47 protein-coding genes and 1 pseudogene are annotated in these 47,522 nt (G+C 39.4%); 15 read left to right on the forward strand and 33 right to left on the reverse strand.

The annotated features are described in order from the left end of the window. On the reverse strand, positions 1-251 hold a 251-nt coding region (locus ACNKXS_RS02625; RefSeq protein WP_417919505.1), incomplete at its 3' end, for a TspO/MBR family protein. 95 nt (positions 252-346) lie between these two features. Here ACNKXS_RS02625 and ACNKXS_RS02630 point away from each other — a divergent pair. The 9 genes from ACNKXS_RS02630 (at position 347) to ACNKXS_RS02670 (ending at position 9,124) form a co-directional block, all read left to right on the forward strand. After that, on the forward strand, positions 347-1,429 hold the full coding sequence (locus ACNKXS_RS02630; protein ID WP_417919506.1) for a diphosphomevalonate decarboxylase: 1,083 nt from the start codon (positions 347-349) through the stop codon (positions 1,427-1,429). 48 nt (positions 1,430-1,477) lie between these two features. Beyond that, complete coding sequence (locus ACNKXS_RS02635) at positions 1,478-2,416, forward strand: mevalonate kinase family protein (protein WP_417919507.1); 939 nt, start codon at positions 1,478-1,480, stop codon at positions 2,414-2,416. Between the two features lie 10 nt (positions 2,417-2,426). Further along, on the forward strand, positions 2,427-3,332 hold the full coding sequence (locus ACNKXS_RS02640; protein WP_417919508.1) for a geranylgeranylglycerol-phosphate geranylgeranyltransferase: 906 nt from the start codon (positions 2,427-2,429) through the stop codon (positions 3,330-3,332). Positions 3,333-3,413: 81 nt separating this feature from the next. Continuing rightward, the gene (locus tag ACNKXS_RS02645; protein WP_417919509.1) at positions 3,414-4,253 is read left to right on the forward strand and encodes a pseudouridine synthase; all 840 of its coding nucleotides are present in this window, start codon (positions 3,414-3,416) and stop codon (positions 4,251-4,253) included. A 276-nt stretch (positions 4,254-4,529) separates the two neighbouring features. Next, positions 4,530-5,933, forward strand: a complete 1,404-nt coding sequence (locus tag ACNKXS_RS02650; protein ID WP_298246020.1) for an arginine decarboxylase — start codon at positions 4,530-4,532, stop codon at positions 5,931-5,933. Between the two features lie 52 nt (positions 5,934-5,985). Next, on the forward strand, positions 5,986-6,861 hold the full coding sequence (gene speB / locus ACNKXS_RS02655; protein ID WP_295178289.1) for an agmatinase: 876 nt from the start codon (positions 5,986-5,988) through the stop codon (positions 6,859-6,861). Continuing rightward, entirely contained in the window at positions 6,854-7,825 is a 972-nt protein-coding gene (locus tag ACNKXS_RS02660; protein ID WP_298527310.1) for a deoxyhypusine synthase family protein, read from the forward strand. Before speB ends, ACNKXS_RS02660 begins: the two co-directional genes overlap by 8 nt. Positions 7,826-7,879: 54 nt before the next feature. Continuing rightward, on the forward strand, positions 7,880-8,485 hold the full coding sequence (locus ACNKXS_RS02665; RefSeq protein ID WP_417919510.1) for a hypothetical protein: 606 nt from the start codon (positions 7,880-7,882) through the stop codon (positions 8,483-8,485). Further along, positions 8,486-9,124, forward strand: a complete 639-nt coding sequence (locus ACNKXS_RS02670; protein ID WP_141878967.1) for a lipid-A-disaccharide synthase N-terminal domain-containing protein — start codon at positions 8,486-8,488, stop codon at positions 9,122-9,124. It begins immediately after the preceding gene. Here the strand turns inward: ACNKXS_RS02670 and ACNKXS_RS02675 are convergent. Genes ACNKXS_RS02675 through ACNKXS_RS02695 form a run of 5 tightly spaced genes read right to left on the reverse strand, consistent with a single transcriptional unit; the run spans position 9,108 to position 15,588 of the window. Continuing rightward, the gene (locus tag ACNKXS_RS02675; protein WP_417919511.1) at positions 9,108-10,457 is read right to left on the reverse strand and encodes an MptA/MptB family glycosyltransferase; all 1,350 of its coding nucleotides are present in this window, start codon (positions 10,455-10,457) and stop codon (positions 9,108-9,110) included. The genes ACNKXS_RS02670 and ACNKXS_RS02675 overlap by 17 nt on opposite strands. Before the next feature lie 29 nt (positions 10,458-10,486). Next, positions 10,487-11,962: a cellulose synthase family protein gene (locus ACNKXS_RS02680; protein WP_417919512.1), complete on the reverse strand. Its 1,476-nt coding sequence runs from the start codon at positions 11,960-11,962 to the stop codon at positions 10,487-10,489. Then, positions 11,959-12,651 (reverse strand): glycosyltransferase family 2 protein, encoded by a 693-nt coding sequence (locus ACNKXS_RS02685; RefSeq protein WP_417919513.1) that lies wholly within the window; start codon positions 12,649-12,651, stop codon positions 11,959-11,961. Before ACNKXS_RS02685 ends, ACNKXS_RS02680 begins: the two co-directional genes overlap by 4 nt. A 55-nt stretch (positions 12,652-12,706) precedes the next feature. After that, positions 12,707-14,302 (reverse strand): 4Fe-4S binding protein, encoded by a 1,596-nt coding sequence (locus tag ACNKXS_RS02690; RefSeq protein ID WP_417919514.1) that lies wholly within the window; start codon positions 14,300-14,302, stop codon positions 12,707-12,709. Continuing rightward, positions 14,302-15,588: an NAD(P)/FAD-dependent oxidoreductase gene (locus ACNKXS_RS02695; protein ID WP_417919515.1), complete on the reverse strand. Its 1,287-nt coding sequence runs from the start codon at positions 15,586-15,588 to the stop codon at positions 14,302-14,304. Before ACNKXS_RS02695 ends, ACNKXS_RS02690 begins: the two co-directional genes overlap by 1 nt. Before the next feature lie 96 nt (positions 15,589-15,684). Between ACNKXS_RS02695 and ACNKXS_RS02700 the strand changes: the two genes are divergently transcribed. Then, positions 15,685-16,713, forward strand: coding sequence for a glycoside hydrolase family 113 (locus tag ACNKXS_RS02700; protein WP_417919516.1), 1,029 nt, complete (start codon positions 15,685-15,687; stop codon positions 16,711-16,713). Here ACNKXS_RS02700 and ACNKXS_RS02705 read toward each other — a convergent pair. The 9 genes from ACNKXS_RS02705 to ACNKXS_RS02745 form a co-directional block, all read right to left on the reverse strand. Then, positions 16,703-17,389: a TIGR04283 family arsenosugar biosynthesis glycosyltransferase gene (locus tag ACNKXS_RS02705; RefSeq protein WP_417919517.1), complete on the reverse strand. Its 687-nt coding sequence runs from the start codon at positions 17,387-17,389 to the stop codon at positions 16,703-16,705. The genes ACNKXS_RS02700 and ACNKXS_RS02705 overlap by 11 nt on opposite strands. Positions 17,390-17,394: 5 nt before the next feature. Continuing rightward, the gene (locus ACNKXS_RS02710; protein WP_417919518.1) at positions 17,395-18,183 is read right to left on the reverse strand and encodes a DUF547 domain-containing protein; all 789 of its coding nucleotides are present in this window, start codon (positions 18,181-18,183) and stop codon (positions 17,395-17,397) included. Positions 18,184-18,198: 15 nt separating this feature from the next. Next, positions 18,199-19,167, reverse strand: coding sequence for an arsenosugar biosynthesis arsenite methyltransferase ArsM (arsM, locus tag ACNKXS_RS02715; RefSeq protein ID WP_417919519.1), 969 nt, complete (start codon positions 19,165-19,167; stop codon positions 18,199-18,201). Beyond that, a complete protein-coding gene (locus ACNKXS_RS02720; RefSeq protein ID WP_417919520.1) occupies positions 19,168-19,980 on the reverse strand; it encodes a purine-nucleoside phosphorylase in 813 nt (270 codons plus the stop codon). Continuing rightward, a complete protein-coding gene (locus ACNKXS_RS02725; RefSeq protein WP_417919521.1) occupies positions 19,970-20,584 on the reverse strand; it encodes a TIGR04282 family arsenosugar biosynthesis glycosyltransferase in 615 nt (204 codons plus the stop codon). The genes ACNKXS_RS02720 and ACNKXS_RS02725 overlap by 11 nt, the downstream gene beginning before the upstream one ends. Next, positions 20,585-21,082 carry a rhodanese-like domain-containing protein gene (locus ACNKXS_RS02730; RefSeq protein ID WP_417919522.1) on the reverse strand — a complete coding sequence of 166 codons (498 nt, stop codon included), beginning with the start codon at positions 21,080-21,082 and terminating at the stop codon, positions 20,585-20,587. A 1-nt stretch (position 21,083) separates the two neighbouring features. Further along, positions 21,084-22,139 (reverse strand): arsenosugar biosynthesis radical SAM (seleno)protein ArsS, encoded by a 1,056-nt coding sequence (arsS, locus tag ACNKXS_RS02735; protein WP_417919523.1) that lies wholly within the window; start codon positions 22,137-22,139, stop codon positions 21,084-21,086. A gap of 44 nt (positions 22,140-22,183) precedes the next feature. Beyond that, entirely contained in the window at positions 22,184-22,519 is a 336-nt protein-coding gene (locus ACNKXS_RS02740; RefSeq protein WP_141878980.1) for an arsenosugar biosynthesis-associated peroxidase-like protein, read from the reverse strand. 63 nt (positions 22,520-22,582) lie between these two features. Further along, entirely contained in the window at positions 22,583-22,759 is a 177-nt protein-coding gene (locus ACNKXS_RS02745; protein WP_295178331.1) for a hypothetical protein, read from the reverse strand. Positions 22,760-23,053: 294 nt separating this feature from the next. On the opposite strand from ACNKXS_RS02745, the gene ACNKXS_RS02750 reads away from it, so the two are divergent. Beyond that, positions 23,054-24,094, forward strand: a complete 1,041-nt coding sequence (locus ACNKXS_RS02750) for an AraC family transcriptional regulator (RefSeq protein ID WP_417919524.1) — start codon at positions 23,054-23,056, stop codon at positions 24,092-24,094. Here ACNKXS_RS02750 and ACNKXS_RS02755 read toward each other — a convergent pair. Further along, positions 24,091-25,572 (reverse strand): SLC13 family permease, encoded by a 1,482-nt coding sequence (locus ACNKXS_RS02755; RefSeq protein ID WP_417919525.1) that lies wholly within the window; start codon positions 25,570-25,572, stop codon positions 24,091-24,093. The genes ACNKXS_RS02750 and ACNKXS_RS02755 overlap by 4 nt on opposite strands. 73 nt (positions 25,573-25,645) lie before the next feature. Between ACNKXS_RS02755 and ACNKXS_RS02760 the strand changes: the two genes are divergently transcribed. Continuing rightward, positions 25,646-25,795 (forward strand): SRPBCC family protein, encoded by a 150-nt coding sequence (locus ACNKXS_RS02760; protein WP_417919526.1) that lies wholly within the window; start codon positions 25,646-25,648, stop codon positions 25,793-25,795. A 368-nt stretch (positions 25,796-26,163) separates the two neighbouring features. On the opposite strand, the gene groL is transcribed toward ACNKXS_RS02760, so the two are convergent. The 7 genes from groL to miaB all read right to left on the reverse strand — a co-directional run bounded on the left by groL (position 26,164) and on the right by miaB (position 32,820). After that, a complete protein-coding gene (gene groL / locus ACNKXS_RS02765) occupies positions 26,164-27,801 on the reverse strand; it encodes a chaperonin GroEL (RefSeq protein WP_295178339.1) in 1,638 nt (545 codons plus the stop codon). Positions 27,802-27,901: 100 nt separating this feature from the next. Next, entirely contained in the window at positions 27,902-28,177 is a 276-nt protein-coding gene (locus tag ACNKXS_RS02770) for a co-chaperone GroES (RefSeq protein WP_026913982.1), read from the reverse strand. A 150-nt stretch (positions 28,178-28,327) separates the two neighbouring features. Continuing rightward, the gene (gene secG / locus ACNKXS_RS02775; protein ID WP_417919527.1) at positions 28,328-28,660 is read right to left on the reverse strand and encodes a preprotein translocase subunit SecG; all 333 of its coding nucleotides are present in this window, start codon (positions 28,658-28,660) and stop codon (positions 28,328-28,330) included. A gap of 2 nt (positions 28,661-28,662) precedes the next feature. Beyond that, positions 28,663-29,538 carry a hypothetical protein gene (locus ACNKXS_RS02780; RefSeq protein WP_417919528.1) on the reverse strand — a complete coding sequence of 292 codons (876 nt, stop codon included), beginning with the start codon at positions 29,536-29,538 and terminating at the stop codon, positions 28,663-28,665. After that, a complete protein-coding gene (gene lptE, locus ACNKXS_RS02785; protein ID WP_141878988.1) occupies positions 29,538-30,044 on the reverse strand; it encodes an LPS assembly lipoprotein LptE in 507 nt (168 codons plus the stop codon). The genes ACNKXS_RS02780 and lptE overlap by 1 nt, the downstream gene beginning before the upstream one ends. Positions 30,045-30,047: 3 nt before the next feature. Then, positions 30,048-31,313 carry a sigma 54-interacting transcriptional regulator gene (locus ACNKXS_RS02790; RefSeq protein WP_295178348.1) on the reverse strand — a complete coding sequence of 422 codons (1,266 nt, stop codon included), beginning with the start codon at positions 31,311-31,313 and terminating at the stop codon, positions 30,048-30,050. A 61-nt stretch (positions 31,314-31,374) separates the two neighbouring features. Further along, positions 31,375-32,820 carry a tRNA (N6-isopentenyl adenosine(37)-C2)-methylthiotransferase MiaB gene (gene miaB, locus ACNKXS_RS02795; protein WP_417919529.1) on the reverse strand — a complete coding sequence of 482 codons (1,446 nt, stop codon included), beginning with the start codon at positions 32,818-32,820 and terminating at the stop codon, positions 31,375-31,377. A gap of 144 nt (positions 32,821-32,964) precedes the next feature. Between miaB and ACNKXS_RS02800 the strand changes: the two genes are divergently transcribed. Continuing rightward, positions 32,965-34,194 carry an LVIVD repeat-containing protein gene (locus ACNKXS_RS02800; RefSeq protein ID WP_417919530.1) on the forward strand — a complete coding sequence of 410 codons (1,230 nt, stop codon included), beginning with the start codon at positions 32,965-32,967 and terminating at the stop codon, positions 34,192-34,194. 55 nt (positions 34,195-34,249) lie between these two features. On the opposite strand, the pseudogene ACNKXS_RS02805 reads toward ACNKXS_RS02800, so the two are convergent. From ACNKXS_RS02805 to ACNKXS_RS02825, 5 genes and pseudogenes are all read right to left on the reverse strand, one after another. Next, a pseudogene (locus ACNKXS_RS02805) lies at positions 34,250-35,653 on the reverse strand (carboxylesterase/lipase family protein); the annotation flags it as partial. Positions 35,654-35,858: 205 nt separating this feature from the next. Then, a complete protein-coding gene (locus ACNKXS_RS02810; protein ID WP_417919531.1) occupies positions 35,859-36,152 on the reverse strand; it encodes a TIGR03643 family protein in 294 nt (97 codons plus the stop codon). Between the two features lie 103 nt (positions 36,153-36,255). After that, complete coding sequence (gene rpmA, locus ACNKXS_RS02815) at positions 36,256-36,516, reverse strand: 50S ribosomal protein L27 (RefSeq protein WP_417919532.1); 261 nt, start codon at positions 36,514-36,516, stop codon at positions 36,256-36,258. A gap of 25 nt (positions 36,517-36,541) precedes the next feature. After that, positions 36,542-37,033: a 50S ribosomal protein L21 gene (gene rplU, locus ACNKXS_RS02820; RefSeq protein WP_417919533.1), complete on the reverse strand. Its 492-nt coding sequence runs from the start codon at positions 37,031-37,033 to the stop codon at positions 36,542-36,544. Between the two features lie 115 nt (positions 37,034-37,148). Next, complete coding sequence (locus ACNKXS_RS02825; RefSeq protein WP_141878997.1) at positions 37,149-37,613, reverse strand: DUF4199 domain-containing protein; 465 nt, start codon at positions 37,611-37,613, stop codon at positions 37,149-37,151. A 166-nt stretch (positions 37,614-37,779) separates the two neighbouring features. On the opposite strand from ACNKXS_RS02825, the gene ACNKXS_RS02830 reads away from it, so the two are divergent. Both ACNKXS_RS02830 and ACNKXS_RS02835 read left to right on the forward strand, forming a co-directional pair. Next, positions 37,780-39,102: a M16 family metallopeptidase gene (locus ACNKXS_RS02830; protein WP_417919534.1), complete on the forward strand. Its 1,323-nt coding sequence runs from the start codon at positions 37,780-37,782 to the stop codon at positions 39,100-39,102. Positions 39,103-39,122: 20 nt separating this feature from the next. Further along, positions 39,123-41,189: a M16 family metallopeptidase gene (locus ACNKXS_RS02835; protein ID WP_417919535.1), complete on the forward strand. Its 2,067-nt coding sequence runs from the start codon at positions 39,123-39,125 to the stop codon at positions 41,187-41,189. Positions 41,190-41,234: 45 nt separating this feature from the next. On the opposite strand, the gene ACNKXS_RS02840 is transcribed toward ACNKXS_RS02835, so the two are convergent. The 5 genes from ACNKXS_RS02840 to ACNKXS_RS02860 all read right to left on the reverse strand — a co-directional run. Continuing rightward, positions 41,235-42,131: a DMT family transporter gene (locus tag ACNKXS_RS02840; RefSeq protein WP_417919536.1), complete on the reverse strand. Its 897-nt coding sequence runs from the start codon at positions 42,129-42,131 to the stop codon at positions 41,235-41,237. Positions 42,132-42,231: 100 nt separating this feature from the next. Further along, positions 42,232-43,557 (reverse strand): RagB/SusD family nutrient uptake outer membrane protein, encoded by a 1,326-nt coding sequence (locus ACNKXS_RS02845; protein ID WP_417919537.1) that lies wholly within the window; start codon positions 43,555-43,557, stop codon positions 42,232-42,234. A 10-nt stretch (positions 43,558-43,567) separates the two neighbouring features. After that, positions 43,568-46,546: a SusC/RagA family TonB-linked outer membrane protein gene (locus ACNKXS_RS02850; protein ID WP_417919538.1), complete on the reverse strand. Its 2,979-nt coding sequence runs from the start codon at positions 46,544-46,546 to the stop codon at positions 43,568-43,570. 87 nt (positions 46,547-46,633) lie between these two features. Next, positions 46,634-47,194: a gliding motility lipoprotein GldD gene (gene gldD, locus ACNKXS_RS02855; RefSeq protein WP_417919539.1), complete on the reverse strand. Its 561-nt coding sequence runs from the start codon at positions 47,192-47,194 to the stop codon at positions 46,634-46,636. Further along, positions 47,191-47,522, reverse strand: a 332-nt coding sequence (locus tag ACNKXS_RS02860) for a transporter associated domain-containing protein (protein ID WP_417919540.1), incomplete at its 5' end; no start/stop codon positions are given. The genes gldD and ACNKXS_RS02860, both read right to left, overlap by 4 nt.

Raw genomic sequence — 47,522 nt, forward strand, 5'->3', positions numbered from 1 at the left:
TGGTAAAGTGCTGTTTTCACCCATTTGTGATAGAAACCTTTACTCCAAACGATTCCAGCAGCGACTCCAAGCAACACATACATAAAAAGCCAGATCGAGCTTAAAATATCGTCTTTAACGTAGAACCAGGGCTTTTGCAGGCCTGTATACCAATCTGCCATTCCAGTTTGAATAGCGACCGCACCAAGTAGACCGAAGACAAGACAAATGCCTACCGCAAAAGTGCTTCTTATGAGAAGATTTGTAGTCATATCTGGTTGGTTACTCTCACTAAAATAGCAATTTATTTAAAAGGAAACATCTCCAGATCTTTACATAAAGTTATCTTTGACAAAAATTTTTCAGAATGACGCATCAGGAATTTGTTCCCTCTATGTATTCAAAGGAAATAAAGTCTGGCAAGGTGAGCTGGCAAGCCCCAAGTAATATAGCACTGGTCAAATACTGGGGTAAAAAGGAACATCAAATCCCTGCAAATCCTTCCATTAGTTTTACGCTAAATCATTGCAGGTCTACTACTAGCCTGGAATTTCAAAAAAAAGAGGATAAATCTGACAGTTTTGAGTTCGATTTCTATTTTGAGGATAAACCTAAACAAGATTTCAAACCTAAGATTGAGAAGTTTTTTGAGCGCATTCAGGAATACTGCCCATATTTAAATGATTATAATTTTGTTATAAGAAGTGAAAACAGCTTTCCTCACAGTAGCGGGATCGCCTCTTCTGCTTCCGGGATGAGCGCGCTTGCTCTTTGCATTATGGATCTTGAAAGCCAGCTAGATCCTGAAATGAGTAAAGAACACTTCCAGAGAAAAGCATCTTTCCTGGCAAGACTTGGTTCCGGGAGTGCATCCAGAAGTATCCAGGGGGATCTTATGATCTGGGGAAAACATAATGAATTTGAGAGTTCATCAGATCTTTTTGCCATTAGATATGAAGATGAATTACATAAAAACTTTCAGAATTTCCAGGACACGATTTTACTTGTAGACAAAGGTGAAAAACAGGTGAGCAGTACGGTGGGTCATGATCTAATGCATGGACATCCCTTTGCTGAAGAGCGCTTCAAACAAGCTCACGAAAATCTAAGCAAGCTGATTCCCGCATTGAAATCTGGCGATTATTCAGAATTCATAAAAATCGTGGAAAGCGAGGCTCTTACCCTTCACGCCATGATGATGAGCAGTCATCCGTATTTTATTCTTATGAAACCGAACACGCTGGAAATTATCAACAAGATCTGGAAGTTTAGAGAAGATACCGGTATCCCCGCTTGTTTCACCCTGGATGCTGGCGCCAACGTTCATTTGCTATATCCTGAAGATCACGCTTCTAAAGTTTTAGAGTTCATTAAGAATGAGTTAGTTGCGTATTGTGAGAATGGACACTATATTTGCGACCAGGTTGGGAATGGAGCAAAAAAATTGTAATTTTAACAAGTTTACGGCCACATTTCTGCCTATTGAACCTGAATGCTTATGAAAGGACCTTTATTTTACTCAAAAATTCTTCTCTTCGGAGAATATGGGATCATTAAAGATTCCAAAGGTTTATCGATTCCATATAACTTCTATAATGGTGCCCTGAAATTGTCTGATAATGACACTGAACAGGCGAAAAAATCAAATACCAACCTGCGTAAGTTTGCTGCTTACCTTGAAGCACTTCAGGAAAACAATCCCAAACTTGTAAAGTTTGATATTGAAGCTCTTAAGGCTGATATTTCCAACGGAATGTATTTTGATTCTAGTATTCCTCAAGGCTATGGTGTTGGTAGTAGTGGCGCATTAGTTGCCGCTATTTATGATAAATATGCCCATGATAAGATCACCGTTCTGGAGAATCTTACCCGGGACAAATTATTAAAGCTGAAAAAGATCTTTGGAGAAATGGAATCATTTTTCCACGGAAAGTCTTCAGGACTGGATCCGCTAAATTCATATTTGAGCATTCCTATTCTTATCAATTCCAAAGAAAATATTGAACCTGCAGGAATTCCTTCTCAAACCGAAAATGGAACCGGAGCTGTATTCTTACTTGACAGTGGAATTACTGGAGATACTGCACCAATGGTGAGTATTTTCATGGAGAATATGAAGCAGGAGCCTTTTAGAAAAATGCTAAAGGACCAGTTCGTTACTCAAACAGATGCCTGTGTGGATGACTTTTTGAAAGGAGATGTAAAATCGCTTTTCAAGAACGTTAAGAAGCTCTCTCATACCGTCCTGGATAACTTCAAACCTATGATTCCTGCGCAGTTCCATAAACTGTGGCAAAAAGGGATCGAAACCAACGATTACTACCTAAAACTTTGTGGGTCTGGTGGTGGAGGTTACATCCTTGGTTTTACTGAAGATATCGAAAAAGCAAGAAAATCGCTTAAAGGATATAACCTGGAAGTAGTTTACAACTTCTAAACTCAATTTTATGCCAGGGATCGCGAAAAAGCGCCTGCTGCTGAAAATACTCAGTCTATTTTCTGTAGTTAGGGGATATAATATATTGGTGGTCGTCCTTGCGCAGTATTTAACTTCAGCATTTATACTTGCCCCAGATAAACCATTACGGGATGTATTTTTTGATGCTAACCTGTTTTTTTTGATCCTGGCTTCCTCTACTGTGATCGCTTCAGGATATATTATCAACAACTTCTACGATAGCGAAAAAGATCTTATTAATCGTCCCAAAAAAACGATGCTCGACCGGGTGGTTAGTCAGCGTACAAAATTATCAGTTTATTTTATTCTGAATTTTGCTGCAATCTTTTTTGCCAGTTATGTATCATTCAAAGCGGTGGTATTTTTCAGTATATATATTTTCGTGATCTGGTTCTACTCACATCGCCTGAAAAAGATCCTGTTTCTAGGGAATTTAGTCGCTTCCATTCTTGCCATCACTCCATTCTTTGTGATCTTCGTTTATTATAGAAATTTTGAAACGGTCATATTTATTCATGCCGTATTTCTCTATTTGATGATCCTTATGCGGGAACTTGTAAAAGATCTTGAAAACATGCAGGGTGACCTCGCCCAGAATTACAGAACCATACCACTTGTATTCGGGGAGCGATGGAGCAAATTCTGTCTTGCTGTATGTGCTGTGCTTGCCATCATACCTATTTACCTGTTGATCACTCAATTTCAGACAGGTTACATGAATTATTATTTTTACACCTCACTGCTACTGCTCGGTGTTTTTCTTCTACTCTTATACTTCAGTAAAGCCAAGTGGCAATATCTCCTATTACACAATATTTTGAAATTGATCATTGTTGTAGGCGTATTCAGTATTCTGCTTATTGATCTACAGGAAGTGCTCAACCGGGTATTTTAAGGTAATACCCTCATCTTAAAAGTTTTCTCAAATACTTAGCATCCTCATGCGGGATAACGTATCTTTGCAAAAATTTTGGCAATGAGCAGAAACGATAGATCTACAGGTGGTAAGAATAGTGGTAGACAAGGTGGTGGTACCAGGAAAAAATCTCACGCACGTGGGAATGCTCCGGTAAAACCGAAAATGGAGAAGAGTCCGCTTTCCAATACCGAAGGTATTCGTCTTAATAAATATATCGCAAACTCTGGAATTTGTTCCCGTAGAGATGCAGATATGTATATTGCTGCAGGAAATGTTACTGTGAACGGGAAGTCTGTTACAGAAATGGGTTATAGAGTAAAACTTGAAGACGATGTTCGTTTTGATGGTCGCAGAATCAACCCGGAGAAACCACAATATATACTTCTGAATAAACCAGCTGGATTTTATGTAACTGGAAACCCTGAAAAAGGTGGTAAAACTGTGATGGAGCTTGTTTCAAAAGTGACCGATGCCAGAGTTAGTCCGGTAGGTAAATTAGACAATCAGGCCAAGGGTCTCTTGCTATTCACCAATGATGGAACTCTTGCTAAAAAACTGGCCAAACCTAAGAACGGAATACGCCAGATCTACCACGTGACGCTTAGTAAGGCTCTTTCCAGGGAAGATCTTGAATCTATCGAAAAAGGTGTTTTCCTTGAAGGTTCTAAAGTGATTGTGACCAGCATTAGCTTTATTGACGACAAACCTCATACTGAAGTTGGGATCGAACTTTACAGCATTAAGGAACATATTGTAACCAGGATCTTTAAAAGCATGGGGTACGATGTAGAAAGCCTGGATCGCGTTGTTTTTGGAGGTCTAACCAAGAAAGATCTGTCTCGCGGGCGCACCAGAAACCTTACTGAACAGGAGGTTATCAATCTTGGAATGCACTAATTCATTTTTTAGCTTTTCTATTTTAATTTTTTAAATACATTTACCACGTCAAAAGTCGGATCAATTTCCCTGGCTTCCTGTCGATCTATAGGTAATTGAATAGAAATATCTTTTTATTAGCTGAAAAGCCTTCAGCATTGCAACTCCATGACGATCAGATCACTATCGTTGCGCAATGGAGCGAGCCTATCTCTTATCTTAACATTAATTTATTAGTCGATCTTTTTGACCCTATCAATTATTATCTAATTTTTAGCCCTAAAACATTTACGCAAATTGAATACAAAGTACAGCGATCTCATAGACCAGACTTATTACTTTCCACAGGAAGAATTTTCACTGGAAGGAACACAATTAAAATTTCATGATATTGACCTTATGAAACTTGTGGAGCAGTATGGCGCTCCCCTTAAGTTTACATATTTGCCTAAAATATCACAGAATATCAACAGGGCAAAAGGCTGGTTTCAGGCCGCTCTGGAAAAACATGATTATAAAGGTTCCTATAATTACTGTTATTGCACTAAAAGCTCCCATTTTGAACATGTTCTCAAGGAAGCTTTAAGAAATGACATACACATTGAAACTTCTTCAGCTTTTGATATTAACATTGTTGAAAAGCTTAAAGCTGCAGGAAAGATCTCCAATGATCATTGGGTAATTTGTAATGGCTTCAAAAGGGATCAATACGTTGAAAACATAAGTAGACTGATCAATAGCGGACACAAAAAGTGTATTCCTGTGATCGATAATTACGAAGAACTGGATTTACTTTCAGAAAAAGTGGACGGGAAATTCCAGGTAGGGATAAGAATCGCTTCTGAAGAAGAGCCAAAATTCGAATTTTATACCTCAAGATTGGGAATTGGATACCAGAACATCGTTCCTTTTTTTCATAAACAACTGAAGGATAACGATCAGGTTGACCTTAAAATGCTGCATTTCTTCATTAACACCGGGATTCGCGATACGGCCTACTACTGGAACGAATTGAATAAATGTTTGAAAGTATACACCAATTTAAAGAAACTATGCCCTAGCCTGGATAGCTTGAACATTGGTGGTGGATTTCCTATCAAGAACTCACTGGCTTTTGATTATGATTATGCTTACATGGTAGATGAGATCATTAACCAGATCAAACTAACCTGTGAAGAAGCTGGCGTAGATGTTCCAAATATCTTTACTGAGTTTGGAAGTTTTACTGTTGGTGAAAGTGGTGGTGCGATCTACGAGGTTTTATATCAGAAACAGCAGAATGATCGTGAAAAATGGAACATGATAAACTCTTCGTTCATCACTACATTACCAGATACCTGGGCGATCAGCAAGAAATTCGTCATGCTGGCAGTAAATAGGTGGAATGATGAGTATGAAAGAGTTTTGCTGGGAGGACTAACCTGCGACAGTGACGATTATTATAATTCTGAACAACATACCAACGCGATCTATCTTCCGAAGTTTAAAAAAGAGAAACCTTTATATATTGGGTTCTTCAATACCGGGGCATATCAGGATACGATTGGAGGTTTTGGCGGATTACAGCATTGTCTTATTCCGCAGCCAAAACATATTTTAATCGACCGGGATGAAGATGACAAGATCACAACGAAACTTTTCAGCGAACAACAGAACTCTGAAGACATGCTAAGTATTCTTGGCTATGATAGAAATAATTAAAACGATACCTTTAACCAACTAATAAACAACTAACTAAACAATTCAATTAGCCATGAGCAAAAAGAATTACGCCGGGATACCCGATAAATATGCTCGCATAGACGAAGCAAAAGTGGTATTGATTCCTGTGCCGTATGACGGAACCAGTACCTGGCAAAAAGGAGCCGATAAAGGTCCGGATGCATTTTTAGACGCTTCAGAAAATATGGAGCTGTATGATATCGAGACAAATACTGAGGTTTACAAAAAGGGAATCTACCTGGCACCACCAGTGACCGAGGATTCTTCTCCGGAAAAAATGGTCGAAGCGGTTTACAAAACCACCAAAAACTATATTAAACAGGAGAAATTTGTAACCCTATTCGGAGGTGAACATTCAGTTTCTATTGGTAGCATCAAAGCTTTTAATGAATCTTTCTCAGACCTTACGGTTGTACAACTGGATGCTCATGCAGATCTTAGACCTGAGTACGAAGGTTCAACCTGCAACCATGCCTGTGCGCTTCATGAAGCCAGTAAAACTACCAACCTTATTCAGGTAGGAATACGCTCTATGGACATTTCAGAAAAAGATCATATGGACGAGAACCAGGTATATTTCGCACATGATCTTTATGAAGACTGGCAGGAAGATGCGATTGGACAAATGACTCCAAACGTGTTTATCACCATAGATCTTGACGCTTTTGACCCAAGTATCATGCCTTCAACCGGTACTCCGGAGCCAGGCGGATTATTCTGGTATGAAACCCTGGAATTTTTGAAAATGATGTTCAAGAAAAAGAATGTAGTTGGCTTTGATATCGTAGAACTTTGCCCGGATAAGAAAGAGAAATCTTCAGACTTCCTGGCTGCAAAACTTTATTACAAAATGCTGAGCTACAAATTTAAATACCAAAATTTCACAGAAGAAGACGAAGATGAGTAAAGGACATATTTCCCAATTTATAGAAAAATATTACCTGCATTTTAATGCGGCGGCATTAGTAGATGCTGCAAAAGATTACGAAAAACAGCTGCAAGGCGGTTCAAAAATGCTTGTTTCCCTTGCCGGGGCAATGAGTACTGCAGAGATAGGAAAGATCTTTGCCGAGATGATTCGCCAGGACAAGGTGCATATCGTTTCCTGTACCGGGGCAAACCTGGAAGAGGACGTTATGAATCTTGTAGCACATTCACATTACAAACGAGTTCCAAATTATCGTGACCTTACCGCTCAGGATGAGTGGGATCTATTGGAGAAAGGTCTAAACCGGGTTACAGATACCTGTATTCCTGAGGAAGAGGCTTTTCGTAGAATTCAGGATCATATTTTCAAGATCTGGAAGGATGCTGAAGAAAAAGGAGAGCGCTATTTCCCGCATGAATTTCTGCACAAATTATTGTTAAGCGGAGTTATGGAGGAGCATTACGAGATCGACTTAAAAGATTCCTGGATGTATGCTGCTGCGGAAAAGAACCTGCCCATGGTGGTTCCTGGATGGGAAGATTCTACTTTGGGAAATATCTTCGCTTCATACGTGCTTAAAGGTGAACTGAAGGCCAGCACTATGAAATCTGGAATTGAATATATGACCTTCCTTGCCGACTGGTATACTGAAAATTCCAAAGATGGAATTGGATTCTTCCAGATTGGTGGTGGTATTGCCGGCGATTTCCCAATTTGTGTAGTTCCAATGCTTTACCAGGATATGGAGCGTACAGAAACTCCTTTCTGGAGCTATTTCTGTCAGATTTCAGATTCTACAACCAGTTATGGTTCCTACTCAGGAGCTGTTCCAAATGAAAAGATCACCTGGGGGAAACTTGACATCAACACTCCTAAACATATTATTGAAAGTGATGCGACCATCGTTGCACCGCTTATATTTGCCTATCTCCTGGATATGTAATTAACAAATAATTACCTTACATTGAAGCTGTTCAACAGGCGAAATTGCCTAATATTGAGCAGCTTTTCTGTTTTATATTCCATGAAGAAACTGGTTTTTATTTTCCTCGTCGCCATCTCAATACAATCCTGTAATACACCAAGTTATGTGTTCTCCAATGTGTCGCAAAAAACTTACAGTTTTCCTGAAGGCACCTATTTACTAAATATCATTGATGCCCCGGAAAGCGTCCGGCTTGAATTGCGAGAGATGGTTTTTGACAAATTAGAAGATCGTATCCCCGATGGGAAACTAGTGAGCATACAGGACACGCCGGTGACTTTGATCAACTCAAAGCCTGGTTTCAATAACTCCACTGAAGATCTTGAACAATTATCTTCAAGAGCAAAAGGCTATGACTATTTTATCAATATTAAAGCTGAAAAGCCTGCAGACGATCTTGGATCTCTACAGATAGGGAATATCGATCCTGGTGAGGCCAATGTGACCAAGGTGTCGCTGGAGATCATTAATTTAAATGAAAAAGTTAGTGTTTATTACAGCCACGTACGGTCTGAGTTGAAAGTTCCTGATGATAGTAAGGATTTTGCATTCTCTGTAAGTGCTCAATCTATGATGAAGAATAGTTTAAAGAAGATCCTCAAAAGAATGAAGAACTAGATGGAGAACTGGCCAATATTTGCAATAGGTTTTTTAGCACAGCTATTATTTAGTGCTAGATTAATAAGTCAATGGTTTCTTTCTGAAAAATCCAAGGAAGTTGAAACGCCGGTATTGTTCTGGAAACTGAGCTTACTGGCCTCTATTTTATTATTTACCTATGGATATTTACGGGATGATTTTGCAATCATGTTAGGGCAGTTCCTCATCTACGGAGTATACTGGCGAAATCTTTCTTTAATGAACGAATGGAAAAACCGAAATATCTTCTTTAAAGGACTGGTCATAATTTTCCCATTTGCTATTGCGGCCTACATCACTTTTTTTGGAACACAAACCTGGGATGATGTATTGAGGTCTGAAAATATTGCGGGTTGGATCATTGCTTTAGGTCTGGTAGCTCAAATTGTATATACCTCAAGATTTTTTTACCAATGGTATTATTCTGAAGTAAATCAGGAATCTTCATTACCGCTGGGTTTCTGGGTCCTTAGTTTAATAGGCTCCAGCTTGCTTTTTACCTACGGAATATTTCGAGAAGACCCGGTACTTATGGCTGCACATTTCTTTGGTGCACTCATCTATATGCGTGATATCTATCTTCTGAAGAAATCTAATAAACCTAATCCACAGGCTTAGAACTTTTCTGAAGGAATAGTTCATACAGGAAATATCCAATTACTATAATATATTCTAAGGCTACCAGCCATAGATTTTCATCATATTGAGCATTGGAATAAGCCGAATAACTCAGGATGACCAGCAGGGACCAGATGAGCATAAATCTAAATCTTGTAAACACACTTAGAAAGAGTGGAATTGCCAGATACCATGGATGCACAGTTGTGGACAGAAGTAGATAAACAACAATACCAAATAGCATACTTCTTTGCAAGCTCTGCATCGCCCCATTCTTCCGTAGAAAAGTGAGTAATATGATCGCAACAAATGTAATTAGAGGTAAGATCTTGCCAGCAGTCTCAATGATGTTATATCCTTTTACCTGGAAACCTATCCACCTTACCAGGTAATATAGTGAGGCATTGAATTCAAACTTGCCAAACCATAATCCAACACTTACCATGAAATTCGCCATTACCTCTTCGGAATAAAATGGTACAAAAGAGATCACCAGCGTAAGGATTACCAGGCTGTAAAATCCAAGCAATCTTACGAAAGACAGCTTCGGACTCTTCAGAAAATATCCAAAAAATAGTGGCAGGAAAAGCATTGGTAATAGTTTGACAGAAATGGACAAACCAAGCACTATAGCAGAAGCTATCCAGCGATTATTATGTAATAAATAGAGTGACCAGACCAGGAAAAACACCATGACCGATTCAAAATGCAGATTTCCCGTCATTTCAATGATGATGAAAGGATTGAGAATATAGAGAAAGATCCTATCCCTGGACAATCCGAGATTTGAAAGCAAACGAGCACCAAAAAATAGAATTCCGAGATCGGCCAGAATGTTTAGCGTTCTTAGAAACATCACATTCAGCAATTGGCTGGAATTTGCTAGAAACGAGGAAACTGCAAATAGCAACTGATTAACCGGTGGATAGTTTGAATAATGCCCTGCGCTAAGGCTTCCCATTCCCTGTAATAAAACTTCGGTATTTGGAAAATCAAGCTCATTGGCAATTTCCGCAGGAATAAATTGATAAGGATTAATCCCTGCTTTAATAAGCTGGCCATCCCAAATAAATCTAAAGTAATCTTGCGAAAGTTCCGGAAGTGCGAACAGGAAGATCAATCTAAAAATAATCGCAAGTATGACCAGGAATTTAAAATTGTGACGCAGTAACTTATAAAGCTTGTAACTCAGGAAGCATAAAGCCGTATAAAGCATCACCAGACGACCAAAATCTTCACGGACTAATCCATATGCAAAACTCCAGTAAAAAGCCACACAGGAGAGCGCTATGAGAATTGGGAATTTGTAAAGCCTGAGTAGTTTTAGATCCATTCCTATATGAGGATTTCCGACTAAGTTAATTAAACTTCAGACTTTAAACTTTGAATGAAAACGAAACCAAATCCGGCGAAAAGCATAAGGTGGAAAATAATGAGTCCGAATTCCTGAAGTCGGAATGCGCTAAAAATTGCAAAGCCAAAATAAAGAAACAGTACGCCTTCAATAATGATATTTCTTGAGAACTTGCCCGATAGATATTTATTACCCTTCCATTTGCCACCACTTTCTCCAATATTGAATTTTGGAGTTCTTATAAATTCTGAGCGTTTCCCGAGATGACCTTCCAGAACAGCGAGTGAATTATGAACTGAAAACCCCATCGCTATTGAAAAAAAGGTGAGAAACATCCCTACAAACTTAAGAAAGGATCTGAGTCCTTTTCCATGTATTCTTGACCAGGCAACATAGTAACAAAGAAAAAAGATAAGCGTACTTAGAGCAAATACTGCGACCAGATTAAAATACCAGTCGAAAGCCGGATTGTGATTCTTGATGTAAAGTACCGGCAAACTGAGCACCGCAAGAAACAAAACGATCAAAAACATACTGGAGTTCAAAAGATGAAAGAACCCATGAAACTTGGTACTGAATGATGCCGATTTATCTCTTAATAATTTTCCATAGTTCTTCCTGAAATTTTCGGCAGCACCTTTGTTCCATCGAAACTGCTGACTCCTTGCTGCACTAATCACCACGGGTAATTCGGCTGGAGTTTCTACATTTTCAAGGTATTTGAATTCCCATTTTTTCATCTGGGCCCTATAACTGAGATCAAGATCTTCTGTAAGTGTATCGCCACTCCAGTTCCCGGCATCGAGAATACACTCCTTTCGCCAGATTCCCGCCGTCCCGTTAAAATTAATAAAATTGCGCCCAAAATTTCTCCCAGTTTGTTCCAGTATAAAATGAAAATCAAGCGCAAAAGCCTGTATCCTGGTTAGTAGCGAATAATCACGATTTAGATGCCCCCAACGGGTTTGAACCACACCAATCCTGGGATTTTTAAAATAGGGCAATGTTTGTTTTAGCCAATTTCTGCCAGGTACGAAATCTGAATCAAATACCGCGATATACTCTCCACGAGCGATTTTCAAACCTTCTTTCAGAGCTCCGGCTTTATATCCAGTGCGTGTTTGCCTGCAGATATGCTGTATATCCAATCCTTGCTGGCTAAGACTTTTAATAAGTTTAGAAGTAATGTTTACAGAATCATCTGTAGAATCATCCAGGACCTGGATTTCGAGTTTTTCCCTTGGATATTCTATTCTGGCAATATTTTTCAGCAACCGTTCAACTACGTATTCTTCGTTATAGAGCGGCAATTGTATGGTAACAATGGGGTAGTCATCATTCGCTTCGAAGTTGAATTTTTCTGAAGTGTCACTAGACTTTATAGCTTTGAAGTAATTTAGCAAAAGGTGTAGCTGCGAGAGGCTGTAGATGAAAATAACCAGCAACGCAAACGTGTATAGTATGATCACCAGCAGGTCTATCATTTAAAACTGTATTTGAAGATCCATCCTAATATTTTCACACCTGCAAAGATAGCACCTTTAAGTGTTCCTGAAACTTTTGAAACCCCGATCCGATTTCGATAATGCACTGGGATCTCGGAATAATCTAAATTTTTCCGAAGTGCTTTTAATTGCATTTCAACCGTCCAGCCATAGGTTTTATCCTGCATCTCCAACTGAAGTAATTTCTCATATTTGATCGCTCGAAAAGGTCCAAGATCTGTAAATGTAGAATTGAAGAACAATTTCATCAAACTTGTAGCCAGCCAGTTTCCAAAGATCTGCGGAAAGGTCATCGAACCAGTTTCCCGCCATTCTTTTACCCTCGCTCCTACAACGAAATCTTTGTTATCATCCATGATCGGCTGAATGATCCTGACCAATTCTGAAGGATAATCTGAATAATCTCCATCCAGAAATACAATAATATCTGGTTTAGCCGACTGTTCAGAGATGTATTGCATTCCTCTTAAGCAGGCATAGCCATAGCCTTTTCTATTCTCCCACAGCACAGTAGCACCTGCGGCGGCGGCATTTGCTTCAGTAGCATCTGTAGAATTGTTGCTAACCACGATCACTTCTTCCACGATATCAGGAATGTCCTTGATCACTAAACCTATTGAATCGGCTTCGTTAAAGGCTGGAATGATCACTTTAATGGAAGAATGCATGCGTAGTTATTCAGTTCAGCTTAAGAAGTGCGAAAATAAGCGAACTCCTTACAATTTATAAGCTTTTCTGCTTCAGAAGATCCAAAAGATCTACATTATCTCCCACAACTCCATCTTCTGCCGTGATCCGGTTACTGGTAGATCCATTCTCCAGTTTGAGTACACCTCTGGGACAAACCGCTGAGCAGATTCCGCAGCCAACACAACTGGATCGAACGATGTTCTCACCTTTTTGTGCGTATGCCCGTACATCGATCCCCATTTCGCAATAGGTAGAACAGTTTCCGCAGGAAATACACTGGCCGCCATTGGTCGTAATTCTGAATTTTGAGAATAGACGTTGTTGCATTCCTAAAATTGCCGCCATTGGGCAACCAAATCTACACCATACGCGATTCCCAAAAATTGGATAAAAACCGGTTCCAATGACTCCGCTAAATATCGACCCTATCAGGAAACCATAAGACTGGCGAAGGCTTTCTGCATTAAATAAGAATAAATTCTGTCCGCTGAAATAGTGAAAAGCAATCAATCCCAGGATGATCACGAGGTATCCAATTGCACCGTATCGTGCGTCCTTCTGTAATTCTTCTCTTTTAAAATACCAGATTGCTGCAAACAGCAAGGTGAGAAATGTCCCAACACCAATCAGGAAGACATCGCGTGTAAGCCAGTATTTTGAAGAATCATAGCCAAGGTAACTGTAGATGACAGCGGTAGTCATCAAAACAACGAAAACAAGCACGCTATGCACCACCCATCGCTCAACCTTCCAGGCAAAAAGACTCTTGTCTGAAAGTTGACGGTAAGGATCACCTGCAGTTTCAGCGAGACCTCCACAACCACAAACCCAGCTGCAGTACCATCTTTTTCCGTATTTATAAGTAAGAATTGGGGTGATCACAAATATTGAAACCACACCAAAAATTAGCAAAGCCAGGCCTATATTACCTGATGAAAGAAAACCATCTACCCGGTATTGTTCAAAATTATAGTAATTAAGAGGCCAGATATTCTTAAGATCATAATAAGGCAGGTTCATCCCATCGTCGTTAAGCCTGGACATAAATTCAGGAATGAGAAATGCGAATGCCAGCTGAAAGAACATCACACTAAAAGTTCTTAATTTCTCATAGCGGTTATGCCGGTACTTCCAAAGAAATTTCACTCCAAAGGCCAGAATAGCGATGGTATACAGAGTTCCATACACGAACCACTGGCTCGCCGGATTGCCGCTTAACAAATAACTCAGAGGATCGAAAAGAGCGATCAATCCAACGTTATCCCCTTCTGCCCTTAAACCAAGATATTGGGGATAGAAATAGAGTAATATATAGAATCCGGTCAATCCAACACCGGTAAGATAAGCTACGTAACCGCGGCTGGTCATACTCTTTAACCATACTCCATCATTTTTAATGCCTGCATGCATTCCCGAATAGGTAGCCTGAGCGAACCACACAATTCCTGCAGTGATCGATCCTAAAGCGATACTTAACCAGAGAACCTTATTGGGGAAATTTAAATTAAAAGCAGCGAGACAAAGAATGATGAGTCCAGACATCCCCAGCAAAGTCGATAATTTCTGTCCCGTATTGAGAGATGCTGCAGCTTCACCGGTTACAGACATATTTTGTTCAATTCTACTCATTAGGTGCTTTGTAAATTGTTTTTAAAACTTTTAAAGATCTCGGCCTCGTGATGTTCATAAAATTCGGGATCAAAATTGGCTGCTTGGAGGTTTGATAAAACGTGGCTTATCGTCTTTCCTTCATTCAGCCATTTATCAAATACCTCCTGCCGCATTCTTATTCCGAAGGTATTGATGCCTTTGAACATTTGTGTTTCAGTATCGAAGGCAATCGTAATTGCTTTTTCACCACTTTCGTGCTGCCAGTGAAAATGCTGCTCATTTGGACCAGGCTCATTAAACACCCAGCCGTAGGTTTGGTATTCGATATCGAAGAATTTAGCCGAGTTAAACCAATTTCCTGGTTGGTAGGGAGTTCGGTTTCCAGTTATCGTTCTGGCTACAGTTTCGCCCATGATTCTACCGGTATACCAAACTGCTTCCACAGGTTTTCGTAATCCTATGGCTTTTCTCTGCTGGGCACAGTCTCCAATGGCATAAACATCTGTAATACTGGTTTCAAGGAATTCGTTCACGAGAATGCCTTTTTCGGTTTCGATCTCCAGATTCTCAAGAAAGTTAATATTAGGTTTTACACCCGCGCAGAGACCAACAAATTCGCAAGTGATCTCTTCTCCAGATTTGGTTCTAATACCACGAACGTTACCCTGTTCATCTCCAAGAATCTCCTCAAGTTCTGTTTCGTGACGAAGGTCTATTCCATGCGCAAGGATATGCTCAGATATCATCTTTGCATCCTGTGGTGGCAATACGCTACTCCAAAAGCCTTTTTCTCTCACCAGTAAAGTCACTGGAATCTTTCGCGTATGCAGCATTTCTGCCAGTTCCACGCCAATGAGTCCGCCACCAATGACAACCGCCTGTTTGATACTGGAGGTTCTTGCTTCGAGTTTTTCCAGATCTTGTTTGGTGACCATTCCCTGAACACCATTGAGATTTTCTCCTGGCCAGCCAAAGCGGTTTGGCAAGGAACCGGTAGCCAGAATAAGTTTGTCGTAGTGCAATGTTTCTTCGGAAGAAAAACTAAGTTCTTTGTGTTGAAAATCTATGTGATCAACCCAGGCATTCTTAAGTTCTATTCGATTCTTCTCCCAGAACCAGTCTTCATAAGGTTTTAGATGGTCCCATTTCATATGTCCCATATAGACATACATCAAAGCTGTACGTGAGAAAAAATAGTCAGATTCTCCGGAAATTACGGTGATCTTGCAGTCTGAAGCTTTTCTAATATGCCGGGCAGCAGTGATACCTGCAATTCCATTTCCAATGATAACGATATGCTCCATTTATTTTTATAATTTGCTACAGGCCGGAAAGGCACTTAGTAAAGTAAACTGAAAATAACCACAAACCCAATTTTACTCCTCAATAATCGCTCAATCATGCAGTGGAAATCGGCACTCATCGTATTTCAGGTCTTTCTAATGGTCGGTTTACTAATAGCGTCCTGTCAAACAAATCAACGGTCTCCAAAAATGAATGGGATTAGCCTTGTGGCTTCCCGGGATTCTATTCTCGATACTGAAGTAAACTATGTTGCTGAAACTGAAGCTAATTACATCGCCTTAATGCCTTTTGGTTTTCTACCAGACAGCCAGGAACCTCAGCTAAAATTTAACATTAATCGGCAGTGGTTTGGAGAACGTACGGAAGGGATTGAGCATACGGTCTCAAAATTAAAAGAACGTAATCTAAAGATCATGGTTAAACCACAGATTTGGATTAGGAATGGAACCTTCACCGGAGACCTTAGTTTTAAAACTGAAGAAGACTGGAAGCAATTCGAAGCATCTTATGCCGAATTTATTCTTTTATATGCTAAGATTTCAGAAGAACTCAATGTGGAGTTATTCTGTATTGGAACCGAACTTTTTAATTTTGTGAGCAATAGACCTGATTTCTGGAAAAACCTGATTTCCGAAGTGAGAAAAATATACAGTGGTGAAATAACTTATGCTGAAAACTGGGATAAATATGATCAAACTACGATCTGGGATGAGCTCGATTATATAGGCGTGGACGCTTACTTTCCTATAAGGGATGAAGCTTCTCCCGATATTGATCAAATAAAAGAAGGCTGGGAACCTCATCTTAGTTCACTTGAATCTGTATCTGACAAATTTGAGAAAAAGATAATTTTTACAGAATTTGGTTATAGAAGTATTGACCATGCCTTGAAAACTCCATGGAATTCTGAACGGGAACATCCCGGTCTCAATTTAAATTTACAGGCAAATGGTTACAAAGTTCTTTTTGAACAGGTTTGGTCTAAAGAATGGTTTGCGGGTGGTTTTCTTTGGAAATGGCATCAACGAACCAATAGCGGCGGACTCGAAAATTCCAGATTTACACCGCAAAATAAACCAGCAGAGAAGGAGCTAAAAAGATTTTACGGCAGCTTCAGGAATTGATCCGTTTGCAATAATGAGAACGCAGATCTTCAGCACTAGCACCAAATCTTCTTTTCCAGTAGATCTCAATAAATAACTTTTGCGTTTTCCAGACACCCATACGCTCGTATAAACGCGCAGAAGTTGTAAGCCATTTCCTGATCACCGTGAATGATCCATGCTCATATAGGCGTTTTATAAACTCGTTGTCTTCGTAAACCGTATAATTTTCGTCAAATCCGCTAAGGGAATGAAAGAGATTTTTAGTTACGAACAAGGATTGATCTCCACCTCTACATGACAGATGATTAAATTTTGTGAAGTGCCCCATCAAGTTTAGCCACCAGTGATCCTTATCAAAGCGCATTTGAAAACAGCCGCAGTTATATCCTTTACGGACTGCTTTCACTATAAAATCATCAAAATTTTCTGGTGGATAACTATCGGCATGCAGGAAATACAGCAGTTCACCTTTTGCATTTTTGGCGCCATAATTCATTTGAACTGCACGTCCTTTTTCAGAAAGATAATAGGTAACCTTTGGATGTTCGATGGCAAGACGGGAAGTTTCATCTGTACTTCCACCATCCACAACAAGAATTTCCCGTATATAAGTAGAAGAAGCAGTTTCCAGGTATTTTAGCAAAGCCGGAAGCTGCTTCTCTTCATTATAGACCGGGATAATGATACTTATCACAGAACTTATTTTGCTTCGTTCAGGTTCCAGTCGTAGTTCTTGTAGTCTACCTGGGCATTCGAATTGATCTTTACTTCTGAATATTGATTGATGTATTCGATCAAAGATCCATTTTCAGTAAAATCATTCTTGTACCAATCAAAGATCGATGAAAGCTTCAGTTGGGAAGCGGAGATGTCATTCTTATCTGAATTAATAAATTCAATTGTGGCTTTCTCCAGTTGTTTTTCAATATTCTTGCTGGTGTAAGCTTCATTGATCAGTTTTGGACAGCTTATAGACGCGCAATTGATCGCAAAGTGAATTCTTGGCTCATCCATTTTTCGTAACAAACTATTTTCAATGGCACCAAGTGAAATTTCCTTGTCTCCAATTTTGACGAACTCTTTGGTCCATGCTCCGGAAATATCCTTAATACTCTTCGTTGGATAATTACGAAGAATAAGATCCACCGTGTACGCATTATAGAGGTTGATATAATATGCCAGGAGTTGGTCACGATTCCAGGTATCATCTGGTTGCATGGAAGAAAGCATCTTTAAATATTTGTCAAGTGCTGGCCGGTCTTTCTGAAAACCTCTATAATCTACCATTCCGTCGCTATCCACATGCTTTTTCAATAGTTGATCCCAGCCAGAATGATCTACTTTCTCCTCGGCAGCTATAGAAGTATTTGCAGAATCTGGCGTAGGCAATCCTTTACTATTGAAGCCTGCGCTGGAAATAAGGTTACAGGACTGACATATAAATGCCCCTGAGACCAGGATTAAAAAACTTAAAAATACCTTCTTCATAATCTTATTTTTTAATTAACAACATCCACCACCATCGTAATGCCAGGTGGACTCACTAATGTAAATATCATCTCTTCCAAGATCTGCCAGTGCACCTGCAGTTTTATCACAAATTGCAATTGGCTGATTCTTCAATAGAATATGTCCCTTTTTATCATCAAAATGATCTTCATCTCCATAATAGATCGCAGCTTTCCCGGTAAAGATGCACGGCCCATCTTCCGGCATAGGATCTTTGATCGCGGCTACTTCAATAGATTCGATATAGATCAATTCATCTGTAGGGTAATTTTTGGGATCCAGAATTCTATAAGGCTTTCTAGCCCTGATCTCGATAGTTCCAAAGCCGGCATCTGTCAATGCTTTCACATAATCTTTGATGCTCAGGCTTCCGGAAAGACAAAGCGCTCTTAAGCGTTCGTCATTTCGAAGTTCATCATTCATCTCCTGCTCACAGGTTGGATCACTCATTACAAGTCTTCCATGTGGCTTTAACACACGGTACATTTCCTTCAATGCCTGAGTGAGCTCTTCAGTTTTAAAAATATTGAAAAGACAGTTCTGTGCGGCAACATCTATAGAGTTATCCTCCACCGGCAATGCCGTAGCATCTCCTTTTCTAAGATCAACAAACTCAGATTTAAACCATGGATTCTGGGCTTCCGCCTCCACAAAGTTCTTGAGGGACGCTTCCAGCATTTCATCCACCACGTCTACTCCAACCACTCCCGATTTCATTCGGGAAAAATAAGCGAACTGTAAAAGTTCCATTCCGCCACCTACACCCACATAAAGTGTACGCGGATTATTAGTCAGATCCCGGGCATGCACGGTAGAACCACAACCATAATTCATCTCCTGCATGATCTTCGGAATCTTTAATCCCGGAAGTTCCCAGATCGGGTTCGTAGTGCAGCAAAGTCCCACATCTGGTGTAAGTGCTGCTTCACGGTAAACGTCTTTCGTAATCTCTAAATAACTCATTTATAATTTCTTAAGTAATTCTTTAAATAGTTTAACCATATCAGGTTCGGCTTTAGCAGCCATTGCCAGAATTTCCTGAATATCTACTTTTTCAAGATTATCCGGATCCCCTTTATCTGTAATTACAGAAATTGCTGAAACTGGGATTCCTAAATGATTGGCAACAATTACCTCAGGCACTGTACTCATTCCAACAGCATCTGCACCAATGATTTTTAAATATCTGTATTCTGCTCTGGTTTCCAGTTGAGGCCCCAGTACCGAAGCATAAACTCCCTTATGTAAAGTAATATTCAGCTCTTTTGCGGTATGTTCGAATTGCTCGTTCATAGATCTATCATAAGGTTCGCTCATGTCCACAAATCGTTCACCCAAGTGTTCAACGCCATGAAAAGCCAGTGGCGAACCACCCTGAAGATTAATATGATCATCAATTAGCATCAACTCCCCTTTTTCATAATCCAGATTGATCGCTCCAGAAGCATTGGAAACCAGTAAACGTTTCATCCCTAAACGCTTCATTACTCTTACCGGGAATGTAACATCGAAAAGACTGTAACCTTCGTACAGATGGAATCTCCCCTGCATGATGACCACTTTTTTTCCTGCCAGGGTTCCAAAAATTAGTTTTCCTTTGTGAAATTCTACCGTGGCAGTTGGAAAATACGGGATATGATTATAACTGGCGGTTACTTCAATTTCTACATCGTCCAGAAGTTTACCTAAACCTGTACCTAATATGATCCCAACCTCGGGCTCGCCGAATCCTTTGGATTTTAAATAATCTACCGATTCGTTTATTCTATCTGTCATTATTTATAATTTTTTGAAAAGCCGTATGATCTTTAATATCCTCCAGCGTATCTATATCGTTTTTTAGTGGCAGCGCTTTATAAGTTCCCTCCTGCATATCCTGAAGACTTTGTTCGAATACACTGGAAGTGCTCCAGGCCTTGTTAATGAATAAAGCCGAATTGAGTGATTTCATTCCCAAAAGGTAATATCCACCATCCTCAGCGGGTCCAATTACATAATTGTGATTTTCAAGTTCTTTGAAGGCTTCTTCAAGATCTGTCGTATCAATGTCGTAAAGATCACTTCCAATGATTATAATTTTCTTATAACCTTCGTCGAATCCAGATTTAAAAGCAGCTTCCATTTTCTCACCCAGATCTCCTTCTACCTGCAATCTCTTCTGAAAATCTCCATCTTTCCAGATATCATCTTCAGCGATATTCCAGGCGTAATAAACCTGTTTGTTTACGTTGAGTTTACCGGTTATATCTTTCGTATGCTTCAGCAGAAATTTATAAATTTCAAGAGCTTTCTTATCTCCTACTCCTTTGGCCAGCCTGGTTTTTACCTTTCCAAGAACAGGATTTTTTGTAAATATGATTAGCAGATTTTCTTTTGACACCTAATAAATTTTTTCTCCGTTCTTAAGATATTTCGACCAGTGTTTTGAAAAAGTATGAACCTTTTCGGTTTCATTGCCTTTATTGTCATAAACAGGATAGCCCGTATTTTTCCATTCAAAAATTCCTCCATACAGATTTTTCACATTCTCAAATCCCAGATCCTGAATCTTACAAGCAATTTTCTCTGATCTCATCCCTACAGAACAGTATACTACGATCTGTTTATCCCTGGAAATTGAATCCAGAACTGTAAGATTAAGATTATCATATCCTATAAACTTTGAATCCTTAAGATGACTGGTTTTGTACTCATTGCTTTCCCGTGCATCGAGAATGATCACCTCATCATTTAATTGATCCATACGCAGTTGCTCTACGGAAGTGTATGGAACATCGCCAGAATTATATTTTTTCAATAGATCGTCCAGTGCGTTTTGAGTAAAGCCGGAAGTTCCAATGAAAAAAATTAAGCTGAAAATGATTCCCTGTAATTTCATATTAAGCTACTGTTCCCTGGCAACTACTTCCTGCACCAGCAGTACAACCGTAGCAATGTTGTGAAATGATAATATTACGATCATTCAATATATCCTCATTATATTCACTGATATGCTGAACTTTCGAATTTACTTTTAATTCAAGCATCTGATTAAAATCACAATCGTATAACCAGCCATCCCAACTAATAGAGATCGTATTGGTGCACATCACGTTTTCGACGGCTGCAGGATTATAAGCCTCTACCAGCGCATACATATAATCTTCATAATTTTCAGAAGCTATAAGGTATTCAAGGAATCGGCTAATGGGTAAATTTGTAATTGCGAACAGGCTGCCAAAATCGATATTAAAATCTTCTTTTAAAGCTTTTTTGAAGTCCTGCTCCATCGCCTCTTGATCTGTTGGTAAAAATGCACCTGAGGGATTATAGACCAGATCCAGTTTTAGACCTGTGCCTTCCTGCGCATAACCCACAGCGTTCAGCATTTGCAGCGCCTTGATAGATTTATCAAAAACACCACTACCTCTTTGCTTATCGGTTTTTTCTCTTTTATAGAATGGCAATGAAGAAACCACGTGGACATTATGTTTCTTAAAGAATTCCGGTAGGTCGTGATATTTCTTATTAGCGAGAATGATCGTTAGGTTTGATCTAACAATGAAATCCTGAATCCCTGCTTTCGCAGCTTCTTCCACAAACCATCTAAAATTCGGATTCATTTCAGGGGCACCACCAGTAAGGTCCAGCGTATGCGCTCCGGTATTCTTGATAACTTCCAGACATTGTTTCATTGTTTCTACCGTCATGATCTCCTTACGATCGGGACCGGCATCTACATGGCAATGAGAACAAACCTGATTACACATATAACCAAGATTAAGCTGTAAGATTTCGAGTTTTTTGGGTTTAAATGGCAGATTGTGAGTTTCTGCGATCTTATCCCGGAAATACGGGAGTTCGCCTTCTTCAAATATGCCTTCGCTTAAAAACTCTAACTGGTTCTTAGGGCTTGAAAGATCATCCTTACGCGCCTTCAGGGATTTTGTGATCATATAGTTGTTTCTACGTATGTTTAGTTCTTCATTTCAGAAAAAACTTACATACTTAGCTTTTTGTATTTATTCATCATCTGCACACCATGTACAAGTGTAGCTCCACTTTCAATAGCAGCACCAGCATGAACAGCTTCCATCATCTCTTCCTTTGTAATACCACGTTGTAATCCATCCTTGGTATATGCATCGATACAATAAGGACATTTTACAACATGCGCTACCGCAAGGGCGATCAATGACTTTTCACGGGCAGAAAGCGCTCCTTCTTCGAACACTTTACCGTAGTAGTCAAAAAACTTATTTCCAAGCTCTTCGCTCCATTCAGTAATCTCTCCAAATTTTCTAAGGTCTGCAGGATCATAATAGTTTTTAGCCATTTACTATTTTCTTATATGTGTTAATACTAATAATTACGAAAAAACCGAAGCTACAGTTTTAAACTATAATACTCCGGTTATAGAAAGAATAATGAGTAAGAATAAGGCTACTATCGCGATTACTATCCATAACTTAGAACTGGAATTCTGAGTTCTGGTTTCTGTAGATTGATTGACTTTTTGTTCACTGTCACGATCTTCCTTAGGTACAGGTGATGATCTGTCTTTATCTTTATTCATAATTATAGTTTTACTGAAAAATAAACCAAATTCTTAGCCTATGGAGTCAGGCTTTTGTTTTTAACAAATTTTTTCAATTTAACCAATTTCCCAAAATTAGTTCAAGATTTACTCTTTGCTTCTGTAACTACCCTTAACACTAACGTTTTTCGCATAACCATTATCTCTATTGACAGATTCTCTATTCCAAATTCTTAATTTTTTCACACATATATTAATTTTACGAACGAAGATTTTAAGATTTTTATCTGTAAAAAGCCTATCTTATTAGGCGAAAAAATATGTTGTATTTATATGAGAATTGATGTTCAAACGCTACCGGTTAATGAAATTGTGCAAAATATAGCGCAATCGCTGGATGCAGATATACAAAATCGTAGCGGCGAACTTCTAGTTGAAATTCCTTCAGAGTATGGTGAAGGTACTATTCGAGGCATCAGTTTTGACTCCGGCATGGGCTATATTACCTACAATTGTAAATTTTCGCAGGATGTTGAAATTCATTTCTCTCTAAATACTGTACACCCCTTAAAATTTATTTTCTGCTCTGAAGGGAATATTAGTCATTGCTTTCAGCATAGTAATGATGAGCATAGTATTGACACCTACCAGAACATCGTTGTGAGCAGCAGTGGTTATGACGGACATATCTTATATTTCAAAAAAGATGTCCAAACTCATGTTTCAAGCCTGGAGATCATAAGATCTGTCTTTGCACATCGTTCCAATTATGATTTTAAAGATCTTGATCCAACCCTAAAGGAACTATTTAAAGATGCAGTATCGAAAAAGCAATTTTTCTACCAGGGGAATTATAGTATAAAGTCGGCAGACTTAATGGACGAGATCAATACCAAGGATTTTACAGGATTTCTTCGTAACCTGTTTCTGGAAGGCAAAGCTTTTGAAATGCTTACTATTCAGATAGACCAGTATCAGGATGATGAGAATGGCGAGAATCTGCCAAAGATCTTAAGAAAGTCTGATATTGAAAAGGTGAATTATGTCGCTAAAAGAATTCAGGGTGATCTTAGCACAAATCTTTCCGTAGAAACCCTTGCGAAAGAGGCTGGAACTAATGTAAATAAACTTCAGGAAGGCTTTAAGTATGTTTACGATCTTACTGTAAATAAATATATGCAGCATATTAAATTAGAAGCTGCCAAAGAAATGCTCAAACTTTCAGAAAAGAACATCTCAGAAATTGTAACATCTATCGGACTCAACAATCGTAGTTACTTCTCTAAAATTTTCAAAGAGAAATATGGTGTGAGTCCTAAATATTTCCTGCAAACCAAGGCTAGTATCAAAGAAGAAGAATTCGAAGAAAACTAAGATCTATCTCTTAAAAATTTCTGCGGAATTACCTCCTGATCGAAACTCCATAAATACGGCAGTAGGAAATAGACTATCAGGCTTAGCAATACTATGCTGACTATATTCATCCATATACCTGTTTTAATCATATCTGGAATCCTAAGATAACCGGAACCAAATACCACTGCGTTCGGCGGAGTTGCCACAGGAAGCATAAAGGCACATGATGCTGCCAGAGTCGCGCCAACCATCAAGAAATAGGGATGTAGATTCAATGCGATAGCCATTGATGCAAGAATTGGTAGCAACATAGCTGTGGTTGCCAGGTTTGAGGTGACTTCTGTAAGAAAATTTACTGCAGCAATCAATACAACCACAAGTAACAATAATGGTAAATTTTCAAGATTCGTTAGTTGCTCTCCTATCCAGATTGCCAGACCGCTTTCTCCAAAACCTTTTGCGAGTGCCATTCCTCCTCCAAATAATAAAATAATTCCCCAGGGAATTTTAACCGCCTCTTCCCAGGTAACCAGTTTTCTTTTGCTCTTACCTGCAGGAATTAGAAATAGAGCTACAGCCGCGATCATCGCGATAATGGTATCGTCTATGAACGGCAATATTGGCTGTAAGAGATAGCTTCTGCTAACCCAGCCAAATGCAGTAATAGCAAAAACTGCTAAAACTCTTTTCTCCTGTATGCTCATGTGACCCAGTTCAGCTTTGAGTCGGTCGATCTCTGCCTTCCCTCCCGGAAATTCAGTTTGTGTAAAACTAAAAGCTTTGCTGGTAAGATACTTCCAGCATATAAAAAGTAGAATGATAGAAACAGGCAAGCCCAGAATGATCCATTTCGTAAAGCTAATCTCAACCCCATATATTTCTTCAACGATTCCGGCAAAAACCAGGTTTGGAGGAGTCCCAATGAGTGTTGCCACTCCACCTATAGATGCACTGTAAGCAATAGCTAACATAAGGGCTTTTCCAAAAATCATGTTTTCATTTTCCTCACTTGCCGGGTTGTCCTTTAACTGACTGATAATTGCAGTCCCGATAGGAAGCATCATTACCGAAGTAGCAGTATTGCTAATCCACATGGATAGAAATGCCGTTGCCACCATAAATCCCAAAATGATCTTTTTAATATCAGCACCTATAAACTGAATGATATTTAAGGCGATCCTTCTATGTAAACCCCACCTTTCGATAGCCACTGCGAGTATGAATCCACCTAAGTACAGGAAGACATATTTGTGACCGAATGCTGCAGTGGTATCTTCTATACTCACTGCTCCGGTGAGTGGAAAAAGTATAATTGGTAATAGAGCAGTTACCGCAATGGGAATTGCTTCTGAAACCCACCAGATCGCCATCCACAAAGTTATACAGAGAACATCAAATGCTGCCTCAGGCATAGAGTTAGGTGTACCTAACAATTGTAAAATAACATAAAGAAGTGGCCCCGCTACTAGCGCTATTAATTTGAATCTGGAATTCATACATTTCAAAAAGCTGAAGATATAGATTATTTCCTTTTAGCAAAAGTCAAATAAGAAAGCGATAAATCAGTTTATGAAGAATCCAGAGAAGCTTAGAATCAATTTAACGATACAGGTCGCTGAAAAAAATGTATTCCAGACAATAACAGACCAGAAGGAGTTGAGCAAAATTTTTATTTCTGAAGCAAGTTCAGACCTTGAAGCAGGTAAGCAAATCTCCTGAAAATTCCCGGAACTCAAGTTCTGTAATTTTCTAATGAAGTGCTTAAAGTGGAGTATCCCGAATTATAATACTAACCCGGGAAGGTGCGGAAAATCACATTACCATGATAACTTTCGAACTTACTGAAATAAAAGAAACCAAACATTGGATTCAGTTTTAGAAGAAGGAATACAAAATGACGCTAAAGGGATTGCCTGGCTCGGCAGAAACTCAGAAGGTCAGGCAAATTTCCTGGCCTGTCTGAAAGCCTATTTTGAATAAGAGATAAATCTCAGGGAAGGTGCTTTTAAATTCTTACGAAATGATCAAAAACTCCAAATAAAAAAACCCGGCAATTTGCCGGGTTTTCTGATTATATGAAATAATGATTACATCATTCCTGGCATACCGCCGCCCATTCCTTGTGGCATTCCACCTCCGGCATTGTCTTCCGGAATATCAATAAGCGCACATTCGGTTGTAAGGATCATTCCAGCAACTGAAGCTGCATTTTCCAATGCTACTCTGGTTACTTTCTTAGGATCGATAATACCAGCTTTCAGCATATCTACATAAGTATCTGTCTTGGCATCATATCCGAAGTCATTCTTACCTTCCAATACTTTGTTGATCACTACTGAACCTTCACCACCAGCATTTTGCACGATAGTTCTTAATGGAGATTCGATAGCTTTGGAAACGATCTGTACCCCAGTTGCTTCATCAGCATTTTCAGTTTTGATCTTGCTAAGTACAGCCTGAGCTCTAACTAATGCAACACCACCACCTGCAACGATACCTTCTTCTACAGCCGCTCTGGTTGCGTGAAGTGCATCGTCTACTCTATCTTTCTTCTCTTTCATTTCAACTTCTGAAGCTGCACCAACATAAAGTACGGCAACACCACCAGCTAATTTAGCCAGACGCTCCTGAAGCTTTTCTCTATCGTAATCTGAAGTAGTAGACTCGATCTGAGATTTGATCTGGTTTACTCTGCTCTGGATATCATCATTGTTTCCAGCTCCGTTCACGATGGTAGTATTATCCTTGTCGATCGCTACTTTTTCAGCAGTACCCAACATATCGATCGTAGCATTCTCTAAAGTAAATCCTCTTTCTTCTGAAATTACAGTACCACCGGTAAGGATTGCGATATCTTCCAGCATTGCTTTTCTACGGTCACCAAATCCTGGGGCTTTCACTGCAGCGATTTTCAATGATCCACGAAGTTTGTTAACTACCAGTGTAGCAAGAGCTTCACCATCAACATCTTCAGCAATGATCAATAAAGGCTTTCCAGACTGAGCCACTGGCTCCAATACAGGAAGTAGATCTTTCATTGAAGAGATCTTCTTGTCAAAAAGAAGGATATATGGATCTTCAAGATCTGCCGTCATTTTCTCAGAATTTGTTACGAAGTAAGGAGATAAGTATCCTCTATCGAACTGCATTCCTTCCACAACATCAACATAAGTCTCTGTTCCTTTAGCTTCTTCTACAGTAATAACACCTTCTTTACCAACTTTTCCGAATGCCTGAGCGATCAAATCACCAATAACATCATCGTTATTAGCAGAAATAGAGGCCACCTGCTTAATTTTTTCTGAAGAGTCACCTACTTCTTTAGTTTGCTTTGCAAGATCTGCAGTAAGAGATTCAACAGCTTTGTCGATACCACGTTTCAGGTCCATTGGGTTTGCACCTGCAGCAACGTTCTTTAAACCTTCTTTTACAATAGCCTGAGCAAGAACGGTAGCAGTAGTTGTACCATCACCAGCAAGATCGTTGGTTTTAGAAGCTACTTCCTTCACCATCTGAGCTCCCATATTTTCTAGAGGATCTTCAAGTTCGATCTCTTTAGCTACAGTTACACCATCTTTAGTTACAGTTGGTGCCCCAAAAGATTTACTAATAATTACGTTACGACCTTTAGGTCCTAAAGTTACTTTTACAGCGTTCGCTAATGCATCAACACCACGTTTGATCCCATTACGAGCCTGAATGTCAAATTTTATATCCTTTGCCATTTCTATTATTTTTAATTTTCTATAGTTAGACTACAGAATAATTGGTTAATTAATTTCTAGATTATAAACTCCAGCGGCTGCTGGAAAATTGAAGTGAAACTTATACTATCGCTAGTATATCATCTTCCCGCATGATCAGATAATCCGTTCCTTCCAGTTTTAGCTCTGTTCCGGCATATTTACCATAAAGAACTGTATCACCTTCTTTAACTGTCATCTCATGATCTTTGGTACCTCCACCAACAGCTACAACTTTACCTTTTTGAGGTTTTTCTTTAGCTGTCTCCGGAATAATGATACCAGAAGCAGTCTTGTTTTCTGCAGCAACAGGCTCAATTACAACCCTGTCTGAAAGCGGCTTAATGTTTAGTCCCATTTTATTAAATTTTATTATTAGGTTAATTAATTTTTTAAATACGGGAGACATATTTCTAAAATTATGCCAGCTCTATTTCTCTGCCATAAGGCAAAAAAAAATGCCAGCTTGTCATAAGCTGGCATTTACAAATGTTGTTGAGTATCTTATCTACTGCTCACTGTCAGTTTGTGTCGCTGGTTGAGCTGCAGGCATTTCAGTATTTACAGGTTCGTCGCTTTCGAAAACCCTTGTTCCAGCTTCTGCTGGCTTATCCATAATAGCTACGTTAGAAAGCAGGATCAAAACAAGCAATAAAGTTGCAAGAGTCCAGGTAGATTTATCTAAAAAGTCTGTCGTCTTTTTAACTCCTCCCATTTGCTGACCTCCGCCGCCAAAAGAAGAAGATAGTCCTCCACCCTTAGGGTTTTGAACCATGATCACAACTACCAGCAAAAATGCTACGATAATTATTAAAGCTAAAAATATAGTGAATGTGCTCATTCTTAATCGTTATTAGTGTCTTGTAATTTTTCTATTGCCCGAATTTGGTCTGCAAAGAAACCACTTTTTTCGGGATTTTTCAAAATTAATATTTTATATGCCTGAATGGCTTTTTTATAGTTTTTCTGCTCTAGGTAAACACGTGCTAAAGTCTCTGTCATCAGAGATTCCTGGCTGGTCATGGAATCTTCGGCAAGATTGCTTTTGGATACAGATTTTACCGGTTTGATCTTAGGATTTTTAGCAATAAACTCTTCAATAAGATCAAATTTTCTCTGGCGATCTTCGTCTTCAGGTTCATCTGCCTCGTTTTCTCTTTTTACAGGTTCTGCCTTGGTTAATTTTAACCATTCTGAAAATGAATGAGATTCCTTTTGATCAAACTCCAGAGGTTTTCCAATCTCCAGGTTCTCTTCCTCGGAAGATCCTTTGGTAACCTCAACATCTGAAGAACTATCTTTCATCTGAGCACGTTCGAACAATGCAGGATCCATAACGCGTTCAGATTCAGACTGCTTCATTTTGATCGCGTCATCCAGATCTATGCTTCGCCTTCCATGAACTTCTTCATGTTCGTAAACCGTCATTTCCTTCAGTCGGTCTTCCTGCTGCCTGATCTGTCTCGCGATCGTGTTTTGATTAAATTCTTCAGAAGTAATAAAATCAAAAAGAATGTCACGGTCTGTTGTATAGGCCGCGGTTATCTTTAATGCTGAATTGTAGCTGAATTCCTGATGTTCTTTCAGCCCCTTCAGCCTTATAGCACGACCCGCCTGGAAATAGGGTGCTTTCTCAAGCAAAATTTCCAGTTCCCGCGTTTGTTCTTTAGTAATTTCCGCAGGAGAATTTAATAAATCGATGAGTGCTTTTTTTTCCATTACCAGTCGGTAAGCGCTGCGTTAAAAATATCCTGCGTAATTCTCGTATATATCTCGTCCAGTGCCGTCTCCAGGTTTGCCCCGATCAATTGTTGCTGTGCCGGATAATCATAATAGAAAGAAAAACGCTTTTCAAAATCCTTTTCCGGTTCCAGTGTGTTGTAATAACGAACGTTTACCGCAATCGTCAGTCTACTTTGCGCAGCGGTATTTTCAGCAGTTGCAGACATTGGCGACACATAGAACTGTGTGATTTCACCTTCAAAGATCAAATCCCCATTGGTATTGGTAAGACTCAAACTTGTTTGATTCTGAATAAGGTCCTGCAAAGAGATCGTAAATGCACGGTCTATTCCCGGTTCCACAAGATCTGCATTATTCTGGAAGAAATTTACCTGAAATGTTTCGGCGTCTCCAGTGTCTGCTCCCGTAAAAGAATATGACATACAGGAAGATAAGCTCAAACTCACCAGTAATACCGTGATAATGCTAAGAAATCTTGTCATTAATTATAGATTGTATTGTTTGATCTTTCGATATAAAGTTCGTTCACTTATTCCTAATTCTTCTGCTGCAGCCTTGCGCTTCCCACTGTGTCTTTCCAGCGACTTTTTGATAAGCTCCAACTCTTTGTCCTGAAGCGAAAGTGTTTCTTCCTCTTCAATTTCTTCAGCAAAATAATACTTATCCTTTTCTTCCTGACTTGGTGATGAAGAATTCTGTTGCGGAATTTGCAGCACATTCAGCTCATCTTCATCAATATCAGCTTCATCAATATCATCACCGCTATTCCCGTAGATCTTTTCGATAAGACCTTCATTCTCATCCTGAACCTGCTTGCTGTCTCCCTCCTGCATCAACTTCAGCGTTAATTTTTTCAAATCGTTCAGGTCACTTTTCATATCGAACAAGACCTTATAAAGAATCTCTCGTTCATTGCTGAAATCCCCTTCTTTCTTTTTATCTGAAATTACTGCGGGTAGATTGCTGCCAATATCCGGAAGATATTGCCTTAGTTCATCGCCGCTGATATTTCTCTTCTGTTCCAGAACGGAAACCTGTTCTGCAATATTTCGCAACTGCCGAATATTTCCTCCCCAGCGATATTTCAATAACAAAGCCACAGCTTCATCATCAAGTTTGATCGTGGGCATCTTGTATTTCAATCCAAAATCTGAAGCAAATTTCCTGAAAAGCAGATGAATATCACCTTTTCTTTCCCTTAACGGCGGCAATGCAATTTCCACCGTGCTTAAACGGTAATAGAGATCCTCGCGGAATTTGTCCTTTTTGATGTTTTCGAACATATTGATATTTGTAGCAGCTACGATACGAACATCGGTTTTTTGAACTTTTGAGGAACCCACTTTTATAAATTCACCATTTTCCAGCACACGAAGCAATCTTACCTGCGTTGGCAATGGCAACTCCCCCACTTCATCAAGAAATATGGTTCCACCATCGGCTACCTCGAAATAACCACTTCTGGTTTGAGTAGCACCGGTAAATGCACCTTTTTCGTGACCGAACAGTTCACTATCGATAGTTCCTTCAGGAATTGCTCCACAGTTCACTGCGATATACTTCCCGTGTTTACGATGAGAAAGCGCATGAATGATCTTCGGAATACTTTCCTTACCTACGCCACTTTCTCCGGTAACAAGTACTGAAATATCTGTTGGCGCAACCTGAATTGCCTTTTCTACTGCACGATTAAGTTTTGGATCGTCTCCAATAATTCCAAATCGCTGTTTAATTGCCTGAACTGATTCCATTTAAAACTTCAGTATTATTAGACATTCTTCAGTACAAGTGAGAAGAACGTCATTATTCTCGTTAATTATTATCACTATACCCCACTGGCTCCCCTATAAGAGTAGCACTGGTACAGTCCTTTATTTTTACATTTACAAAATCACCAATTTTATAATTTTGCTTGTCAAATACCACCACGGTATTTTGTGAATTTCTACCACTCCAGTGTTGATCAGATTTTTTGGATTCTCTTTCGATCAGTACTTCGGTAATTTCACCCAGAAAACGTTTTGTCCTTTGTTTACTATGCTTCTGCTGAAGATCTACGATCTCCTGAAGGCGTCTTTTCTTCACCTCATGTGGCACATTATCTTCCAGCTTTCTTTCAGCCATGGTCCCGGGTCTTTCAGAATAAGCATACATAAAGCCGAAATCATATGTAATTTTCTCCATTAGAGATAAAGTATCCTGATGATCTTCTTCAGTTTCGGTTGGAAAACCGGTAATCATATCCTGAGAAATCCCGCAATTCGGGATCATTTCCCTGATGTTTCTAATAAGCTCGAAATATTCTTCACGGGTATGCAGCCTGTTCATCGCCTTTAAAATTCGGTTACTTCCAGATTGTACCGGTAAATGTATGTAGTTACAGATGTTAGGATATTTTGCTACCATTTTGATCACGTCCAGCGTCATATCCTGCGGATTGGAAGTAGAAAACCTGATTCTCATTTTGGGATGTGCTTCTGCAACAAGTTTTAGAAGCTGAGAAAAATCTGTAGCGGTCGCCTTCTGAATTTCGGTAGCATTTTTAAAGTCTTTTTTGAGTCCGCCACCATACCAAAGATAACTATCTACATTCTGGCCTAATAATGTGATCTCTTTGAAACCTCTCGTTGCCAGATCGTTCACCTCTTCAAGAATACTTTGAGGATCACGACTACGTTCGCGACCGCGGGTAAACGGTACCACACAAAATGTGCACATATTATCACAACCGCGGGTAATGGATACAAATGCTGAAACGCCATTACTTTGCAACCGTACTGGAGAAATATCTCCGTAGGTTTCCTCCTTACTTAATAGAACGTTCATCGCACTACGTCCTTCTTCAATTTCATTCACAAGATTTGGCAGATCCTTATAAGCATCTGGTCCCACGACCATATCCACGATCTTCTCTTCTTCCAGGAATTTACTTTTTAGGCGCTCTGCCATACAGCCCAGCACTCCCACTTTCATTCCCGGGTTTATTCTTTTTACCGCATTGTATTTTTCCAGTCTTTTTCGAACTGTTTGCTCCGCTTTATCACGAATCGAGCAGGTATTGACCAGCACAAGATCTGCCTCTTCTAACTTTTGGGTAGTATTAAAACCCTCTTTACTAAGAATGGAAGCAACAATTTCTGAATCACTGAAGTTCATTGCGCATCCATAACTTTCAATAAAAAGTTTCCGGGTATTTTCAGGCTTAGGCTCCAGTACTAAAGAGTTCCCTTGCTTTTTCTCGTCTATTGTCTTCTCCATAAATCTATACTAAACTCCGGGTTTTTAGAAACGCAAAGATAGAACTAAACAAAGTTCTGACAAAGTGACAGAAAAAATTTTCTTAAATCCTACGCAACCTTTTCGAAAGTATAGCATCTAACAGATACCTAACCACAATTACACATGAAAAATTTACTTTTTGTGTTACTATTATCACCACTATTCCTCTTCACTTCCTGTGAGGAGGATAGTGATGATGAGTTCACTACAGTTGCAGTACCCGTGACTCAGTCCATCGCTGATTTTCGTGCCTCCGTAGAAATTCAGGCTCCCCGGGAAATCAAGGAATCGGGAAAGATCTACGCCTGGCAGAATTATATATTTATCAATGACAAAAACGAAGGTGTTCACATTATCAATAATACCGATCCATTCAACCCGGTTAAAGTTCAATTTCTCAAGATCCCAAGAAATACCGATGTGGCTATTAGAAATAATATGCTATACGCAAATAATGGGATGGATCTGGTGGTTTTCGATCTTAGTGACATGAGTGCTATTCAAGAAGCAGGCAGGATCAAAGACATTTTTCCTAATTACTTTCGCAATCCACCACCAGGGCAGGTAAGTTTCGTAGACTTCGAAAACTTTGATCATAATACTGAAGTTATTATAGGCTATATCACCGAATCCCGAAAAATAGAATATGCCAGAGGTGATCTGGTCAACGAGCCTTTCTTCTCAGAAGCAGACGGTGGTGGATCTGGTACTGGCGGTAGTATGGCCAGGTTTACAATTAATGACGAATTACTTTATATAGCTGAAGAAAGCGAACTCTCTGTAGTGGACATTAGCAATTCTTCTAATCCGGTTGAGCTAACTAGTGAATATGCTGGCTGGAATATAGAAACGATCTTCCATTACCAGGATCATCTATATCTGGGTAGTGCCACTGGAATGTATATCTATGATCTTGAGAACCCGGAGTCTCCCCAACAGGTTTCTTTCCTTCAGCACGTATTGGGCTGTGATCCTGTAGTAGTAAAAGACAATTACGCATACGTGACCATTCGTGGTGGCAACAATTGCGGTCAAAATTTTAATCAGTTGGATGTTGTAGATGTTTCAGACAAGAGCAATCCAAGAATTGTAAGTTCCTATGAAATGAATAATCCCTTTGGCTTAGGCGTAAAGGATGACTGGCTTTTTGTTTGCGATGGCGATGAAGGGCTAAAAATATTTGATACTAAAAACACCCCCGATCTTAGTCTTGTAGATCAATTTACGAACATTAACACCTATGATGTCATTCCTCTTGATGACAAGTTGCTAATGATCGGGGATAATACACTTTCCCAATATTCCTATAAGGGTAACGAGGTTAATTTAATTAGTACATTCTCTTTGAATTGATAACCCTTTTTTTGTTTGGTTTTTTGAAAAATCCCCGCTGCCCGGGGATTTTTTGTTATTTATCATGTTGATAATGGGTATCAAGAAAATGATAACGAGCTTCAATTTCTGAGTCTTCAACTTTGAAAACAGCATCCATTATTAAGACCGGAGTTTTATCTTCGGAAGACCTAATTGACGGCCATTTCAAGAGTTGATTTCTGTTAGGATTGCCTGTTTTGACAAAGTTTACCAGGTATTTCTGAATGTTTTCAGAAATACTAAAATCATCTTCAGAAAGATTCGCATTGTCAGCACCATAAAGATTCCCAAGAAAATACTCAATTTCTGAAGCATGCGGTGCTCCTACTGAAGTATTTACCGGATTGTCATCTGAAGAAGGCTTGATTCTTTTGAAAAAATATCGGTATACCGGTTGATCTGAATTATTAGCGTGTAGATCTGCCCATTTCCAGGTGCTGTAGGATATAAATCTATCGGAGGCTATATCTGTCGCAGCTAAACGAACATCGCCATCTGTCTTAGCAGGATAAAGCTTCATTGCCTGTTCCCATTTATCTGGAAATGTTTCCTTCATTCTCGCGGTATATTTCGTTTTGATCATATTACTATCCTGCAAAAATGCTTCAGCACTCATTTCAGCTGAATTCCACCCCACCAAAAGTGGAATTTGAGCCTGTTCTTTATTACTGTAAATTTCGGGCAAACTTTTCGGTAAGAAATAATCATCGATAACGGCCGGGAAACCAAACCTACCGGACTGATTATAAACTTTGAAAATAGAATCTGTAGGCAAATTTCTAAACTCCTGGAATGTATAACCGGTTTGCTTCACAAAGTCTTCTCCTATTTTTTCCGCTTCTTTTAAGCGAACTGGCGGTAAAGCTGGATTTATAGCTGCTCCACTTTCGCCAATCGCCCCGGCAAGCATAGCTTTAGATAAAGGAGAAGCCATTTGCATGCTAACTGAAATAGATCCTGCAGAATCACCGCCGATACTAATTCTTTCTGGGTCCCCACCAAAATGAGCTATATTCTCATAAACCCATTTAATGGCCGCAGTCTGATCAAGCAAACCGTAATTACCTGAGGCATTGTAAGACGATTCTTTTGAAAGCTCGGGATGTGCCAAAAATCCAAATATGTTCAGCCTGTAATTTACAGTTACGGTAATAATTCCCTTTTGCGCTAGTACCGCACCGTCATACCGGGGTTCAGAACCATCGCCGGCGACAAATCCTCCGCCATAAAAATAAACTAAAACTGCCATCTTGTTATCTGGATCAACATCAGGGGTCCAAATATTCAGATACAGGCAATCCTCACTTTTGCCATTTCTGCGATAGACCATGTCGCCAAAAACGTTTTCCTGAACTGCCGAAGGTCCAAATTGTTTGGTTTCTTTAATCCCTTTCCAGGGATCAAGGTTTTGAGGGGCTTTCCAACGAAGCTCATTAACCGGAGGCTTTGCTTAAGGTACACCTAAGAATATGCTTAGATCAGTCTTCTTGTCGTAATTCCCCTGTACGATTCCGCAACTCGTATTTACCTCAACACTAGACTGCGAATTACCTTTCAGAACAAAAGCAAATAGAAAGATCAGAGACACTAAGGAATATATAATTTTCATGGAAATCAACTTGATTCCCTAAATATACGATAAGCTAGTATTTCTTCTTGCTAATTCTGTTACCAGTAATTTGACGCTGAGCTTTACTTTTGAATCTGCTAACTTCATCACTTCTTAACTTCTCATGTTTTGTCTTTCTACCCTGAACGCGTGCTCTCCATTTTCTCCAGTTTTTTGGATGCATTTGCTCACGCATAAACCTTATGACTTCCTCTTCTTTTAAACCGAATTGAAATTCGATGGCTTCGAAGGTAGTTCTGTCTTCCCAGGCCATGGCGATTATTCGATCTATCTGCCTCTCGTCTAGTCCAAATTCTTCTGCGATCATAATTATGTTTACTTTTTACGTCTCAAAGTTAAACAATTAATTTACAGGAAATAAAAAACCCTCTACATTTCTGAAGAGGGTTCCTATATAAATTTGATTCTAACTATGCCTGAAATGGCTCAATAGAAACATAAGATTTGTCATCTTTCTTCTTAGTGAATTTCACTAGTCCGTCAACTTTAGCGTGTAAAGTATGATCTTTTCCAGCGTATACGTTTTCACCTGGACGGTGAGCAGTACCTCTTTGTCTTACGATAATATTTCCCGCAACAGCAGCTTGTCCACCAAAGATCTTCACGCCTAAACGTTTCGATTCTGATTCTCTACCGTTCTTGGAACTACCAACTCCTTTTTTATGTGCCATTTTATTTCGTTTTTAGTAGTTTAAACTAGCTTAATGCAGCAATTAATTCTGCTTTTTTCATTGAAGAATATCCTTCAATACCTTTATCTTTAGCCATTTCTCTCAGTTCTGCAACTGTATTCTGACTTAGGTCGTTGGAAGATTCTTCTTTTTTATTTTCCTTCTTAGGCTCCTCTTTCTTAGCTGAAGTGGATTTTGATCCACCTTTAAGATCGATACCTTCGATAAGAATTTCAGTAAGTGCTTGTCTGTGACCATTTTTGGTTCTGTAACCCTTACGTCTTTTCTTCTTGAAAACGATTACTTTGTCTCCTTTTAGGTGACGGTTGATCTTTGCTCCAACCAAAGCTCCTTCTATAGCCGGGGCGCCAACAGTAATGTTATCTCCATCTGCAGTAAGAAGTACCTTATCAAAAGAGATACTGTCTCCTTCTTTACCTGCTAGGCGATTCACATAAACTCTCTGGTCTTTTGCAACTTTAAATTGCTGCCCTGCTATCTCTACAATTGCGTACATAGCGTATAATTAGTTATATAAATACTTAAAAAATCACTTCCGTTTTCACGCAAGCGGGTGCAAATATAATTCTAATTAATTAATTGACAAAGGTTTTTGTCTTTTTCAAAATTGATTAAAGCGTGTGCTTCTTTGCTTCCTTAGTATTCCATGAATCTTTAAATAATTGCATGTATGCCAGTGTAAGAACCAAACTTGTAGCAAATCCCATAACAGCTACCACAAATAATACCACACCAATACTGGTGTTGTAATCTGTAATCCAAACCGTAATTAGATCATCTAAGAAACCTGGATTAATTTCCGTCGAATAAACGCCAAAGAAGATCGTAAATATAATGGTTGCATTAAAGCCCGTTAGCAAACTGGCCATAAAGCCTTTTTGATATTTAAATTTATTTCCTTTATGAAGTCTATAATGCTTAACGGCCTCAAACATTCCGTAAGCCATGATCACCCCATTGAATAAGCTATAAATTGGCTGATTGTGAGCATCAAATAATGAAAGAATTAGAAAATAAGCAATAAGACCGGCGGCAACAGCCACACCGTATTTAATAGGAATACTGAATTTACCCATAGCAAAGTTGGTTTTAGACGTAAATTTCCTAAAATTACAGCGTTTATTGCCTTAATAGCTTGTTAATTTTAACACATTTCGCACAATCTCGATAATAAGCTTATTTTAATGTAACATTTTCATAGCTACTCAAACTAATAATGGCAATTGAAAAAACCTTAAAAAAATGATTAACAAACTAGGACTGTTATTCTGCTTTTTCTTGATTGGAATCGTAGGATTTGCTCAGGAAGTAGAATTTACTGAGTATGATTTAGACAATGGGCTGCATGTGATCCTGCACAAGGATAACTCTGCTCCTGTTGTAACCACATCTGTAATGTACCACGTTGGTGGAAAAGACCGTGAAGACGGAAGAACAGGAATGGCTCACTTTTTCGAGCACCTGTTATTCGAAGGGACCGAGAACATTCCAAATGGAAAGTGGTTCGAAATCGTTAGTTCAAATGGTGGTAGCAACAATGCTAATACCAGCCAGGACAGAACTTATTACTATGAAGTATTCCCTTCAAATAACCTTGAATTAGGATTGTGGATGGAATCTGAAAGAATGCTACACCCAATTATCAAACAAAAAGGTGTAGACACTCAGAATGAAGTGGTAAAAGAAGAAAGAAGACTACGTATGGATAATTCCCCTTACGGTAACTTATTGCCGGCTATGCAGGAGAATATGTTCCAGAATCACCCTTATAAAGATCCAAACATTGGCTATATGGCAGATCTTGATGCGGCTACTTTAGATGAATTCAAAGCTTACTTCGATAAATACTACGTGCCTAACAATGCCGTATTGGTTGTTGCCGGTGATATTAAGATCGATGAAACCAAGAAGATGATCAAAGATTACTTCGGCCCTATCCCTTCAGGAGATGAAGTTACCAGAGATTTCCCGAAAGAAGAGCCAATTACCGAGCAAATCAATGCCAAGTCTTATGACTCAAACATCCAAATCCCGGCTTCTGTAATTGGATACAGAACTCCGGCTTTTACTGAAAAAGATTCTTACGTTTTGAATATGATCTCTGATTACTTAAGTGATGGTAACAGCTCTAAATTATACAAAAAACTGGTAGATGAGCAGAAGCAGGCACTTCAGGTTGGAGCTTTCAACTTAGAGCAGGAAGATTACGGGATGTACCTAATTTTCAGTATTCCTCAGGGAGAAACACAACTGGAGACTTTAAATACCGAGATCGAAGAAGAGATCGCTAAATTAAGAAGTGAACTTATTTCTGAAAAGGATTTCCAGAAGCTTCAGAACAAAGCAGAAAACAACTTTGTAAATTCAAATTCAAGTGTTGCAGGTATCGCTAACTCTTTAGCCAGAAACTACCTTCTTTACGGAGATACTGATCTTATCAACGATCAAATTGATATTTACAGAAATATCACCAGAGAAGACATCAAAAGAGTTGCTTCAGAATACTTAAAGCCTAACCAAAGAGTAGTGCTTGAGTATTTACCAGCCAGCGAACAGCCGGAATAATAATTAAAAAATTGAAAACAATGAGAAAAAATATACTAACTCTGGCAGCGTTTGCAACGCTAACAGTCGGAGTTTCAGCTCAAATTGACCGTAGCCAGATGCCCGAACCGGGTCCTGCTCCAAAAGTAAATGTGGACGAACCTGAAACTTTCAAGCTTGATAATGGAATGCAGGTAATGATCGTGGAAAACAATAAGTTGCCACGTGTTGCCATGTCTTTAAGATTTGACAATGCTCCGCATGCAGAAGGTGCCAAAGCAGGTGTTTCCGGACTAACCGGTGACCTTATTGGAACAGGAACCAAGAACATGTCTAAGGATGAATTCAATGAAAAAGTTGACTTCCTTGGTGCACGTCTAAATTTTTATGCTGGTGGTGCTAATGCAAATACACTATCTAAATATTTCCCTGATGTGCTAGCTTTAATGGCAGATGGAATCATCAATCCTGAATTTACTCAGGAAGAATTTGATAAGTCTAAAGCGAGAACTATCGACGGACTAAAAAGTAGTGAAAAGGATGTTTCTTATAACGCTCGTAGAGTTCGCTCTGCTCTAGCTTATGGTAAAGATCACCCTTACGGTGAATTCTCTACGGAAGAAACTGTAAACGCAGTGAAACTGGAAGACGTTAAGTCTTATTACAAAACCTGGTTCTCTCCTAAGAACGCTTACCTGGTAGTTGTTGGAGATGTAGATGAAGATGACGTAAAAGATCTTGTAAAAAAGAACTTTTCTTCATGGACCGGTAAAGCGACTCCGGAAGCTAAAATGCCTGCAGTATCTAATGTAAAGCAAACAGAGATCAACTTTGTTGATATGCCAAACGCTGTACAATCTGAAATCGCTCTTGTAAATACGATCAACCTTAAGAAAAAGGACGATGATTACTTCCCGGTTCTTGTAGCTAACAAGATTCTTGGTGGTGGTGGTGAAGCAAGATTATTCCTTAACCTTCGTGAAGACAAAGGTTATACTTATGGCGCTTACTCAAGTACTGGGAATGATAAATATGCTTCAACTTTCGTAGCCAGTGCAAGTGTAAGAAATGAAGTTACAGATAGCTCTGTAGTTGCATTCCTGGACGAGGTTTACAAAATGAGAAACGAGATGGTAACAGATCAGGAACTGGCTAATGCCAAAGCTAAGATCACTGGAGATTTCGTTCTTTCTTTAGAACAGCCTTCAACTATTGCAAATTTTGCGATGGAGATCGAAACTGAAGATCTTAACGATGATTTCTACGAAGAGTATCTTGAAAGAATCGACAAGGTTACTAAAGCAGACGTTCAACGTGTTGCAAAGAAGTATTTCCTGGCAGACAATTCTAGAATTGTGATCGCCGGTAAAGGTGCCGATGTATTGGAGAATCTTGAAAAGATGACCTATAAAGGTAAAACTTACCCGATCAATTATTATAACAGATTTGGTGAGAAAACTGAAAAGCCAGAGCAAAAACAAGTTGATGCTGATATGAGCGTTGATAAGGTATACAACAAGTATATTGAAGCTATTGGCGGTCGTGAGGCTGTCGAAGGTATCGAAAGTGTAAAAATGATCGCTAGTGCAAATGTTCAGGGTAGAGAACTTGGACTTGACATGACTAGAACTGCTGCTGGAAAATTAAGCCAGGAAGTAACTATGGGTGGTCAGGTTGTAAGCAAGCAGGTGTTTAATGGTGAGACAGGTTTCGTAATGCAGATGGGTCAGAAAATGCCATACAACGAAGACCAGATCAAAGCTGCAAAAACAGATGCTGATGCTTTTCCAGAATTAACTGTTGGTGACGCTAAGATCGAAGGGATCGAGCAGGTAGATGGTAAAGATGCTTACGTAGTAAGTACTGATGAGACTACAAAGAATTACTATGCTGTAGATAGCGGACTAAAAGTACAGTCTGTAAAAACGGTTAGCCAGGGAGGCCAGACAATGAGCATTCCAACTGGTTACGGTGATTACCAGGAAGTAAAAGGAGTGAAATTTCCTTTCACTATCTCACAAAGTATGGGACCACAATCTTTTGAATTTAAAGTTTCAGAAATTATGGTGAACGAAGGAGTAGAAGATGCAGATTTCTCTGTAGAATAATTATTTCTTCTGAAGAATATGAAAGCCCCGTTTCCGGGGCTTTTTTTATTTGGTGTTATTTCTTCTTCCGATAATATTTCTTGAGCGATTCACAATGAATACACCCAGCAGTATCACTAATGCCGAAATTAACTGCCAGAAACTAAAGACCTCTCCATCCAACATTCCCCAGCCAAGAGCAACAACTGGAATAGTATAAGTAACTGAAGTAGTAAATACAGGATCTGAGATCTGTATCAATTTATTGAAAATGATCATTGCCACACCGGTCCCTATGACCCCTAGTATTCCTACATATACAAGCGATAATTCAACTTTAGTAGTAATAGGCTCCAGTTCAAAAAATCCTGAAAAATACAGGATCAAAAGAGCTGGAAATAAGAGCACGAAAAAGTTCCCCGCTGTAATTCCAAGCGGACTTATATCACTCATCTTAGTCTTGAGAATATTTACGTTTACAGCGTAACATGCCGTTGCCATAATCACCAGCAGACTATAAAAGTAATTTTGATCCGGATTGATACTCGCCCCGCTAAGGATGAGTCCGAAGGTTCCTAGAAGGCCAATGATCACGCCGGTGATCTTATTCTGTGTGACTACCGCTCGAAAGAATGCAGCGCCCACTATCAGGGTTAATAATGGAGTGGTCGCATTTAATATAGAAGCGATGGCACTATCGATTTCGGTTTCAGCAAAAGCGAAAAAATAAACCGGAAAGAATGATCCTAGAAATCCTGAAATTACGATCCATTTCCATTGTTTCCCATTCAGTTTCATCAAACTTCGGAAACCTACGAATATTAGAAACAGTGCTGCAAAGATGATTCTGAAAGACCCAACCTGCAAAGGACTCAATCCTACAAGTGCTTTTTTAATAAGGATAAAGGAACTACCCCAAACAATAGAAAGAATGATAAGATAGATCCACTTAATGTTTTTCAAACCTGAAATTTTAGTCCGGCGAAGATAATTTTTAAATCTTATGAAAACATAAAAAAACCATCCCGCAGTACGGGATGGTCTATATCTAAAATCAGCAATATTACTGGTTTTCTGTAAGCGGAATTGGAAATTGCTCAAATACATCATCCCCTTCCCTGTCGGTTGGTAATTCATCCAAACGATCATACCTGCGCACATCCAGCCAGCGATGACCTTCAGCAAACAACGAATATCTTCTTTGCATAAGCATCTCATCGATAAGAGAAGCTTCAGAAGAATCACCATCATAATCATCCAGTCCTGCTGAATTCCTTATTAGATTCAAAGCTTCTACAGCTTCAGAAGGATTCTGATAAATATTTGCTTCTGCATAAAGAAGTATTAGCTCCTCATTTCTTATGATCGGGATCGCATCTATATTGGAAGTATATCTGAAAACAGCATAATCTCCTGTTAGAAAATCGAAGGTTAAAGGTTCACTTCGCTGGGCAACTTTACTAAGTCGCTCGTCTCCATCCTCAGCATCGGTCACGAAATCTGGCTGCACGATCCTTGCTCCGGCTGTTGTCGCTTCGACAGGAAAGAACAATGGATTCAGGATATCAGTTTGATCTGCACTAAAGTTATAGTAAATACCCTCATCAAGCATGGAAGCATCCAAAGTGAGAAAACTATCTTCCAGGTAATCCAGTACCGCAGGAAAATCTTCCTGATAGGCCGCTACCCTCGCTGCAATCGCTTTATTTGCCTCTAAGAATGATCCAGGAGTATTGAAACCTGAAAAGCCAGAAGTAAGCGTAAATGGATAGGAATCGCCTCCATTCTGTAGATCTCCCGCCGCCTCATCAAGCAAAGCTCTTATAGCAGTAAGCGCTGCATCATAACCTAAGAATGACCCCAGATTATTTTCATCACTCGCCTCTACTCGAACACCGTTTTGGTAGGTAAGATTCAAATTAAGCAGCAGTTCGTGCGCTTTCACAGTCTTTAAAAAACCTTTGGTTGCGCTAATCTCTGAGTCTGAAAATTGAGCTGAAACGTCCTGACCTTCTATAAATTCAAGGATCAAGTTCACATTTTTCACAGTTCTGTACCTGGCCGCCCATGGATTGGTAATATAAAAGGTATTATTATCCAGCACCGCGTTTTCTTTTCCTAAAAGATCTGCAGTAAATCGTGGATCTGAACTGGAAAATCTCCAGTATTCACGGCCTATCACGCCAAGATCATCATAATAAGTCCCGAGGCTTACGCGCATACTGTAAAGCACACCGCCAACCAGATCCTGAAGATCACCTCTGGTTAGATTGTCACGGAAAGCATCTACTTCCGGATTATTAAGGTCTGAAAACTCTTCAACATCGCAAGCCTGTAAACCGCTAATTAAAAAGAAGAGTATGAATATTTTAGTTAATGTATTTTTCATCATCTACGTATTAAAAATTAACTGCTAAGTGAAAAAGAAATCTCTTTGAAGAAGGGAATGGAGTTACATCAACTCCGGTAAAAATTCCGTTTGCTCCAAAGTTGGATACTTCAGGATCATAACTGTTATAATCAAAAATGTTGATAAGGTTGGTACCCGAGAATCCAAGTTTGATATTATCTATAGTGCCGTTCAGGAAATCATCATAAACTTCCGCAGGAATATTATAGTATAAACCAAGCTCACGCATTCTTAAGTATGAAGCATCTTCTACAAAAACCTCTGCAGATGATCCTAATTGACTCACCCTGTAAGGTCCGTTTCCAACCTGACCGTCTGGATCGAGATCTACAGTATCATAATCGTGACTGGTTCCATTAAGGTCGGTTAACAAAGTTGTAAGATTCACGTTCTCTCCACCGTTTTTCCATTGCCATACAAAGGAAAGATCGAAGTTCTTATAAATTAGCTGAGAGTTGAAACCCATTTGAAAATCTGGTTCGGCATCTCCAAACTTCTGAAATCCATTTTCTCCGGGATTTGGTCCAATTCCAACTATTTGCGTGGCGCTCGATCCTTCTTCAATTCTGAAGGTTCCTAGAGTGGCTCCAAAAGCTCCAATGTTGAAAGGATCTACGTCAAGCCTGGTAATTTCTGAAGTATTCTTGTAGAAATTCACTCCAAGATTCCAGGTGAAATCTTCTGTGGCAACAGGGACCGCATCTAACGTTAATTCTATACCACGGTTTCTTAACTCCCCGGCATTTACAAATTCACTGGTAAATCCTGAAGAAGGTTCCAATGCGGCCTGAAGAATTAGATCTTCAATGGTTTTGATATAATAGGTAGCAGAGAAATTAAGCCTGTTTTTAAAGAAGCTCACATCTGTACCAAATTCAAGTTCTTTCTGTCTTTCAGATTCAAGATTACGATCTCCACGCACTCCAATTAAACTTATTCCAAGCAATCCATCTGTAGAAAAGGTATTATATGAAGTGAAAAGTGCTCCAAATGGCGGGAAATTTCCAGCCTCCCCGTATGCTGCTCTTAATTTAAACTGACTCCACGGACTGCTTTCATTCCAAAATCCGAATTCGTTAAGATTTACAGCTACAGATGCCTTTGGATAATAATATAACTCGTTCGCATCACCATTATTAGAAGACTTATCCCCTCTAAGACCTACCGTTGCGATGACTTTATCCTGAAAATTCACCTCTTCCTGAACAAAGAAACCAGAATCTTCCTGCAGCAATCTCGTTTGATTCACGCCAGTATTTGCCGCCTGATCTACATTGGTTTCAGAAGCAACAAGACCGGTAGCAGAGATCAATTGCGTATTCCTGTCAAAATTCTCTCTGGTCACCCCAGCCTGAGTACGGAAGTTGAGATCGTTCCCGGTGAAATAATTATGGACCAGGAATGCTGATAAGTTGTAGTTCTTGTTTTGAGTATCACCCTGAACAGCCACCCCATTCAATCCACCATTAGATGGCTTCTGAAATTGTAGGGATTTTGGAAATATCGCTCTGGTTTTGAGTCCGTAGAAATCAAGACCTCCACGAAGGATCAACTCGAGATTAGAACTTTCAGCAGTATAAAGATCAACATTAGCGGTTCCACCTACAATGAACCTGTTCACGGTCTCATTATTTCGAACCTGATCTCTGGTTTGTAAAGGATTGGAAGCTCCGGCAGGATTATCTGGATAAACACCATCTTCATTAGGGAATAGCTCAAGCCACGGTGTAGTTCCGGTAAGCGTCACCCCAATCGTAGTTCCTGAGTTATCATTATTAAAAAAACCTCTATTCGCAGATGAATGTGCATAACTGGAACTTAGTCCAAGCTTAATGAAGTCGGTTGGTCTATGGTCAAGATTCAATCTCAGGGATGTTTTCTTGTAACCTGTCCCTTTAACGATACCTTCCTCATCATTATGAGTAATCCCGGTATAAAATCGAGTCTTTTCACTACCTCCGCTCATACTGAAGTTCGTGATGCTAATAAGTCCTTTTTCTCCAAAGATTTCTTTTTCATAATCTACAAGTCTGCCTTCCTGCTGAGCTTCCAGGAAACTTGCCGCGGCTTCATCGCCAAAGCTATCGCGCACACGCTGCTCGTTATAGTCGCGAAGACCTAAAAGATTGTTTACTTCTGTCCAGCCTGTAGCCTGAGAGAAATTGAAAATAGTTTCTCCAGCCTTACCTTTTTTAGTAGTAATGATGACCACCCCGGCGGCGGCCCTGGAACCATAGATGGCTGCGGCAGATGCACCTTTAAGTATTTCGATATTAGCAATATCTTCAGGGTTGATATCTGCGATCCTGTTTGACGGGTTATCCTGGTTGGATGCACTACCCCCTGCAGCTGCTGCAGATACTACGTTTAGCCCGGCTGCGATAGAACTATTGTCAATATATACACCATCAATAATATAAAGTGGTTGTGTATTGCCCTGAATAGAGGTCGCACCACGAAGTTTTACCGACAGACCACCACCTGGCGCTCCGGAATTTGCACTTACCGTTGCTCCTGCGAATTTACCATATAGTGCACCATCAAGTGTGGGAGGAGGCGTTCTACCTGATATTTCACTTGCAGAGAGGGATGACACAGCATTCGCCGCATTCGCACGTTTTACTGAAGTTGCCAAACCTGTAACGACCACTTCATCGAGGGTAGCTGAAGATTCAACAAATTGAATAGTCATAGGGGAATTGGAGGTCACCCTGATTTCCTGAGTCTCAAATCCCAGGTAGGAAAAAACTAAAGTAGTAGGCAGAGATTCTACGCTAAGACTATAATTACCATCAAAATCACTCGTGGTCCCGTTCGTGGTTCCTTTCTCGATCACGTTAACGAAAGGTACCACCTCACCAGTAGCTTCGTTAATGGTCTTACCCTCCAGCACTTCCTGTGCACATATAATTGTTGGGGTAAGCAGAAAGAGAATTAACCTGAGAGATACCAAATAAAATTGCCTCATAATTAATGTATTTATGGTTACATTAACAATATAAGACCTTTTTTACTAAATAATTAAGAAATATATCGGTGAAGTACGAATAAAAAATCAATTCCACTGAAGACTTTCCATTAATTGTCTTATATCCTGTTTAAGGTAATTAGCCGCAGGAACGATGGAATCGTAATTCGGCAAACTATTGAAGTATACAGAACCAGTAATAAAATGATCTGTACTATCTGTTAGATAAAACTGCGCCTGGGAGGCGGCGTTACCTTCTACTTCATATAACATCCCGAAGGTTCTATGAAGGCTGTTCGTATACACATCCCCTTCTATAGCATCTGCTTTTACAGTATGTTGTAATGGTAGTTTCTGGGCATCGGTAAGTAAAGAGTCGAGATTATTCCGAACAGGCTGATATGTAAGAAAAATCACCCCATTCATAGCATCATAATTAATGTTGATCCAGCACGGAATTTTATTTCTTGAAGGCGAAATTCGAGCGTCAATGTTTTTCTCAAATGTGTACGGGCAACCAATATTAACCTGTTCATAGTGTGCATCGGGATACTCCAGCGCAAGGAAGGCTTTTGGTTTTGGTTGCACCTCGTCCTGACAGGAAACAACTAAAAACAAGAGACTTATTATAAAGAATAATTTTCTCATACGGGAGCAATGTTCAGCTTGATTTGCTTGATCCTTTTATCGTCGATCACTTCAATTGAGAACGTATAATTCAGAAATATGATGTCGTCATTTTTCTTTGGAAAACCTCCGGAGATCTCAAGTAAGAATCCAGCCAAAGTATCTGCCTCTCCTTTTTGATCTTCAAAAACCGTAGGATCTTCGATTTTGGTGATTTTGTAGAAATCTTTAAGCGGAGTTTTCCCTTCGAAGACGAAGTTATTTTCGTCGAGTTTGGAATAGATAAGGTCTTCGTCATCAAATTCATCACTAATATCACCAACAATCTCTTCTATTATATCTTCCAGGG

It is taken from the genome of Christiangramia marina, assembly GCF_048285865.1.
Taxonomy (GTDB): Bacteria; Bacteroidota; Bacteroidia; order Flavobacteriales; family Flavobacteriaceae; genus Christiangramia; species Christiangramia marina.

Coding starts and splice junctions, on each gene's coding strand:
- ACNKXS_RS02850 (WP_417919538.1), bottom strand. CDS start 46,546: ATGAGGCAATTTTATTTGGTATCTCTCAGGTTAATTCTCTTTCTGCTT.
- secG (WP_417919527.1), bottom strand. CDS start 28,660: ATGAGCACATTCACTATATTTTTAGCTTTAATAATTATCGTAGCATTT.
- ACNKXS_RS02750 (WP_417919524.1), top strand. CDS start 23,054: ATGAGAATTGATGTTCAAACGCTACCGGTTAATGAAATTGTGCAAAAT.
- ACNKXS_RS02635 (WP_417919507.1), top strand. CDS start 1,478: ATGAAAGGACCTTTATTTTACTCAAAAATTCTTCTCTTCGGAGAATAT.
- lptE (WP_141878988.1), bottom strand. CDS start 30,044: ATGACAAGATTTCTTAGCATTATCACGGTATTACTGGTGAGTTTGAGC.
- rplU (WP_417919533.1), bottom strand. CDS start 37,033: ATGTACGCAATTGTAGAGATAGCAGGGCAGCAATTTAAAGTTGCAAAA.
- ACNKXS_RS02780 (WP_417919528.1), bottom strand. CDS start 29,538: ATGGAAAAAAAAGCACTCATCGATTTATTAAATTCTCCTGCGGAAATT.
- miaB (WP_417919529.1), bottom strand. CDS start 32,820: ATGGAGAAGACAATAGACGAGAAAAAGCAAGGGAACTCTTTAGTACTG.
- ACNKXS_RS02835 (WP_417919535.1), top strand. CDS start 39,123: ATGAGAAAAAATATACTAACTCTGGCAGCGTTTGCAACGCTAACAGTC.
- ACNKXS_RS02690 (WP_417919514.1), bottom strand. CDS start 14,302: ATGAGTAGAATTGAACAAAATATGTCTGTAACCGGTGAAGCTGCAGCA.
- ACNKXS_RS02670 (WP_141878967.1), top strand. CDS start 8,486: ATGGAGAACTGGCCAATATTTGCAATAGGTTTTTTAGCACAGCTATTA.
- arsS (WP_417919523.1), bottom strand. CDS start 22,139: ATGATCACAAAATCCCTGAAGGCGCGTAAGGATGATCTTTCAAGCCCT.
- groL (WP_295178339.1), bottom strand. CDS start 27,801: ATGGCAAAGGATATAAAATTTGACATTCAGGCTCGTAATGGGATCAAA.
- gldD (WP_417919539.1), bottom strand. CDS start 47,194: ATGAGAAAATTATTCTTTATAATAAGTCTCTTGTTTTTAGTTGTTTCC.
- ACNKXS_RS02720 (WP_417919520.1), bottom strand. CDS start 19,980: ATGACAGATAGAATAAACGAATCGGTAGATTATTTAAAATCCAAAGGA.
- arsM (WP_417919519.1), bottom strand. CDS start 19,167: ATGAGTTATTTAGAGATTACGAAAGACGTTTACCGTGAAGCAGCACTT.
- ACNKXS_RS02695 (WP_417919515.1), bottom strand. CDS start 15,588: ATGGAGCATATCGTTATCATTGGAAATGGAATTGCAGGTATCACTGCT.
- ACNKXS_RS02770 (WP_026913982.1), bottom strand. CDS start 28,177: ATGGGACTAAACATTAAGCCGCTTTCAGACAGGGTTGTAATTGAGCCT.
- ACNKXS_RS02640 (WP_417919508.1), top strand. CDS start 2,427: ATGCCAGGGATCGCGAAAAAGCGCCTGCTGCTGAAAATACTCAGTCTA.
- ACNKXS_RS02810 (WP_417919531.1), bottom strand. CDS start 36,152: ATGATCGCAGAAGAATTTGGACTAGACGAGAGGCAGATAGATCGAATA.
- speB (WP_295178289.1), top strand. CDS start 5,986: ATGAGCAAAAAGAATTACGCCGGGATACCCGATAAATATGCTCGCATA.
- ACNKXS_RS02630 (WP_417919506.1), top strand. CDS start 347: ATGACGCATCAGGAATTTGTTCCCTCTATGTATTCAAAGGAAATAAAG.
- ACNKXS_RS02760 (WP_417919526.1), top strand. CDS start 25,646: ATGAAGAATCCAGAGAAGCTTAGAATCAATTTAACGATACAGGTCGCT.
- ACNKXS_RS02755 (WP_417919525.1), bottom strand. CDS start 25,572: ATGAATTCCAGATTCAAATTAATAGCGCTAGTAGCGGGGCCACTTCTT.
- ACNKXS_RS02790 (WP_295178348.1), bottom strand. CDS start 31,313: ATGGAATCAGTTCAGGCAATTAAACAGCGATTTGGAATTATTGGAGAC.
- ACNKXS_RS02825 (WP_141878997.1), bottom strand. CDS start 37,613: ATGGGTAAATTCAGTATTCCTATTAAATACGGTGTGGCTGTTGCCGCC.
- ACNKXS_RS02685 (WP_417919513.1), bottom strand. CDS start 12,651: ATGCATTCTTCCATTAAAGTGATCATTCCAGCCTTTAACGAAGCCGAT.
- ACNKXS_RS02645 (WP_417919509.1), top strand. CDS start 3,414: ATGAGCAGAAACGATAGATCTACAGGTGGTAAGAATAGTGGTAGACAA.
- ACNKXS_RS02800 (WP_417919530.1), top strand. CDS start 32,965: ATGAAAAATTTACTTTTTGTGTTACTATTATCACCACTATTCCTCTTC.
- rpmA (WP_417919532.1), bottom strand. CDS start 36,516: ATGGCACATAAAAAAGGAGTTGGTAGTTCCAAGAACGGTAGAGAATCA.
- ACNKXS_RS02680 (WP_417919512.1), bottom strand. CDS start 11,962: ATGATAGACCTGCTGGTGATCATACTATACACGTTTGCGTTGCTGGTT.
- ACNKXS_RS02710 (WP_417919518.1), bottom strand. CDS start 18,183: ATGAAGAAGGTATTTTTAAGTTTTTTAATCCTGGTCTCAGGGGCATTT.
- ACNKXS_RS02740 (WP_141878980.1), bottom strand. CDS start 22,519: ATGGCTAAAAACTATTATGATCCTGCAGACCTTAGAAAATTTGGAGAG.
- ACNKXS_RS02845 (WP_417919537.1), bottom strand. CDS start 43,557: ATGAAAAATACATTAACTAAAATATTCATACTCTTCTTTTTAATTAGC.
- ACNKXS_RS02830 (WP_417919534.1), top strand. CDS start 37,780: ATGATTAACAAACTAGGACTGTTATTCTGCTTTTTCTTGATTGGAATC.
- ACNKXS_RS02730 (WP_417919522.1), bottom strand. CDS start 21,082: ATGAAATTACAGGGAATCATTTTCAGCTTAATTTTTTTCATTGGAACT.
- ACNKXS_RS02700 (WP_417919516.1), top strand. CDS start 15,685: ATGCAGTGGAAATCGGCACTCATCGTATTTCAGGTCTTTCTAATGGTC.
- ACNKXS_RS02660 (WP_298527310.1), top strand. CDS start 6,854: ATGAGTAAAGGACATATTTCCCAATTTATAGAAAAATATTACCTGCAT.
- ACNKXS_RS02675 (WP_417919511.1), bottom strand. CDS start 10,457: ATGGATCTAAAACTACTCAGGCTTTACAAATTCCCAATTCTCATAGCG.
- ACNKXS_RS02745 (WP_295178331.1), bottom strand. CDS start 22,759: ATGAATAAAGATAAAGACAGATCATCACCTGTACCTAAGGAAGATCGT.